At 71.0% G+C, this 56331-nt stretch carries 49 protein-coding genes and 2 pseudogenes (2 of these 51 cut by a window edge); 34 read left to right on the top strand and 17 right to left on the bottom strand.

Annotated elements, in window-relative coordinates; translation table 11 throughout:
- The 4 genes from OG709_RS06810 to OG709_RS06795 form a co-directional block, all read left to right on the top strand.
- Nucleotides 1-217, top strand: the 3' portion of a protein-coding gene (locus OG709_RS06810) for a segregation and condensation protein A (protein WP_329165255.1). It extends 935 nt beyond the left edge of the window; the window shows 217 of its 1152 coding nt (coding positions 936-1152); the start codon falls outside the window, past its left edge; its stop codon occupies nucleotides 215-217.
- Between the two features lie 32 nt (nucleotides 218-249).
- On the top strand, nucleotides 250-825 hold the full coding sequence (scpB, locus tag OG709_RS06805; protein ID WP_250303625.1) for an SMC-Scp complex subunit ScpB: 576 nt from the start codon (nucleotides 250-252) through the stop codon (nucleotides 823-825).
- Nucleotides 825-2018, top strand: coding sequence for a pseudouridine synthase (locus OG709_RS06800; protein ID WP_329165253.1), 1194 nt, complete (start codon nucleotides 825-827; stop codon nucleotides 2016-2018). Before scpB ends, OG709_RS06800 begins: the two co-directional genes overlap by 1 nt.
- A 223-nt stretch (nucleotides 2019-2241) precedes the next feature.
- The gene (locus OG709_RS06795) at nucleotides 2242-3267 is read left to right on the top strand and encodes an ADP-ribosylglycohydrolase family protein (RefSeq protein ID WP_250303170.1); all 1026 of its coding nucleotides are present in this window, start codon (nucleotides 2242-2244) and stop codon (nucleotides 3265-3267) included.
- Between the two features lie 27 nt (nucleotides 3268-3294).
- Here OG709_RS06795 and OG709_RS06790 read toward each other — a convergent pair whose 3' ends face one another.
- Nucleotides 3295-4032, bottom strand: a complete 738-nt coding sequence (locus OG709_RS06790; RefSeq protein ID WP_329165252.1) for a nucleotidyltransferase domain-containing protein — start codon at nucleotides 4030-4032, stop codon at nucleotides 3295-3297.
- Between the two features lie 152 nt (nucleotides 4033-4184).
- On the opposite strand from OG709_RS06790, the gene aroH reads away from it, so the two are divergent.
- The 5 genes from aroH to der all read left to right on the top strand — a co-directional run bounded on the left by aroH (nucleotide 4185) and on the right by der (nucleotide 8618).
- Nucleotides 4185-4547, top strand: coding sequence for a chorismate mutase (aroH, locus tag OG709_RS06785; protein ID WP_250303172.1), 363 nt, complete (start codon nucleotides 4185-4187; stop codon nucleotides 4545-4547).
- Nucleotides 4544-5629, top strand: a complete 1086-nt coding sequence (locus OG709_RS06780) for a prephenate dehydrogenase (protein WP_250303173.1) — start codon at nucleotides 4544-4546, stop codon at nucleotides 5627-5629. Before aroH ends, OG709_RS06780 begins: the two co-directional genes overlap by 4 nt.
- Nucleotides 5630-5744: 115 nt before the next feature.
- Nucleotides 5745-6461 (top strand): (d)CMP kinase, encoded by a 717-nt coding sequence (gene cmk / locus OG709_RS06775; RefSeq protein WP_250303174.1) that lies wholly within the window; start codon nucleotides 5745-5747, stop codon nucleotides 6459-6461.
- A gap of 53 nt (nucleotides 6462-6514) precedes the next feature.
- The gene (locus OG709_RS06770) at nucleotides 6515-7102 is read left to right on the top strand and encodes a lysophospholipid acyltransferase family protein (protein ID WP_250303626.1); all 588 of its coding nucleotides are present in this window, start codon (nucleotides 6515-6517) and stop codon (nucleotides 7100-7102) included.
- Between the two features lie 67 nt (nucleotides 7103-7169).
- Entirely contained in the window at nucleotides 7170-8618 is a 1449-nt protein-coding gene (gene der / locus OG709_RS06765; RefSeq protein ID WP_250303175.1) for a ribosome biogenesis GTPase Der, read from the top strand.
- 45 nt (nucleotides 8619-8663) lie between these two features.
- Here der and OG709_RS06760 read toward each other — a convergent pair whose 3' ends face one another.
- Both OG709_RS06760 and OG709_RS06755 read right to left on the bottom strand, forming a co-directional pair.
- Complete coding sequence (locus OG709_RS06760; RefSeq protein WP_308409499.1) at nucleotides 8664-8930, bottom strand: hypothetical protein; 267 nt, start codon at nucleotides 8928-8930, stop codon at nucleotides 8664-8666.
- 167 nt (nucleotides 8931-9097) lie between these two features.
- Nucleotides 9098-9889 (bottom strand): hypothetical protein, encoded by a 792-nt coding sequence (locus tag OG709_RS06755; protein WP_250303177.1) that lies wholly within the window; start codon nucleotides 9887-9889, stop codon nucleotides 9098-9100.
- Nucleotides 9890-10122: 233 nt separating this feature from the next.
- Between OG709_RS06755 and OG709_RS06750 the strand changes: the two genes are divergently transcribed.
- The 3 genes from OG709_RS06750 (at nucleotide 10123) to OG709_RS06740 (ending at nucleotide 12833) form a co-directional block, all read left to right on the top strand.
- A complete protein-coding gene (locus tag OG709_RS06750; RefSeq protein ID WP_250303178.1) occupies nucleotides 10123-11403 on the top strand; it encodes a glycosyltransferase family 4 protein in 1281 nt (426 codons plus the stop codon).
- The gene (locus OG709_RS06745; protein WP_250303179.1) at nucleotides 11400-12236 is read left to right on the top strand and encodes a transferase; all 837 of its coding nucleotides are present in this window, start codon (nucleotides 11400-11402) and stop codon (nucleotides 12234-12236) included. Before OG709_RS06750 ends, OG709_RS06745 begins: the two co-directional genes overlap by 4 nt.
- 381 nt (nucleotides 12237-12617) lie before the next feature.
- Entirely contained in the window at nucleotides 12618-12833 is a 216-nt protein-coding gene (locus OG709_RS06740; protein ID WP_250303180.1) for an I78 family peptidase inhibitor, read from the top strand.
- A gap of 118 nt (nucleotides 12834-12951) precedes the next feature.
- On the opposite strand, the gene OG709_RS06735 is transcribed toward OG709_RS06740, so the two are convergent.
- Nucleotides 12952-13983: a phosphatase PAP2 family protein gene (locus tag OG709_RS06735; protein ID WP_250303181.1), complete on the bottom strand. Its 1032-nt coding sequence runs from the start codon at nucleotides 13981-13983 to the stop codon at nucleotides 12952-12954.
- A gap of 437 nt (nucleotides 13984-14420) precedes the next feature.
- On the opposite strand from OG709_RS06735, the gene OG709_RS06730 reads away from it, so the two are divergent.
- Both OG709_RS06730 and OG709_RS06725 read left to right on the top strand, forming a co-directional pair.
- Nucleotides 14421-16100 carry an MFS transporter gene (locus OG709_RS06730; protein ID WP_250303182.1) on the top strand — a complete coding sequence of 560 codons (1680 nt, stop codon included), beginning with the start codon at nucleotides 14421-14423 and terminating at the stop codon, nucleotides 16098-16100.
- A gap of 70 nt (nucleotides 16101-16170) precedes the next feature.
- Nucleotides 16171-17361 carry an acyl-CoA dehydrogenase family protein gene (locus OG709_RS06725; protein ID WP_266643804.1) on the top strand — a complete coding sequence of 397 codons (1191 nt, stop codon included), beginning with the start codon at nucleotides 16171-16173 and terminating at the stop codon, nucleotides 17359-17361.
- Nucleotides 17362-17447: 86 nt separating this feature from the next.
- Here the strand turns inward: OG709_RS06725 and OG709_RS06720 are convergent, their stop codons facing one another.
- Entirely contained in the window at nucleotides 17448-17897 is a 450-nt protein-coding gene (locus tag OG709_RS06720; RefSeq protein WP_250303184.1) for a cell division protein SepF, read from the bottom strand.
- 298 nt (nucleotides 17898-18195) lie between these two features.
- On the opposite strand from OG709_RS06720, the gene OG709_RS06715 reads away from it, so the two are divergent.
- Nucleotides 18196-19383, top strand: coding sequence for a DUF5685 family protein (locus OG709_RS06715; RefSeq protein WP_266643806.1), 1188 nt, complete (start codon nucleotides 18196-18198; stop codon nucleotides 19381-19383).
- A 48-nt stretch (nucleotides 19384-19431) separates the two neighbouring features.
- Here the strand turns inward: OG709_RS06715 and OG709_RS06710 are convergent, their stop codons facing one another.
- The gene (locus tag OG709_RS06710) at nucleotides 19432-20376 is read right to left on the bottom strand and encodes an ABC transporter substrate-binding protein (protein WP_329165241.1); all 945 of its coding nucleotides are present in this window, start codon (nucleotides 20374-20376) and stop codon (nucleotides 19432-19434) included.
- Nucleotides 20377-20874: 498 nt separating this feature from the next.
- Here OG709_RS06710 and OG709_RS06705 point away from each other — a divergent pair, with 498 nt between their 5' ends.
- From OG709_RS06705 to OG709_RS06680, 6 genes are all read left to right on the top strand, one after another.
- Nucleotides 20875-21726: an amino acid ABC transporter permease gene (locus OG709_RS06705; protein ID WP_329165239.1), complete on the top strand. Its 852-nt coding sequence runs from the start codon at nucleotides 20875-20877 to the stop codon at nucleotides 21724-21726.
- Nucleotides 21723-23492 carry an FAD/NAD(P)-binding protein gene (locus OG709_RS06700; protein ID WP_250303188.1) on the top strand — a complete coding sequence of 590 codons (1770 nt, stop codon included), beginning with the start codon at nucleotides 21723-21725 and terminating at the stop codon, nucleotides 23490-23492. Before OG709_RS06705 ends, OG709_RS06700 begins: the two co-directional genes overlap by 4 nt.
- A 62-nt stretch (nucleotides 23493-23554) precedes the next feature.
- Nucleotides 23555-24307, top strand: coding sequence for an amino acid ABC transporter ATP-binding protein (locus OG709_RS06695; RefSeq protein WP_250303627.1), 753 nt, complete (start codon nucleotides 23555-23557; stop codon nucleotides 24305-24307).
- Nucleotides 24308-24384: 77 nt separating this feature from the next.
- The gene (locus OG709_RS06690; protein WP_250303189.1) at nucleotides 24385-25209 is read left to right on the top strand and encodes a DUF1684 domain-containing protein; all 825 of its coding nucleotides are present in this window, start codon (nucleotides 24385-24387) and stop codon (nucleotides 25207-25209) included.
- A 190-nt stretch (nucleotides 25210-25399) separates the two neighbouring features.
- Nucleotides 25400-26299 carry a S1 family peptidase gene (locus OG709_RS06685; protein ID WP_266643810.1) on the top strand — a complete coding sequence of 300 codons (900 nt, stop codon included), beginning with the start codon at nucleotides 25400-25402 and terminating at the stop codon, nucleotides 26297-26299.
- Nucleotides 26300-26421: 122 nt separating this feature from the next.
- Nucleotides 26422-26901 carry a hypothetical protein gene (locus tag OG709_RS06680; protein WP_329165235.1) on the top strand — a complete coding sequence of 160 codons (480 nt, stop codon included), beginning with the start codon at nucleotides 26422-26424 and terminating at the stop codon, nucleotides 26899-26901.
- A 276-nt stretch (nucleotides 26902-27177) separates the two neighbouring features.
- Here the strand turns inward: OG709_RS06680 and OG709_RS06675 are convergent, their stop codons facing one another.
- The gene (locus tag OG709_RS06675) at nucleotides 27178-28062 is read right to left on the bottom strand and encodes a DUF4231 domain-containing protein (RefSeq protein ID WP_329165233.1); all 885 of its coding nucleotides are present in this window, start codon (nucleotides 28060-28062) and stop codon (nucleotides 27178-27180) included.
- 247 nt (nucleotides 28063-28309) lie between these two features.
- Here OG709_RS06675 and fxsA point away from each other — a divergent pair, with 247 nt between their 5' ends.
- From fxsA to fxsT, 5 genes are read left to right on the top strand one after another with little or no spacing between them, the layout of a single operon-like run.
- Complete coding sequence (gene fxsA, locus OG709_RS06670; protein ID WP_329165232.1) at nucleotides 28310-28471, top strand: FxSxx-COOH cyclophane-containing RiPP peptide; 162 nt, start codon at nucleotides 28310-28312, stop codon at nucleotides 28469-28471.
- 9 nt (nucleotides 28472-28480) lie between these two features.
- Nucleotides 28481-30691 (top strand): radical SAM/SPASM protein FxsBH, inactivated beta-hydroxylase extension form, encoded by a 2211-nt coding sequence (fxsBH, locus tag OG709_RS06665; protein WP_329165230.1) that lies wholly within the window; start codon nucleotides 28481-28483, stop codon nucleotides 30689-30691.
- The gene (locus OG709_RS06660; RefSeq protein WP_266643816.1) at nucleotides 30684-31451 is read left to right on the top strand and encodes an aminoglycoside N(3)-acetyltransferase; all 768 of its coding nucleotides are present in this window, start codon (nucleotides 30684-30686) and stop codon (nucleotides 31449-31451) included. The genes fxsBH and OG709_RS06660 overlap by 8 nt, the downstream gene beginning before the upstream one ends.
- 43 nt (nucleotides 31452-31494) lie before the next feature.
- Complete coding sequence (gene fsxC / locus OG709_RS06655) at nucleotides 31495-32856, top strand: FxsC protein (RefSeq protein WP_308409500.1); 1362 nt, start codon at nucleotides 31495-31497, stop codon at nucleotides 32854-32856.
- Entirely contained in the window at nucleotides 32840-36787 is a 3948-nt protein-coding gene (gene fxsT, locus OG709_RS06650) for an FxSxx-COOH system tetratricopeptide repeat protein (protein ID WP_329165227.1), read from the top strand. Before fsxC ends, fxsT begins: the two co-directional genes overlap by 17 nt.
- Nucleotides 36788-36813: 26 nt before the next feature.
- Here the strand turns inward: fxsT and OG709_RS06645 are convergent, their stop codons facing one another.
- Nucleotides 36814-37710: an alpha/beta fold hydrolase gene (locus OG709_RS06645; protein ID WP_250303628.1), complete on the bottom strand. Its 897-nt coding sequence runs from the start codon at nucleotides 37708-37710 to the stop codon at nucleotides 36814-36816.
- A 416-nt stretch (nucleotides 37711-38126) separates the two neighbouring features.
- On the bottom strand, nucleotides 38127-39158 hold the full coding sequence (locus OG709_RS06640; protein ID WP_329165225.1) for a DUF3533 domain-containing protein: 1032 nt from the start codon (nucleotides 39156-39158) through the stop codon (nucleotides 38127-38129).
- A 150-nt stretch (nucleotides 39159-39308) separates the two neighbouring features.
- Here OG709_RS06640 and OG709_RS06635 point away from each other — a divergent pair, with 150 nt between their 5' ends.
- The 4 genes and pseudogenes from OG709_RS06635 to OG709_RS06620 form a co-directional block, all read left to right on the top strand.
- Nucleotides 39309-42755 carry a DNA polymerase III subunit alpha gene (locus OG709_RS06635; protein ID WP_326695132.1) on the top strand — a complete coding sequence of 1149 codons (3447 nt, stop codon included), beginning with the start codon at nucleotides 39309-39311 and terminating at the stop codon, nucleotides 42753-42755.
- The gene (locus OG709_RS06630) at nucleotides 42752-43690 is read left to right on the top strand and encodes a DNA polymerase Y family protein (protein WP_329165222.1); all 939 of its coding nucleotides are present in this window, start codon (nucleotides 42752-42754) and stop codon (nucleotides 43688-43690) included. Before OG709_RS06635 ends, OG709_RS06630 begins: the two co-directional genes overlap by 4 nt.
- 197 nt (nucleotides 43691-43887) lie before the next feature.
- A complete protein-coding gene (locus OG709_RS06625) occupies nucleotides 43888-44751 on the top strand; it encodes an esterase/lipase family protein (RefSeq protein WP_250303200.1) in 864 nt (287 codons plus the stop codon).
- Between the two features lie 114 nt (nucleotides 44752-44865).
- Nucleotides 44866-45438: pseudogene (locus OG709_RS06620) on the top strand (class I SAM-dependent methyltransferase); the annotation flags it as partial.
- A gap of 132 nt (nucleotides 45439-45570) precedes the next feature.
- Here the strand turns inward: OG709_RS06620 and OG709_RS06615 are convergent.
- Nucleotides 45571-46053, bottom strand: a complete 483-nt coding sequence (locus tag OG709_RS06615; RefSeq protein ID WP_250303201.1) for a DUF402 domain-containing protein — start codon at nucleotides 46051-46053, stop codon at nucleotides 45571-45573.
- Between the two features lie 140 nt (nucleotides 46054-46193).
- On the opposite strand from OG709_RS06615, the gene OG709_RS06610 reads away from it, so the two are divergent.
- Nucleotides 46194-46568: a GntR family transcriptional regulator gene (locus OG709_RS06610; protein ID WP_250303202.1), complete on the top strand. Its 375-nt coding sequence runs from the start codon at nucleotides 46194-46196 to the stop codon at nucleotides 46566-46568.
- Nucleotides 46569-46677: 109 nt separating this feature from the next.
- Here the strand turns inward: OG709_RS06610 and OG709_RS06605 are convergent, their stop codons facing one another.
- Nucleotides 46678-47772: a DUF5925 domain-containing protein gene (locus tag OG709_RS06605; RefSeq protein WP_250303203.1), complete on the bottom strand. Its 1095-nt coding sequence runs from the start codon at nucleotides 47770-47772 to the stop codon at nucleotides 46678-46680.
- 266 nt (nucleotides 47773-48038) lie between these two features.
- Here OG709_RS06605 and OG709_RS06600 point away from each other — a divergent pair, with 266 nt between their 5' ends.
- Entirely contained in the window at nucleotides 48039-48848 is an 810-nt protein-coding gene (locus tag OG709_RS06600; protein ID WP_250303204.1) for an SGNH/GDSL hydrolase family protein, read from the top strand.
- A 236-nt stretch (nucleotides 48849-49084) separates the two neighbouring features.
- On the top strand, nucleotides 49085-49348 hold the full coding sequence (locus OG709_RS06595; RefSeq protein ID WP_250303205.1) for a hypothetical protein: 264 nt from the start codon (nucleotides 49085-49087) through the stop codon (nucleotides 49346-49348).
- A 265-nt stretch (nucleotides 49349-49613) separates the two neighbouring features.
- Here the strand turns inward: OG709_RS06595 and OG709_RS06590 are convergent, their stop codons facing one another.
- Nucleotides 49614-50396 carry an ABC transporter permease gene (locus tag OG709_RS06590; protein WP_266643823.1) on the bottom strand — a complete coding sequence of 261 codons (783 nt, stop codon included), beginning with the start codon at nucleotides 50394-50396 and terminating at the stop codon, nucleotides 49614-49616.
- A pseudogene (locus OG709_RS06585) lies at nucleotides 50393-50785 on the bottom strand (ATP-binding protein DrrA1-3 family domain-containing protein); the annotation flags it as partial. The gene OG709_RS06590 and the pseudogene OG709_RS06585, both read right to left, overlap by 4 nt.
- Here OG709_RS06585 and OG709_RS06580 point away from each other — a divergent pair.
- Entirely contained in the window at nucleotides 50741-51460 is a 720-nt protein-coding gene (locus OG709_RS06580) for a TetR/AcrR family transcriptional regulator (RefSeq protein ID WP_329169064.1), read from the top strand. The pseudogene OG709_RS06585 and the gene OG709_RS06580 overlap by 45 nt on opposite strands.
- A gap of 8 nt (nucleotides 51461-51468) precedes the next feature.
- Here OG709_RS06580 and OG709_RS06575 read toward each other — a convergent pair whose 3' ends face one another.
- The 4 genes from OG709_RS06575 to OG709_RS06560 form a co-directional block, all read right to left on the bottom strand.
- Nucleotides 51469-52692: a type ISP restriction/modification enzyme gene (locus tag OG709_RS06575; protein WP_326695135.1), complete on the bottom strand. Its 1224-nt coding sequence runs from the start codon at nucleotides 52690-52692 to the stop codon at nucleotides 51469-51471.
- Between the two features lie 114 nt (nucleotides 52693-52806).
- The gene (locus OG709_RS06570) at nucleotides 52807-53922 is read right to left on the bottom strand and encodes a hypothetical protein (RefSeq protein WP_329165214.1); all 1116 of its coding nucleotides are present in this window, start codon (nucleotides 53920-53922) and stop codon (nucleotides 52807-52809) included.
- A 13-nt stretch (nucleotides 53923-53935) separates the two neighbouring features.
- Nucleotides 53936-55069, bottom strand: coding sequence for an SPFH domain-containing protein (locus OG709_RS06565; RefSeq protein ID WP_250303211.1), 1134 nt, complete (start codon nucleotides 55067-55069; stop codon nucleotides 53936-53938).
- A gap of 99 nt (nucleotides 55070-55168) precedes the next feature.
- Nucleotides 55169-56331 carry the 3' portion of an MMPL family transporter gene (locus tag OG709_RS06560; RefSeq protein WP_329165212.1) on the bottom strand. Its footprint extends 1108 nt past the window's final position, so 1163 of the gene's 2271 nt are visible here — the last part of the coding sequence; its start codon lies beyond the right edge, outside the window — the gene reads right to left on this strand; its stop codon occupies nucleotides 55169-55171.

Here is a 56331-nt window from a genome sequence, read left to right as displayed (position 1 = left end):
CACGCTCACCGAGGACGCGGCGGACACCCTCACCGTGGTGGCCCGCTTCCTCGCCCTGCTGGAGCTCTACCGCGAGAAGGCGGTCGCGCTGGACCAGGAGGAGGCACTCGGCGAGCTGCTGGTGCGCTGGACCGGCGCTGACGGCGCGGAGCCCGTGGTCACCGACGAGTTCGACCAGTCCGACCCGTCCGAGCAAGTTGCCGAGGAGAAGGCGTGAGTGATCTCAAGCCCGCGCTCGAAGCGGTCCTGATGGTCGTCGACGAACCGGCCACCGAGGAACACCTGGCCAAGGTGCTCGACCGGCCCCGGCGTGAGATCGCCGACGCGCTGCGGGAACTGTCCGACGAGTACACGGTCCAGGGGCGGGGGTTCGACCTGCGGCTGGTCGCGGGCGGCTGGCGGTTCTACACCCGGCCCGAGTACGCCGAAGCAGTCGAGAGCTTCGTTCTGGACGGGCAGCAGGCCCGGCTCACCCAGGCCGCCCTGGAGACGCTCGCGGTGGTCGCCTACCGGCAGCCGGTGAGCCGTTCACGGGTCTCCGCGGTCCGCGGAGTGAACTGTGACGGGGTCATGCGGACCCTCCTCCAGCGCGGTCTGGTGGAGGAGGCGGGCGCGGAACCCGAAACAGGTGCGATCCTGTACAGGACGACGAACTACTTTCTGGAGCGGATGGGCCTGCGAGGCCTGGACGAGCTCCCGGAGCTCGCGCCCTTCCTTCCGGAGGCGGATGCGATCGAGGCCGAGACACAAGAAGGTGTGCCGTCGTTCGATCCGGATGCACCGTACGGTCCGGACACCGACGCAGACGACAAGACGGAACTTTGATGCGAAGCAACGGCAGGAACAGCGGAAGCGGCAACCGGGACAACCGGGGTGCGGGCGGAAAGCCGCCCCGTCCGAAGGCCGGGGGTGCCGGCGGAGCGCGCGGCGACAAGCAGGAGGAGCGTCCGCGCCGGCCCCGTCCCGAGGAGCGCCGTTACGACGTCGGCACGAGTTCCTCCGACGAGCAGGGCCGCAGGCCCAGCGGTGGCGGCGGCCGGGCCGGCGGCGGCGGCGGCGGTCGCGGTCCGTCCGCGGCCGGTGGCAAGACGTCCGGCAGCCGGGGGGCCGCCGCGCGCGGTGGTGCCAAGGGCGGACCGAAGAAGAGCCCGACGAGCGGGGCGGCCCCGCGCCGCGGCCCGCACGGCCAGCGCGAGCCCTCCCGTCCGCGTGAGCTCGACGCCAAGATCGAGGAGCGCAACCGGGAACGGCACAACAAGCCGCAGGTGAAGACCCCCAAGACCTTCCCCGGCGCCGAGGAGGAGGGCGAGCGCCTGCAGAAGGTACTGGCCAGGGCCGGAATGGGCTCGCGGCGTGCCTGCGAGGAGCTGATCGACCAGGCCAGGGTCGAGATCAACGGCGAGATCGTGATGGAGCAGGGCCGGCGGGTCCTGCCGAAGGACGAGATCAAGGTGGACGGCCTGACGGTCGCCACCCAGTCGTACCTCTTCTTCGCGCTGAACAAGCCGGCCGGTGTCGTCTCCTCGATGGAGGACCCGGACGGCCGCCAGAACCTGGGTGACTACGTGAACAACCGCGAGACGCGGCTGTTCCACGTGGGCCGTCTCGACACGGAGACCGAGGGCATCATCCTGCTCACCAACCACGGCGAGCTGGCCCACCGGCTGACCCACCCCCGGTACGGCGTCAAGAAGACCTACCTCGCCGCGATCCAGGGCCCCCTGCCGCGCGACCTCGGCAAGCGCCTCAAGGACGGCATCGAGCTGGAGGACGGGTACGCACGCGCCGACCACTTCCGGGTCGTCGAGAACACCGGCAAGAACTACCTGGTCGAGGTGACCCTCCACGAGGGCCGCAAGCACATCGTCCGCCGCATGCTGGCCGAGGCCGGGTTCCCGGTCGAGAAGCTCGTACGGGTCAGCTTCGGTCCGATCCCGCTGGGCGACCAGAAGTCCGGCTGGCTGCGCCGCCTCACCAACACGGAGGTCGGCATGCTGATGAAGGAAGTCGGCCTCTAGGCCCGTCAGGCACTGCTGCCGTAGTCGTATCCGGCAACGGAGAACCCGGTCCCCGCTCTTGCGGGGGCCGGGTTCTTGCTTGTCGTGCCGCACCTTCCCCCTTTATAGTCAGAGTGACGATTAAGGGAGGCCGGTCCGGAGGTGCGGGCATGGGTCCGTACGCCTGCCACCGCTCCGCACCCGCCGCCACCCACTGCTGCCGCGTCCGGAAGGACGGTCCGACATGAGCCGTACGAGCACTGCTACCGAACGGGCCGCGACCGGCTCCCTGACAGGTCTCGCGCTCGGGGACGCGCTCGGCTTCCCGACCGAGTTCAACGACGTACCCGCGATCCTCGCCAAGTGCGGGCCGTGGCGCGAGATGGAGCTGCCCCGGCCCGCGTTCGTCACCGACGACACCCAGATGACGCTCGCGCTCGGGCGCGGGCTGCGGAAGGCGATGGACGGTGGGCCGCTGACCGCGGCGCGGATGGCTCCGCCGGTACGCGAGGAGTTCGTGGCCTGGTACCACTCGCCGGAGAACAACCGGGCACCCGGCAACACGTGCCTGACGGCCTGCGAGTTGCTGGACAGCGACCTGCCCTGGCAGCAGGCGAGCCGGATCGGCTCCAAGGGATGCGGGGCCAACATGCGGGTCGCGCCGATCGGCCTCGTACCCGGGCTGAGCGCGGAAGAGCGCGCGGGCGCCGCCCAGTTGCAGTCCGCGCTCACCCACGGCCACCCGACGGCGCTGGCCGCGAGCGATCTGACGGCGCGTGCCGTGTTCCTGCTGGCCCGGGGCGCCGAGCCGACGGGCCTGGTGGGGCAGCTGCGTTCGTACGCCATCGAGAACCGCACCCGCTACCACGAGCAGTGGCTCGGTGACCTGTGGACGTACGCCACTGTGGACGCGACCCCCGAACGCTTCATGGCGCGCGGCTGGGACGACTGCCTGGCCGCCCTCGACCGGCTCGTCGACGCCCTCAGGACGCCCTCACCGGAGACGGACCCCTGCCTGGCCACGGGCGAGGGCTGGATCGCGGAGGAAGCCCTCGCCACCGGGCTGCTCTGCTTCCTGCTCTTCCCCGACGAGCCGGTCCTCGCACTGCGGCGGGCCGCCTGCACCGCGGGCGACTCGGACTCGATCGCCTGTCTGGCGGGAGCCTTCGCCGGAGCCCACCTGGGTCCGGACGCGTGGCCCGCGGAATGGGCGGAGCGGATCGAGTACCGGAGCGAGCTGCTGGCGCTGGGCGCGCTCTGGGACGCCTGAACAGAGGCGCGGTGGCGGCGGGCCCCGTCAGGCGGGACCGGTACGCCCCGTACCCGCGAGGCCGTCGTACGGACCCGGCCGGAGCGCTGACCGCCGGCGGGCCCGGAACAGGAAGTCCTCGATCCGCGCCCGGTCCGGTTCCGGCGGCAGCGGGGTGTGCGCGGCGGCCTCGTCGCACTCGGCGGCGAGCCGGGTCATGCGCCGCTCGATCTCCGGCCACGCCACCTCGCCCCGCTTCACCGCGAGCAGCGGCTCCCGCGCGTCACCCACGTCGATCACCAGCTCGCCGGTGCGCAGCAGATCACGGCAGGACACCATGAGGCGGAGCAGGTGCATGGCGTGCTTGCCGCGCGGGGCGCCGTGCTGCCGTACATCGGCGTCCAGTTTCTTACGCTGTCCCAGCGCGTACCGGGTGAAGGTGGTGTGGGCGTCGCGGGAGAGGAACGCACCGCGCAGCGCCAGCAGTTCGCGGCCCGTGGCGTCGGCCTGCTCCACGAGCGGGGAGTGCAGACACTCCAGGGCATTGGGGTCGGCGCGCAGGGCCAGCTCGCAGAAGCGCTCCAGTTCCCAGGAGAACTGTTCGTCCGCGGGACCGTCCACATGCGTCGGAGGCTTGTCGAAGCCCCAGAACAGCGGGGTCGGCGCGAGGAAGACACCGCGGCGGTCCGTATCGCTGGCGTCGGTGGCCAGACCGAAGGCGCGCGAGCCCATCACACAGGCGTAGACGGTGTGGTCGCGCACCAGCGCCTCGGGGGTCAGCTGCATGCGCGAGAGAGTACGCCGGACGACCCGGCCGCCCAGGATCTTTTCGGCCGGGCGTCCCGCGTCTCGGTGGACGGGCGCGGAAGCCGGGTCCGGTACGGCTGACTACTCTGAACGGAGCGGGCGGAGCAGAGGCACGGAGCAAGGAGCACGACGTGGCAGTACGAGCGGTCCGGGGCGCGGTCCAGCTGGAGCGGGACGAGGCCGGGCATCTGGAGGAGCAGGTCGGCGCGCTGCTCACAGCAGTTCTGGAGCGCAACGGCCTCACCGCCGACGACCTGATCAGTATCTGGTTCACGGCCACTCCCGATCTGCACAGCGCCTTCCCGGCAGCGGCGGCGCGCGGACTCGGCATCGTCGACGTCCCGCTGATCTGTGCCCAGGAACTGGACATCGCCGGAGCCATGCCGCGCGTCGTACGGATACTCGCGCACATCGAGAGCGACCTGCCGAGGACCGGGATCAGCCACGTCTACCTCGGCGCCGCCGGGGCCCTGCGCAAGGACATCGCCCAGTGAGAACCGCCCTTGTCATCGGAACCGGCCTGGTCGGCACCTCCGCGGCGCTCGCCCTGGCCGGACGGGGTGTCACCGTCCACCTCGCCGACCACGACGCGGGCCAGGCCCGGACGGCGGCGGCGCTCGGCGCGGGCACGGACGACCCGCTCGAAGGACGGGCCGACCTCGCGATCATCGCCGTACCGCCCGCACATGTGGCGAGCACGCTGGCCGACGCGATGCGTGGCGGCGTCGCCCGCGCCTACCTCGACGTGGCCAGCGTCAAGGGCGGGCCGCGCCGCGAGCTGGAGGCCATGGGCTGCGACCTGGCCGCGTACATCGGTACGCACCCGATGGCCGGCAAGGAGCGTTCGGGCCCGCTGGCCGCGACGGGGGACCTCTTCGAGGGGCGCCCCTGGGTGCTGACCCCGACCCGGGACACCGAGACCGAGGTGCTCAACCTGGCGCTGGAGCTCGTGGCGCTCTGCCGGGCGGTGCCGGTGGTGATGGACGCCGACGCGCACGACCGGGCCGTGGCGCTCGTCTCGCACACCCCGCAGCTGATCTCGTCCATGGTCGCGGCCCGGTTGCGGGACGCCGACGAGACGGCCGTACGCCTGTGCGGCCAGGGCATCAGGGACGTCACCAGGATCGCCGCCTCCGACCCGCGGATGTGGATCGAGATCCTCTCGGCCAACCCCGGGCCGGTGGCGGACGTCCTGACCGGGATCGCCGACGACCTCGACGAGACGGTCCGGGCCCTGCGGGCGCTCCAGTCCGCCGACGAGGAGAAACGGCACACCGGCGCGGCGGGCATCGAGGACGTACTGAAGCGCGGCAATGCCGGACGGGTGCGGGTACCCGGAAAGCACGGGGCCGCACCGGCCTCGTACGAGATCGTGGCCGTCCTCATCAGCGACCAGCCGGGCGAACTGGCCCGGATCTTCGCGGACGCCGGCCGGGCGGGGGTCAACATCGAGGACGTACGGATCGAGCACGCGACGGGGCAGCAGGCCGGCCTGGTGCAGCTCATGGTGGAGCCGAGCGCGGCGCCCGCGCTGGCGGCGTCGCTGCGCGAGCGGGGCTGGTCGCTGCGCCAGTAGCGGACCGGGCGCGGGGCGGGCTCCGGGCGGACGGCGTAACAGGGTGGTCGGCCCAGCCAGTAACCTTGTCCGGGGCGCACCGGCGTCCCGTACATACGCCCCGTGAAGCAGGAAGGTGCCCGCCACCGTGGAAACCGCCGCCAGGACCGCACCGGCAGCAGTGATTGTCGCCATCGACGGCCCCTCCGGCACGGGCAAGTCCAGCACGTCGAAGGCGGTCGCGGCCAAGCTCGGCCTGAGCTACCTGGACACCGGCGCCCAGTACCGGGCGATCACCTGGTGGATGATCAGCAACGGTGTCGACGTCCAGGACGCCGTGGCCGTGGCGACCGCGTCGGCCAAGCCCGCGATCGTCTCGGGCACCGACCCGTCGGCCCCGACCATCACGGTCGACGGCGCGGACGCCTCGGGTCCGATCCGTACGCAGGAGGTCACCGCCAAGGTCAGCGCGGTCAGCGCGGTCCCCGAGGTGCGGACCCGGATCACCGAACTGCAGCGGGCCATCGCCGCCTCGGCCGGCCGGGGGATCGTGGTCGAGGGCCGTGACATAGGGACCACGGTCCTGCCGGACGCCGACCTGAAGGTCTTCCTGACCGCCTCTCCGGAGGCCCGTGCCGCCCGCCGCAGCGGGGAGCTCAAGGGCAAGGAGGCCACCGACCTGGCCGCCACCAAGGACGCCCTGATCAAGCGGGACACGGCCGACTCCAGCCGTAAGACCTCGCCGCTGGCCAAGGCGGACGACGCGGTCGAGGTGGACACCACCGAGCTGACCCTTCAGCAGGTCATCGAGTGCGTCGTCACCCTCATCGAGGAGAAGCAGGCCGCCAAGTGACGGCACCCGCGCCCCGAGGTGCCGCGGTCGGCAGGGGCATCGGCATCGGCCTGATGTACGGGCTGTGGAAGCCCCGCGTCCTCGGCGCCTGGCGGGTCCCCGCGAGCGGCCCGGTCGTCCTGGCCGTGAACCACTCGCACAACATCGACGGGCCCATGCTGATGGGGACCGCGCCCCGGCCGGTGCACTTCCTGATCAAGAAGGAGGCGTTCGTCGGCCCCCTCGATCCGTTCCTGCGCGGGATCGGGCAGCTGAAGGTCGACCGTTCGACCGCCGACAGGGCAGCCGTCACGGACGCCCTGGGGGTGCTCGCCGACGGGGGAGTCCTCGGGATATTCCCCGAGGGCACCAGGGGCGAGGGTGACTTCGCCTCGCTGCGCTCCGGGCTCGCGTACTTCGCGGTGCGCTCCGGGGCACCCATCGTGCCGGTCGCCGTGCTCGGGAGTACCGAGCGCCGCGGGCGGCTGGTGCCGGCCCTGCCGCCGCTGCGCAGCCGGGTCGATGTGGTGTTCGGCGACGCCTTCGAGGCAGGCGACGGGAGCGGACGGCGCACGCGCAAGGCGCTGGACGAGGCCACCGTGAGGATCCAGGAGCGGCTGACCGCCCACCTGGAAAGTGCCAGGCGTCTCACCGGGCGCTGAGCGAGACTTGAGTAGTGGACCGCGCAACCGCGGTCCATCGATGACGTAACACAGAGGAACGGACTTCATGAACGACCAGCACGACCACGGAGCACTCGGCGATGCCGAGTACGCGGAGTTCATGGAGCTCGCCGCGGAAGAGGGCTTCGATGTCGAAGACGTCGAGAACGCCCTTGATGAGGCCTCGCACGGCCCGCTGCCCGTCCTCGCCGTCGTCGGCCGACCGAATGTCGGCAAGTCGACCCTGGTGAACCGCATCATCGGACGCCGTGAGGCCGTCGTCCAGGACAAGCCGGGCGTCACCCGCGACCGCGTGAGCTACGAGGCGGAGTGGGCGGGCCGCCGGTTCAAGGTCGTCGACACCGGCGGCTGGGAGCAGGACGTCCTGGGCCTCGACGCCTCGGTCGCCGCGCAGGCCGAGTACGCGATCGAGACCGCCGACGCGGTCGTCTTCGTCGTCGACTCGACGGTCGGCGCGACCGACACCGACGAGGCCGTCGTCAAGCTGCTGCGCCGGGCGGGCAAGCCCGTCGTGCTCTGCGCCAACAAGGTCGACGGCCAGAGCGGCGAGGCGGACGCCAGCACGCTCTGGTCGCTCGGCCTCGGCCAGCCGCACCCCGTCTCCTCGCTGCACGGCCGCGGCACCGGCGACATGCTCGACGCCGTCCTCGAAGCGCTCCCCGAGGCCCCGGCCCAGACCTTCGGCACCAAGGTCGGCGGTCCGCGCCGGATCGCGCTCATCGGCCGTCCGAACGTCGGCAAGTCCTCGCTGCTCAACAAGGTCGCGAAAGAGGACCGTGTGGTCGTCAACGCGATGGCCGGCACCACCCGCGACCCGGTCGACGAGCTGATCGAGCTCGGCGGAGTCGTCTGGAAGTTCATCGACACGGCCGGTATCCGCCGCCGGGTGCACCTCCAGGAAGGCGCGGACTACTACGCCTCGCTGCGTACCGCCGCCGCCCTGGAGAAGGCCGAGGTCGCCGTCGTACTGATCGACTCGACCGAGTCCATCAGCGTCCAGGACCAGCGCATCGTGACAATGGCCGTGGAGGCCGGACGCGCGCTCGTGATCGCGTACAACAAGTGGGACAACCTCGACGAGGAGCGCCGCTACTACCTGGAGCGGGAGATCGAGACCGAGTTCGGCCAGATCGCCTGGGCGCCCCGGGTGAACGTGTCCGCGGTCACCGGCCGGCACATGGAGAAGCTCGTCCCGGCGATCGAGACGGCCATCGAGGGCTGGGAGACCAGGATCCCGACCGGCCGGCTCAACGCCTTCCTCGGTGAGATCGTGGCCGCCCACCCGCACCCGGTCCGCGGCGGCAAGCAGCCGCGGATCCTCTTCGGGACGCAGGCAGGGACCATGCCGCCGCGGTTCGTCCTCTTCGCGTCCGGCTTCCTGGAGGCGGGCTACCGGCGCTTCATCGAGCGCCGGCTGCGCGAGGAGTTCGGCTTCGAGGGCACGCCGATCCACATCTCGGTGCGCGTGCGCGAGAAGCGCGGCCGCAAGAAGTAGTCAGAAGTAGCTGGTGCCTTTCCCGGCAGTCTGCCGGGAAAGGCCCTAGATGCCCCTGCGGGGGCCGGGCGGCAGCGCTGCCGGGAGATGGCCCCCGGTGGGCTGCCGCTGCCAGAACCCGTTGCTCTCCTGCGGCCGGTGGGCGCCGCGGCCGTTGCTGTGCAGGCCGGTGCCGAACGCGGTGAACCCGGTGTTCTCCTCGTTGTTGCGGTCACCGGGCAGCGTTCGGAAGGATCTGCGGTACTCGGCGTACAGCGCGTCGTAGATCGGCGTGGCCGAACGGTTCCTCGACGGTTCCTGCGAGGGACGCATGGCGGGGATCGGGTACGGCTGGCGGCTCGGCTCGTATGGGTGCACGTAGGTGCCAACGACCGGGCGGCCTGTCGGATGCGGGCGGAACGTAAAGGTTTTTTCCGTACGAATATGTCCGTAACCCCCGAAACCGGAATCGGTCGGGGGTTACGGACATGCAGGGCCTGTCAGGTGCCAGCCAGCGGGAGCGCGGCGGCCACCAGCGCGCCCCGCATCGCCGCCCTCTCCAGAGCGTCGCGCAGCAGGTCCTCGCGCCCCTGGTGACCGATCGAGCCCACCGGTGCGGCGTACACCAGCACGGTGTGCGACTTGTTGGCCGCCGTACGCCAGCCTTCGGTGACATGGAGCGGCTGGTGGGCCTGCCACCAGGAGACAGGGCCACCGCCCCCGGCGCCCGGCTGCAGGATGGCGTGCAGCTGGCCCATGGCGAGCAGTACGGACCAGCCGGGCAGCGCGCCGGGCAGCCGGTTCAGATCGCCCACGGGCTGGAACCCCTGCTCGACGAGGAGCTGGAGGAAGCCGTCCTCGGTGCCGGTGGACCCGGGGCGGACGACCGGAGCGGTCGGCTCGACGACGAGCGCGGGCCTCAGATCGCCCTCGATCAGCACGAGACCGCTGGTGATGCCGAGCACGGCCTGCTCCGGGGCGGCCGCGACCGGCTGCTGTACCTGCGGCGCCGCGCCCTCGCCGGTGATGCTCCGCACGGCGCCCTGGAGCTGCGTCTCGGAGACCTTGACGACCTGCGAGGGGATGCAGGTGGCGTGCGCGAAGGCGAGTACGGCGGTCTCGTCGCCGACGAACAGCACGGTACTGGTGCGCTCCTGCTCGGAGTCCCCGGGGGTTCGGCAGGAGGTGCAGTCGTAGCTGCCCGGGGCGTTGTCCCCGGCGAGCAGGAGATCGGCTTCTTCGTCGCCGATCTCGGCACGTACGTCCTGGCTGACGTCGAGCATGCGCGGCACGGGTGGCTCCTCGAACTCGGTTCGTGCGCCGGGAAGTTCCCGGCCGACAAGAGAACAACGGGCGACCTGCGGCCGGGGTCACGCGTAAAAGCGAACGGAATCGAACCGGGTCCCGGACCGGCCCGGCCGGACGGCCCGTTGATCCGACCCCCGTGCTGCGCCCCCGCGATCAGCCGCCGTACAGTCCAGTCACAGAAGTGGCACAGGGGAGTACGGGGGACGACGACCGCGACATGCACATTTCATTCATGCTCCACAACGCCTACGGCATAGGCGGCACGATCCGGACCACGTTCACGCTGGCCGGGACGCTCGCCGAACAGCACGACGTCGAGATTGTCTCGGTCTTCCGCCATCTCGACCGGCCGACCCTGGGCGCGCCCGACGGTGTGCGGATGAGGCATCTCGTCGATCTGCGCAAGGACAGCGGGGGCCCGGCCGCCGACGATCCGGACCGAGCCGGACCAGCCACCGTGTTCCCCCGCGGGGATCACCGGTACCGGCAGTACAGCCGTCTCACCGACACCCGGATCGGTGACTTCCTGAAGTCGCTGGAGGCCGATGTCGTCGTCGGTACCCGGCCGGGGCTGAACGTGCAGATCGCCCGTCAGGCCCGGCCGGGGCCGGTCCGGATCGGCCAGGAACATCTGACGCTGGACAGCCACAACGAGCTGCTGCGCCGCGAGATCCGCTACCGCTACGGCCTGCTGGACGCCGTCACCACGGTCTCCGAGGCGGACGCCCGTGCGTACCGCGAGCTGGGTCTGCCCGGTCTGCGGATCGAGGCCGTCCCCAACAGCGTTCCCGAGCCCCGGCTGCCGGTCGCCGACTCCACGGCCCGCTGGGTGGTGGCAGCCGGCCGGCTCACCGAGACCAAGCGGTTCGACCTGCTGGTCCGGGCCTTCGCCCAGGTGGTGGCGGTCCGCCCCGACTGGCGGCTGCGGATCTACGGCAGCGGTGACTCCAGCGGCAACGAGAAGGACGCCCTGCGCGCCCTCATCGGTGAACTCGGCCTGTACAACCATGTGTTCCTGATGGGCCCGGCCAACCCCATCGAGGCCGAATGGGTCAAGGGGTCGGTGGCCGCGGTCACTTCGCGTCTGGAGTCGTTCGGCATGTCCATCGTCGAGGCGATGCGCTCGGGGCTGCCGGTCGTCTCCACCGACTGCCCGCACGGCCCTCGTGAGATCATCGACGACGGCGTCGACGGACTGCTGGTCCCCGTCGGCGACACCGGCGCGATCGCCGCGGCGCTTCTCCGGCTGATCGAGAACGACGGTCTGCGGCGTGACATGGGCCGCGCGGCGCGGAACAGCTCGGCCCGTTTCGATCCCGCCGAGATCGCCGGACGGCACGAGGCGCTCTTCACCCAACTGGCCACCGGGCGCGGGGAAGACCGACCCCGTACCGCGCTGGGTGACGGACTGCTCCGTACCCGCGGCACAGTCAACAGCCGGGCGTACGCGCTGAGGCACCGGATCGCCGGTGCGGTGCGCAGGAGGAGGGCCGCATGACGGAGACCGGCACAGGAACGCCGCCGTGCGTCGACTGCACGGCCGACGCCGACGGAACGCTCACGTTCGACCTCGCGGCGGCCGGGGCGACCGCCCTCGTACTGAAGCGGCGCAAGGCGGACGACCGGGTCGCTCTGGCGCTCACGGCGGCGCCGGGGGACCGGCTGCGCGCCGTGCTGCGCGCGGACGCGGTGCTGGCCGAGGGCCGCTGGGACGCCTTCACCGACGGCGGCCCGGCGGGTGAACAGCGGGCCGAACCCGGGCTCAGGGACCTGCGGAAGCTCGTCGACCGTACGCCGGAGCCCGAGGCCACCGGGGTCGTCGCGCACCTTCCGTACCGGACGGCCGACGGGCGGCTCGCCATCCGCAGCTGGACCCGCTCACCGCATGCCGAAGCGGGCGACCTGACCGTGGGCGGGGGAGCGTTGACCCTCGAAGGACGGCTGTACGGGGCGGAGCTCGGCCCGGAATCCACCGTCGAGGCGCGGCTGCGCGGGACGCGAGGACAGGCGTACCGGGAGCCCGTGACGGACGGCGGGGACGGCCGGTTCCGCTGCACACTGCCGTACGGTCCGCTGGCCGCGGACGGTACCGAGGGGACGCGGGTGTGGGACCTGTGGCTGTTGCCCACGGGCGCACCGGACGCCACGCGCGCCGCGGGCACGGCGGTGCGCATCGGCCGGATCCTCGACGACATCGCCGACCGCAAGTCCGTCCACGTCTATCCGGCCGCGTCGCTCGGCGGCGACAGCGAGGAGCCCGATGCTCGCGCGACGCCGTACTACACGGTCGACAACGACCTGAGCGTGCGGCTGGAGCGGGCGAAGGGCTGAGGCCCTGGCCCTGGCGCCGTCCGGGGGCCTGCGCATACGGGAATCGCTGTGCGATGCGGCGTGCAAGCGTGCGGATTTCGTGGGGAACCCGTGAATTATCAACGCTCCGCAGATTTATGCGGATGTTACTCGCCGGGTAATTCGGAGCAGGCCCGGAGAGCTGGTCCGGATGAATTCGGGCAGCCGAATTGGCCCGCAGTTCATCGTTTGTGCAATTGCAGTTCTACCCGCGCGTAACACCCCGTTCGAGTGACGACGAAGGGGCCGAACGGCTGTGGTGATCCTGTGACACGAGCGGTACGCACGAGAGCCGGGACACTGCTCCGCACCGGCGGGCTCCTGGCCTTCCTTCGCCCAGCCCAGGGGCCTACGGTGGGTGTCATGGCACCCATTCCGACCCCTCCCGTACAGCCCGACGACGCCCCGGAAAGTTACCTGGGCCTCGATGCCGAGCGCGCCGGACAACTGGCCCGTGCGCGCGGCTGGTCCACGGTCAGAGCGCTTCCGACGGGCGCGGTCATCACCATGGAGTTCCAGTCGGGACGGCTCAACTTCGAGGTCGACGGCGGGAAGGTCGTCCGCTGCTGGCTGGGCTGACGCCGGCGTGCGGCGCACGCGCACGTGCCCGTGCAGGGCCGACAGCGCGAAGCCCCGGCCGGGAGAACTCCTGGCCGGGGCTCCGCGCTGTGCGGTGAGGTGTGCCGTCCCGCTGCCCCTAGCTGGAACCGCCCGGTACCGGCCGTGCCTGGCCGGTACCGCGAGGGGCGCGGTCGGCGTGCGGCGGACGACGGCTGCCTGCCGGGGCGGCCGGTGTGCGATCCGAGCGCGGACCGTGCGCCCGCTGGAGCGAGGTGGGGTGCGTGGCGACCCTGGTGGCCCCCGTGGCGCGTGCCGCGAAGCCCACCGGCTCCAGCTGGCTGTCCTCGCCGCCGCCGGACGGCCGGGAGTGCTCCGGGGGGAAGAGGGCAGGGGTGACGCCCACCGGGACGGGCGTGCGTGCGGCGTTCCTGCGGCGGGCGGCACGGAGCTTCTCGCGCACCGCGAACACCACGGCCTCGGTACGGCCGATCAGCGGCTCGAACCAGGGGAGCGCCAGCAGGACCAGCAGCCCGGCGGCCCAGCCGAGGAGAACGTCGCTCAGCCAGTGCGTACCGAGATAGACGGTGGTCGCGCCGACACCCAGGGCCAGCGCCGACGAGGCGACCGAGAGCCAGCGCCTGGCCAGTGGTGTGGTCGCCAGATAGGCGAGGATTCCCCAGGTCACGACGGCGTTGGCGGTGTGTCCGGAAGGAAATATATCGCCGCCGGCAAAGAGCTCGGCCGAGCCGATCTGGGTCGCGTAGTGCGGGCCGAGCCGGCCGAGGCCGAGCTTGACCGCACCCACTGTCATGTTCAGCAGCAGCAGCGCGACGCCCAGGGTCAGGAGCGGTCTCAGGGTGTGCTGACGCCAGGAACGCCAGCCCAGCCAGGCCGCGACCATCACCGCGGTGGGGCCGCGCTGGCCGAGCACCACGAAGTAGTCCAGGAACGCGTGCAGCTGAGGCCACTGCTGATAGGGCCGGAACAGCATGACCCGCCAGTCCAGCTCCACGAGCCAGGACGTGGACAGCACGGCGAAGACGATGACGAGATAGAACGCCAGCGTCGAGCCGAGCAGAGCCGCCCGGGTCCGGCTCATCCGAGGGATCTCTAGCCTCGGCGGTTCCGGCTCCCGGTCCAGGCGGGCGAAGATTCGGTCGGTACGCACTCAATCGACGTTACAGCGAGTGAACGACAAGGCTGGCCGATCTGGTCTCTTTGTGATGACGATGTGATGTGGACTATGTCTCAGGGAGTCGTTTATTCCAACGCAATGTCGAATAGCGTCTCGCGGATCGCGTTATATGCAAGAGGGTCCTTACGCTCGTGTTATTGGCTCTCTGGTAAAGAGATATGCGGGTACGCGATCGGTATATTCCGGTCGGCCGCCGGTCGCTGCGGCGCCTCCTCAAGATCATTGAGTCGGCGCGGAACGTGGCGCACGGCACAGGTCCGGCTGTCCCGGGTTGAGAGATGGGCCACGTGACACGGGCGAGGTCTCGCGTACGCTGACGGCTCACTCGCCCGTCGAAGCCGGACCCCGAGGACCACAGTCGTCCCCGCAGGCCCACCGAGCGCGAGGGACACACTGTGGGAGGTACGTGCATGACAGGGACGTCCACGGTCGGCAGGCGCCCGCGCACCGCCGTTCAGGGCGGTGCCAACCGCTGGGTCGTCCTTGTCGTTCTCTGCGTCAGTCTGCTGCTGGTCGCACTGGACGCGACCGTCCTGCACGTGGCGGTGCCTTCGCTCACCGAGGACATGCGCCCCGGCCCCGTCCAACTGCTCTGGATAGTCGACGCCTATCCGCTGGTCTGTGCCGCGCTGCTGATTCTCTTCGGCACGCTGGGCGACCGGGTGGGGCGCCGACGCATTCTGCTGATCGGATACGGCCTCTTCGGCGCGGCCTCGGCCGTCGCCGCGTTCTCGGCCACCCCGGAGATCCTCATCGGGGCCCGTGCGCTGCTCGGCATCGGCGGGGCGATGATCATGCCCGCGACGCTGTCGATACTCCGCGCGGTCTTCCCCGACCGCCGTGAGCGTGCTGTCGCGATCGGTGTCTGGACCGCGGTGGCCGCGGTGGGCGCCGCCATCGGTCCGGTGCTCGGCGGCTTCCTCGTCGAGCACTTCTGGTGGGGCTCCGTCTTCCTTATCAACCTCCCGCTGATGGCGGTCCTGCTGCCGCTCGCCCGGTGGATGCTGCCCGAGTCGAGAGGCAGCGCGGATGGCCCGTGGGACGTGCTCGGTGCGCTGATGGCCGCGGCCGGGGTCCTCGGAGTGGTCTTCGGGGTCAAGCGGATCGGCGCCGGGGAGGGCGTGTTCGGTGTCGGGACGCTCCTTCCGCTGGCTGTGGGAGCGGTGCTGCTGGTGCTGTTCGTACGGCGGCAGCAGAGTCGCAGGCATCCGCTCATCGACATCCGTATGTTCTCCAGGCCCACCTTCAGCACGGCTGTCGGCTGCATCGTGGTCGCCATGCTGGCCCTGGTCGGCCTGGAGCTGATAGCGGTCCAGTACCTCCAGCTGGTCCTCGGTCTCAGCCCCCTCGCGACCGGCCTGCGGCTGCTGCCGCTCACCTTCGCCGCGATAACAGCCGGCGCCGCCGGCTCCTGCGTCCTGCGCCGCTTCGGCCCGCGCCGGATGGTCAGCTGCGGCTTCGTGCTCACCGCGGTCGCGGTGCTCTGCCTGGTGAAGATGGGGACCCACGACGATCCCCTGCTGCTGACGGCCGCCTTCGTCATGCTCGGGTTCGGACTCCAGGCCACGCTCTTCGGGGCGTACGAGTCCATGCTCAGCGAAGCGCCGGCGGACCGGGCCGGCGGCGCGGCGGCGATCGGCGAGACCTCGTACCAGCTGGGTGCCGGCATGGGGATAGCGCTGCTCGGCAGTGTCATGAACGCGGCCTACGGGCCCGCGCTCTCCTCGGTGCCGGGCGTGCCCGCGTCGGCCAGCGACCAGGCCGCCAACTCGCTGGGCGAGGCGTACCAGGTGGCCCGGCAGTTGGGCGGCCCCGCCGGGGAGGCTCTGCGCAACGCCGCCCGTGATGCCTTCGTCCACGGGCTGCACGTCACCCTGCTGGTCAGCGCGGGGCTGTTGTTGCTCGGCGCGCTGGCCGCGCTGCGGCTGCCGCGCGTGATGGACTGCGAGGCCGTGTGCGAGACCGCCGAGGTCCCTCCTCTGCAGTCCGGGCTTCCGGGCCCCTCCGAGGAGCGGGTGAATTCCTCCGCGCCGGTTCCGGCGCGCCCCTCGCCGGTCGAGGTGGCCGGGTCTGGACGAGCCGGACGCTGAGCCGTAACGTCGACCGGACGCCGTAACTACCACTGCTAGTTTTGCCGTGCGAGCCGCCGGAGGCCTTCTCATGTCCACATCTTCGAAGCTGCCGCCCTTCGACCCCGCCGATCCCATCGGCCTGGACGACCTGCTCGGCGAAGAGGACCTCGCGATCCGCGGCACGGTCCGCGCCTGGGCCGCCGACCGGGTGCTCCCGCACATCGCCGAGTGGTACGAGAAGGGCGAACTGCCCGGCATCCGCGAGCTGGCCCGCGAGCTGGGTTCGCTCGGCGCGCTGGGCATGTCCCTGGAGGGGTACGGCTGCGCGGGTGCGACCGCGGTCCAGTACGGGCTCGCCTGCCTGGAACTGGAGGCCGCCGACTCCGGCATCCGCTCCCTGGTGTCCGTGCAGGGATCGCTCGCCATGTACGCGATCCACCGCTTCGGCTCCGAGGACCAGAAGCAGCGGTGGCTGCCCGGCATGGCGGCGGGCGAGATCATCGGCTGTTTCGGGCTCACCGAGCCCGATCACGGGTCCGATCCGGCCGGGATGCGGACGTACGCCAGGCGGAGCGGCGACGACTGGGTGCTCACCGGCCGCAAGATGTGGATCACCAACGGCTCGGTCGCGGGGGTGGCCGTCGTCTGGGCGCAGACCGACGAGGGCATCCGCGGCTTCGTCGTCCCCACGGACGCCGCGGGCTTCTCCGCCCCCGAGATCAAGCACAAGTGGTCGCTGCGCGCCTCGGTCACCAGTGAACTGGTCATGGACGAGGTCCGGCTCCCGGCCGACGCGGTACTTCCCGGGGTCACCGGCCTCAAGGGCCCGCTCAGCTGTCTGAGCCACGCCCGCTACGGCATCGTCTGGGGAGCGATGGGCGCCGCCCGCGCCAGCTTCGAGGCCGCCGTCGACTACGCGAAGACGCGGGAACAGTTCGGCAGGCCGATCGGCGGCTTCCAGCTCACCCAGGCCAAGCTCGCCGACATGGCGGTGGAACTGCACAAGGGCATCCTGCTCGCGCACCACCTGGGGCGGCGGCTGGACGCGGGGAAGCTCCGTCCGGAGCAGGTCAGCTTCGGGAAGCTCAACAACGTGCGGGAGGCGATCGAGATCTGCCGCACGTCGCGCACCGTCCTCGGAGCCAACGGGATCTCGCTGGAGTACCCCGTGATGCGGCACGCCACCAACCTGGAGTCGGTGCTCACCTACGAGGGCACCGTGGAGATGCACCAACTGGTGCTGGGCAAGGCGCTCACCGGTCTCGACGCGTTCCGGTAGGCCGGACACACCGGCGAGCGCCCCGCGGGGCCGCAGCTGCTCCGTCACCCGGAGGGCGGCTCCCGGCGCCCGGTGCCACCTCCGGCTCAGCTCTGATTGAAGAAGCCGCCCTCGGTGGACCGGCCCGCGGCCTCCCCGCTGACGATCTTCGTATCGGCGGGCGTCAACAGGAAGACCCGGGTCGCCACCCGGTCGATCGAACCGCGCAGCCCGAAGATCAGTCCGGCGGCGAAGTCGACCACGCGCTTGGCGTCGGCGGGCTCCATGGACGTGAGGTTGACGATCACCGGGACACCGTCGCGGAACATCTCACCGATGCCGCGCGCGTCCCGGAAGCTGTCGGGGGTGATGGTGGCGATCCGGCGGCTCTTCTCCTGAGCCGCCTCGGAGGCCACCCGGACCCGCGGGTCGGTCACCCATGCCTCGGCGGGGGCCGGGGATCCGGCTCCCTCTGCGTACTCGTCGTCGTAGTAGCGGTCGTCGTCGTTGTCCTCGACGAGCCCCAGCCAGGCACTCGCCTTGCGTACCGATCCCATGGACGCCTCCTTTCGCCGCGGTTCTTCTGCGTTCCGCATCCCTATGGTCGTCCATGATGCGGATGGTGCGCCAAGTGGATAGTCGGCGTGTAGGGCATTCGTGACGGTACTGGTGCAGAAGATATGGTGATTCGTCAGGGTTCTTCCTACGTACGGCTGCTGACAGAATGAAAATAGGACCCCTCGGGCCGTACGAGTGATGGAGGGGTCGTACGGGTGAACGGGCCCCTCGGTACGATGCCGGAGGCACCGGTGACCCCATCGAACCGGGCAGGCGGACGAGGCTCGGGGGAGCACGGTGTTCGGAATGGTCAGGCCCTGCACGCACCGTCTCTCCGACGGGCTCAGGGCCGAGTGGACGGCCCATCTCTGCGGCCTCTGTCTGGCGCTGCGGGGCGACCACGGGCAGTTCGCCCGGATCGCCACCAACTACGACGGCCTGATCGTCTCGGTCCTGACGGAGGCTCAGGCCGGCCGTTCCGCCGCGGGGCGCCGTACCGCGGGTCCCTGCCCGCTGCGTGGGATGCGTACCGCGCCCGTGGCCCGTGGCGAGGGAGCCCGGCTCGCGGCTGCCGTCTCCCTGGTGCTGGCCTCGGCGAAGGTACGGGACCACGTCGCCGACCGGGACGGGCTGTTGGCGCGCAGGCCGGTGGCCGCTGCGGCCCGCCGGGTCGCAGCGCGCTGGGACCGCGCCGGCGCCCGCACCGGCGCCGAGCTGGGCTTCGACACCGCGCTCCTGGTCGACTCCGTGGACCGGCAGGCCGGGATCGAGGCGCTGGCCGGCCCCGGCACCCCGCTGCTCACCGTCACCGAGCCGACCGAGACGGCCACCGCGGCGGCCTTCGCGCACACCGCCGTACTCGCGGGCCGCCCGCAGAACATGGCGCCGCTCGCCGAGGCGGGCAGGCTCTTCGGGCGGCTGGCCCATCTCCTGGACGCCGTGGAGGACAAGGAAGCTGACGCGGTGTCGGGTGCCTGGAACCCGCTCGCCGCCACCGGTACCCCGCGGGCCGAGGCCCGCAGGCTGTGCGACGACGCGTTGCACGGGATACGCCTGGCGCTGCGGGACGCCGAGTTCACGGACGACAAGCTGGCGCACGTCCTGCTCGCCCATGAACTGAGGCGCTCGGTGGACCGGGCGTTCGGTGCCACGTGCGCGCATCAGGCGCCGGGGCCGTTCGGGCCGCCGCCGCCCGGATTCGACCCCGACCCACCGGAGCGCGACGAGCGCGACGGGTACCGCGACAGCCATGACGGCCGTCGTCCACGTAGCTTCCTCGCGGGCTGCGCCCTGGCCGTCGGACTCTGCTGCACCTGCCGGGCCTGCTGTGCCTCCGAGTTCGAGGGCCCCTGGTCGGGCAAGAAGCGCGAGGGCTGGTGCAACAACTGCGACTGTGACTGCGGCGGATGTGACTGCAACTGCGACGGGTGCTGCTGCGACGGCTGCGACGGGTGCGACTGCTGTTGCCCCTGCGACGGCTGCTGACCGCCGCACCGATTCCCGGTCGGTGATCCGCGCTGATCCCGTGGCGCGCTACGTGAGTTCCGGCGGGGAGATCTTCGACTCCTTGATCCCGGACGGAACCGTGCCCCACTTCTTCAGGATGCGTGCGTACGTGCCGTTCTTGATGAGCTGATTCACCGCGGCCCGGAACGCGGGCGCCAGCGCGGTGCCCTTCCTGAAGGCGAATCCCACGTCGAGACGGTGGAATTCATTGAGGAACTTCAGCCCCTGCTGCTGATTCACCGCGAAGCGCAGTCCGTTGATCGTCGACATCACCACATCGCTGCGGCCCTGCTGGAGCGAGATCCAGATCGCGGCCGGGTCCGCGTACGTCTGGACCTTGTAGTCCTTCTTTCCCGCGGCCCCGCAAAGCTTTCTCTCCTTCTCCAGCGTCGCCTCGAACGTGGTGCCCGCACCTGTCGCCACATTCAGACCGCACAGCTGGGTCAGATCGGTTACCTTTCCCAGCTTGCTGTCCTTGCGCACGGCGAAACCCTGGCCGTCGTTGATGTAGGTGACGAAGTCGATGACCTTGCGCCGCTCGTCCGTGACGCCGAAATTCCCGACGCCCAGATCGTATTTTCCGCTGTCCAGCGCCGGGAGAATCGTCTCGAAACTCGCGGCCTCCCGTCTGACCTTCAGCCCGAGTGTCTTCGCCACCGCTCCGGCGAAGTCGATGTCCTGCCCGACGACGGTCCTTCCGTCCGGCAGATAGGTGGTGCCCGGTGGGGTGCCGCCGACGGCGGTGGCCATCGTGAGCGTGCCTTGCTTCCGCACGTCCGCGGGCAACAGGGCGGCAGCCGCCCGGTTCTCGCGGACGGCCGACACCACGTCCGTGGTGGGGATCCCGGCGGTCGCGGCAGCCGGTCCGGCGTCCTCGCCCGTGGCCGACGGGTCGCCCGAGCCGCAGGCCGTGAGAGTCAGGGCCGCTGCGGCGACCAGGGCGGAAGCAGCGCCGATTCGGGTCTTGCTCATGGCTTCGGGGTCTCCAGAAGATTCGGACCGGCCGCCCCCCCCTATTGCCGTTCGGTCTTATGGCAGCACGGGGCAACGCAGGGGAGCGGGAACAACGAGGGGAGGAGAAAGCAGCGCCGTATACGTGAAGGCGTAGAAGATCGCCGCGAGAGCGCAGCGCAATGCGCGGAAGAGGAGAACGCGCGGAAGAGGCGCGGGGAAAACGCGCAGCGTGAACGTGCGGAGAGTCAGCTCAACAGGAAGAGGACCACACTCGACCGAAGTCGATGTGGGAGCGCGTGACCAGCCACTGCTGCGGATGCATGGGCTCAGTGGAACAGGCATCCGTTTCCCCGTCAACTGCCGTAAGACATCGCGCTCACAGTGTGGACAGGCATTGACAATGCGCGGAACGGGCGCCGTATTCTCAGGGCCGGACCGTGCTGAGGGGCTCGGTCCGCGCTGTCATTCCCGTGAAGGCACCACCGTGTTCGATCTCTGCATCCACGGAGCCTTCTCATGTCTGCGTCGTCAGATACCCTCCCCCAACTCTCCGCACCCCCGGCCGGGCGCGAAACCGCGGTGCCGCGCATCGTGCCGGTCCGCCGGACCGGCCAGTGGGTGGCGGCAGGCGTGGTCCTGCTGCTGCTGGCCGGCGCGGTCAGCTCCGTCGTGCGCAATGACGCCTTCCAATGGGGCGTCGTCGGCGACTACTTCGCCACCACCGCCGTCCTGCGCGGTCTCGGACTGACGCTCTGGCTCACCGCCGCCGTCATGGTCCTGGGCTTCGCGCTCGGTACCCTGCTCGCCGTGGCCCGGCTGTCGGCCAACCCCGTTCTGCGCGCAGTCAGTTGGGGCTACGTCTGGCTGTTCAGATCGACACCGATCCTGGTGCAGCTGCTCTTCTGGTTCAACATAGGCGCGCTGTACCCGCAGATCCTGGGGGTCCGGACGGTGAACCTGCTGGGACCGGTCACCGTCGCCATCATCGGCCTGACCCTGCACGAGGCCGCCTACGCCGCCGAAGTCGTACGCGGCGGCATCCTCTCCGTGGAGCGCGGGCAGATCGAGGCCGCCGAGTCGCTGGGGCTCGGCCGGTGGCGCAGGCTGCGACGGATCGTCCTTCCGCAGGCCATGCGCGCGATCGTGCCGCCCGCGGGCAACATGCTGATCGGTACGCTCAAGGGCACCTCGATCGTCTCCGTCATCGCCGTGCAGGACCTGCTCTACTCCGTACAGCTCGTCTACCACCGCACCTACCAGGTCATCCCGCTGCTGCTGGTCGCCACCCTCTGGTACACCGTGGTGACCTCGGTGCTCAGCGCCGGGCAGTACTACATCGAGCGGCACTACGCGCGCGGTGCCCGGTGACGCCGTCCGTGGTCGTCGTCGGAGCCGGCCCGCGGGGCACCGGATTCCTGGAACGGCTCGCCGCCAACGCCCCTTCCCTGTACGGGAACCAGCCGCTGGACGTCCATGTGGTCGACCCGTTCCCGCCGGGCGGCGGCCGGATCTGGCGTCAGGAGCAGTCCCCGCTGCTGTGGATGAACTCCATGGCCGCGGACGTCACCATGTTCACCGATGACTCCGTGCACCCCCTGGAGGGGCCGGTCCGCCCCGGACCGACCCTCGCCGAGTGGGCCGGGATCGACCCGCAGTCCTTCCCCAGCAGACGGGCCCAGGGGGAGTATCTGCGCTGGGTGTACCGGGAAGCCGTGGCCGCTCTGCCGCCGGGTACCACCGTGCACGAGCACCGGACCCGGGCCGTGCGGATCAGCGGCCCCGCACACGGACACCAGCGGGTACGGCTGGAAGGGCGGGGCGAGCCGCTCGTCGCCGATCTGGTGGTGCTGACCGTCGGGCATCTCGACGCCCGGCCGGACAAGGAACAGGCGGGGCTGTCGGACTTCGCCGCCCGGCACGGGCTCACGCATCTGCCGCCCGGCTTCACCGCTGACTCCGACCTGAGCGTGCTCAGGGCCGGTGAACCGGTCATCGTCCGCGGCTTCGGGCTGGCCTTCATCGACCTGATGGTGCTCCTGACCGAGGGACGCGGCGGCCGGTACGACGCGGCAGGGGAGTATCTGCCGTCCGGGCGGGAGCCGCTGCTGTACGTCGGTTCGCGGCGCGGTGTGCCGTACCACTCCAAGATCGGCTACCCCCTGACCGGTGAACGGCCGCCGCTGCCCCGCTTCTTCGGCCCCGGACAGGTCGACGCGCTGCTCGCCCGGCCGGGCCCGCTCGACTTCCGGCGCGATGTCCGGCCGCTCGTCGAGCGGGAGCTCGGCTTCGCCCACTACCACCGGCTGTTCACCGCGCACCCCGAGCGCACCGCGGTCGACTGGGCGGACTTCGAGGCGACGTACGCGGCGGCCGGGGCCGGCAGCGCCGAGCTGGCCGCGCTGATCGAGACCTCGGTCCCCGACCCCGCCGACCGCCTCGACCTCGAAGCACTGGACCACCCACTGGACGGCGTACGCCATGCCTCCCACGACGCGCTCCAGAACGGCCTGCGGGCCTACATCACCGAGGATCTGGCCCGCCGCCACGACCCCTCGCACAGTGCGGATCTGGGATTCTTCCTCGGACTGCTCTCCGTCTACGGCCAGTTGGCCCGGCTCGGCGACACCGGGAAGGGCGGCGCGCGGTGGCACAGCTTCTTCAGCCATCTGGCGTCGGGACCACCGGGGCCGCGGCTGCGCAGCCTCCTCGCGCTCTCCCGCGCAGGTCTGGTGCGCTTCATCGGCGCGGGCATCACCGTCGAGACCGACGAGACGGACGGGGTGTTCCGCGCGGGCGGCGCCGGCGCGCCCGGGGAACGGATCGAGGCCCGCGCCCTCGTCGAGGCGCGGCTGCCGGAGCCCTCGCTGGAACGCACCCGCAGCCCGCTGCTGACCGCCCTGTACGAGGACGGGGCGCGGACCACCTCCGGGGGTCTGCTCGTCGTGGATCCGGTCGACGGCCGCATCGTCGAACGCGGTACGGGCCCGCACCCGCGCCGTTTCGCGCTGGGCCCGTACACCACCGCCCGCTCGGCGGGCGCCTTCGCCAGGCCGCACACGAACGCCCCGGCCTTCCGGCAGAACGACGTCACCGCGCGCACCGCGCTCACCCTGCTCAAGGAGTCCACGTCATGACCGCGCGCACCACAGCCGCCGCTTCCACAGCCGCCGGTCCCACCGGGGGCACGGCCTCCGCCATGGTGGAGATCCGTTCCGTGCACAAGAGCTTCGGCGCCCTGGAAGTACTGCGGGGCATCGACCTCACGGTCCGGGCGGGTGAGGTCACCGTCGTGCTCGGCCCGTCCGGTTCCGGGAAGTCCACCCTGCTGCGGACCATCAATCATCTGGAGAAGGTGGACAGCGGTTGGGTCAGCGTGGACGGCGTGCTGGTCGGCTACCGCCGCTCCGGCGACAGACTGTACGAACTGCGTGAGCGCGAGGTGCTCGAACAGCGCACCCGGATCGGCTTCGTCTTCCAGAACTTCCACCTCTTCCCCCATCTGACCGTGCTGGAGAACATCGTCGAAGCGCCGGTCGCGGCGCTCGGCAGGCCCAGGAGGGAGGCCGTCTCGGCGGGCGAGAAGCTGCTCGCCCGCGTCGGGCTCGCCGACAAGGCCACCGCGTACCCCGAGCAGCTCTCCGGCGGCCAGCAGCAGCGGGTCGCCATCGCCCGCGCGCTCGCCCTGGAGCCCCGGCTGCTCCTCTTCGACGAGCCCACCTCGGCTCTCGACCCCGAGCTGGTCGGTGAAGTCCTGGACGTCATCAAGGACTTGGCCGCGCGGGGCACCACGATGATCGTCGTGACGCATGAGATCGGCTTCGCCCGTGAGGTGGCCGACACGGTGGTGTTCATGGACGGGGGCCGGATCGTGGAGCAGGGCACACCGGCCGACGTACTCGACCGTCCGGAGCACGAGCGCACCCGCGCGTTCCTCTCCAAGGTTCTGTGAAAGGGCTCCTGACCCACCGTTGATCCGTCCGGCTGTGCCGCCGGGGCGGGCCGGGCCGATATGGAAAGGTTGATCACATGACCACAAGAACGGGCAGTACGGGTGGCGCGGACAGTACGGGCGGCGCGGGCGATGACTGGGAGAACTGGCACGAAGGGCGTACCGAGACGGTCTCGGCGCCGTACGGTCCGCTCGCCCTCACCGGCACCCATTGGCTCGATGACGCACCGGAAGGACTAATTCCGGCCGTTGCGGGCCACTGGCGGGCGACCGACGAAGGGGTGGTGCTGACCGCCACGGCCGAGGACGGGCTGACCCTTGACGGGAAGCCGTTCACCGGCCGGGTCACGCTCCGGGCCGACCACACCCCGGCGGAGGACGCGCGCCTCGCGCAGGGGGAGCGGCGGCTGGTCGTGGTGCGACGGGAGGGGCTCTGGGCGGTGCGCGTCTGGGATCCGGGATCCGCGAACCGGCGGGCCTTCGCGGGCATCGAGGCCACCCCGTACGACGCGGACTGGGTGCTGCCCGGCCTCTACCGTCCGTACGGTGAGAGCCGCACCGTTCGGGTCCCCAACGCCGACGGCCGCGACCGGGGCCTCGGTCTCGCAGGTGAGCTCGCCTTCCACCTGGCGGGCGACGAGCACACCCTGCAGGTCGCCCAGGAGGAGGACGGCTCCCTGTGGGCCGTCTTCGCCGATGCGACGAGCGGAACGAGCAGCTACCGGTTCCGCTTCCTGCGGCCCTCCGCGCCCGCGGCCGACGGCGGGGTGACGGTCGACTTCAACCGTGCGCTGCTGCCGCCCTGCGCCTTCGCCGAACACTTCATCTGCCCCTTCCCGCCGCCCGGGAACACGCTTCCGATCGCGGTCGACGCGGGGGAGCGCGCGGCGCGCACCCGGTGATCCCCCACCACTCCGGGGTCCGTCGCGAGCCCGGCCGAAAGGCGCCCTTGCGCCGGATGGCCGGTTCGCGTTGTACTCCCGGCAGCGCTTGTCAGGAACACGACGGAAATCGAACCGTCGTGGCTCCTGCCTGTGTGTCATGGGCCCCCCACCCCGATGGGTCTGCGGATTCTCTTCTGGAGGAACTGACGTGACGATCAAGAACACCACCCCCCACAACGGCCCGGCGAGACGCGCCCGGCTGATCGCGGTCGCATCCGGCATGCTGGTCGCGGCAGCACTGACCGTCCCCACCGCCCACGCCGACCAGGCCCCCACGTTCGACGCCCATCAGCTGACAGCGGCGGCCGACGCCGTGAACAGCGCGGATGTGGCGGGCACGGCCTGGTACGTCGACAAGTCGACCAACACCCTTGTCGTCACGGCGGACAGCACGGTGACCCAGGCCCAGATCTCCCGGATCAAGTCGCGGGCCGGAGCGAACGCGGGCGCGGTACGCGTCGAGCGCACCGCCGGCACGTTCAGCAAGCTCCTCAAGGGCGGTGACGCCATCTACACCTCGCAGTGGCGCTGCTCCGTCGGCTTCAACGTCCGCAGTGGCTCCACCTATTACTTCCTCACCGCAGGGCACTGCACCGAGGGTTCACCGGCCTGGTACACCAACTCCTCCGGCACCACGAGCATCGGCCCGACGGCCGGCACCAGTTTCCCCGGTAACGACTACGGCATCGTGAAGTACACCAACACGTCCGTCCCCCACGACGGCACGGTCGGTAGCCAGGACATCACCAGCGCGGGCAACGCGACGGTGGGCCAGACCGTGACCCGTACCGGCTCCACCAGTGGTACCCACAGCGGCAAGGTCACCGCGCTGAACGCCACCGTCAACTACGGCAACGGCGAGGTCGTGTCCGGGCTCATCCAGACGACGGTCTGCGCCGAGCCGGGTGACAGCGGCGGCCCGCTCTACTCGGGCTCCACGGCCCTGGGCCTCACCTCGGGCGGCAGCGGCGACTGCACCTCGGGCGGTACGACCTTCTTCCAGCCCGTCACCGAAGCGCTGAGCGCCTACGGAGTAAGCGTCTACTGACCCTCCGTCATCGCTACTGGTTCTGCTGGCAGTCGAGCCCCCGCCCGTGCGCACGGGCGGGGGCTCTTGCGTACTTTTGAGAGGATGTCGCAGGAGCGGGGGCTCACAGGAGGCGGGGGCTTATGAAGCGCATCGGAGTGACCGGACACCGCAACATCCCGCTGGAGGCCGCCGTCCATGTGCGGGACTCCCTGCACACCCTGTTCCGTGGTCAGACCGGCGCCCTGCGGGCCCTGTCCAGCCTGGCGGCCGGGGCCGATCAGCTCTTCGCGGGAATCGCTCTCGAACACGGCGCGGAGCTGACGGCGGTCATCCCCAGCGGCGACTACGAACTGGGCTTCGACGACGCGGACGAACTCGCCCGCTACCACTGGCTCAGGGGCCGGGCGACCCAGGAGATCCGGATGGACTTCCCGCACTCCACGGACGACGCCTACTACGCGGCGGGCACCTACATCGCCGACAACTGCGACCAGCTGGTGGCCGTCTGGGACGGCAGGCCGGCCCGGGGCCTCGGCGGCACCGGCGACATCGTGAACTACGCCCTGAAAGTGGGCAAACCGGTGACGGTCATCTGGCGCGACGGCGTGGAGCGCGACTGAGCCGCGCCGCGCCGACGGGTCCGGATCGTCAACTCCTGCCGGGGTGGCGGTCCGGCTCGTCAGCTCCTGCCGGGGTGGCGGTCCGGCTCGTCAGCTCCTGCCGGGGTGGCGGTCCGGCTCGTCAGCTCCTGCCGGGGTGGCGGTCCGGCTCGTCAGCTCCTGCCGGGGTGGCGGTCCGGCTCGTCAGCTCCTGCCGGGGTGGCGGTCCGGCTCGTCAGCTCCTGCCGGGGTGGCGGTCCGGCTCGTCAGCTCCTGCCGGAGCGACGTTCCGGCTCGTCAACTCCCGTGCCGGGCAAGCCAGTCGGTGTACTGGGGTGAGACGACCCGCTCGGTCTCGTAGACCACGGACGACCACTGCTTCTCGGAGAGGCGGCTCTCCATCTCCAGGTGCAGCGCCTTGAGTTTCTCCTCCACCAGCGCATGGGCCGATATCAGCGGCTGGTGCCTGCGGAACTCGCTCCAGGCCACCCCCGAGGCCGCGGCGGCCGAGGCCACCGCGGCGACCTCGGTGTTCTCCGTGACCGACAGGGCGCGCAGTACGCAGAGGACCAGGGCGACCAGGGTGAGCAGCGCGAAGGCGCTGGACCAGAGCAGGGTGGCGAGCCGTGAGACCTCCTGCTTGCGCCGGTACCAGTTGCGCTGCTCGATCAGCCTGTCCCGTACGTAGGTCTCCTTGCGGACCTCGAACGACTTGGCCCGCAGCTCCCGCATCTGCCGGGTGATCAGGCTCGCGCCCGGTGACTCCTGGTCCCAGCCCACGGTCCGCAGCTCCTGCAGCTGTTCCTCGACCCGTGTGGTGAACAGCGTGTCCACGTCGGGGGATTCGGCGTCGAAGGGTGCACCGTGGACGGCGTAGCGCCAGCACATCGACTTGATGAAGTCCGCTGCGGAGCGGTTGAGTTGCCACTGGGACTTGGCCTTGCGGCGGGAGGTGCTGAAAGTCAGCAGCAGTACTCCGGCGTACGCCAGCGCGCTCAGTACACCGACGGCCTGGAACCCGCCCCCGAGCTCCGCCCGCCAGGGGAGTGCGGCCACGGCGGCGCCCACCACCAGGAGGACGAGTTGAGCGCGGGTGGACCCGACGGCCTCTCCCTGTCTGGCGATGGCCTGGGCATCGGCGCTGTGGAACAACTCGGGCAGATCAGCATTCCGGAAGACCATGCTCCGTTCCGGACCGGGAAACCCCGTCACGTGAACCCCCGTCTGCGACTTCAGTCTTCACTCTTTAGATGGAATGGCGCATTCCATTTCACTGGAACACACTCTGTGCGACGTTCTTGTTGCGGCCGGTCGCGCTCAGTTGCCAGCAGTGTGCATGAGAGTAAAGTCGACCCGCCGACACTGCAACGGTGCAAGTCTCGGCATTCCTGTCCATGTCCAGAAAACATCCCTCAAGGGCGGCCTCATCATGTCCGTAACTTCAGCCTCCTCCGCCGCTGCCAAGAAGCCGCGTGTCCCTCTGGCCGAGATCGACGTTCGCGGTACCGAGGCTGTCAAGCAGCTCGGCCGGGTGCTCCCGACGTCAACCGGCCGTTCGATGCGGGCATCCACCTTCAATTCGGCGCTCTAGACTGGCGGAATGACAGGACCCCTGGTCCCATTCCGCGAGATCGTCCTCAAGGTTCACAGCAGATGCGATCTTGCCTGTGACCACTGTTATGTCTACGAACATGCTGATCAGAGCTGGCGTACTCGGCCGAAGGCGATCTCTGACCAGGCGATTCACTGGACGGCTCTGCGACTGGCGGAGCACGCCAGGACCCATGCCCTGCCCTCCGTGTCAGTGATCCTGCACGGAGGGGAGCCACTGCTGGCGGGTCCCGCACGACTGCGCCGTATCTGTGAGGAGCTCACCGGGGCCCTGGAAGGGACCGCCGAGCTCGACCTCCGGATCCACACCAACGGCCTTCAGCTCAGCCCCCGCTACCTGGATCTCTTCGATGAATTCCGGGTCCGGGTCGGCATCTCCCTCGACGGGGACCAGACGTCCAACGACCGGCACCGGCGCTTCGCCGACGGACGCAGCAGCCACCCCCTGGTGCTCCGGGCCGTGGAACTCCTGCGCCAGGAGCGGTACGCGCACCTCGACCTCGGCCTGCTCTGCACCATCGACGTGCTGAACGACCCCGTCGCCGTGTACGACGCGCTGACCGCCCTCGGTCCGCCACGCATCGACTTCCTGCTGCCGCACGCGACCTGGGACGCTCCTCCGCACCGGCCCGACGGTTCACCGACCGCCTACGCCGCCTGGATCCTGGCGGCCTTCGACCGCTGGGACGGCCAGGGGCGGCAGATTCCGGTACGGCTCTTCGAGTCGGTCCTCTCCACGCTGAACGGCGGTCCGAGCCTCACCGAATCGCTCGGCCTCGCCCCCACCGACCTCGTCGTCGTGGAGACCGACGGCACCCTGGAACAGGTCGACTCGCTCAAGAGTGCCTACGAGGGCGCCGCGTTCACGGGATTCGACGTGTTCACCCACGCCTTCGACGAGGTCGCGGCGCACCCCGGGGTGCGCGCCAGACAGCTGGGCCTCGCGGGCGTCGGTGACAAGTGCCGCGCGTGCCCGGTCGTGCGCTCCTGCGGCGGCGGCCTCTACACCCACCGCTACCGCGCGGGCTCCTTCGACCAGGAGAGCGTCTACTGCGCCGACCTGGAGGCGCTGGTGCGCGGCATCGAGGCCCGTACCGCGGCCGCGACCACGTCCGCCGCGCTCACCGACCCGGAGGAGCTGACGGCCGGACAGCAGGAACTGACCCGCACCCTGCTGGCCACCCTGCACGCCGACCTGGACGGCCGGGGCGGCGAGGAGTGGGCGCGGGCCTGGGAGCTCGCCGGCGCCGTCGAGCAGCGCTCCGACGGGCTCGACACCGTGCTGGACCAGCCCTACGCCCGCAGTTGGCTCCTCGGCGCCCTGGACGCCGTGCAGGAGGGGCGTATCCGGCCCGCGGACATTGCCGGGCTGGCCGGATACGCCGCGGCCGGTGCGCTGCGCGGCGGCCTGGACCTGCCCGTCACCGTCGCCTACACCGACGGTTTGCTGCACCTGCCCACCTACGGCGCCCTGCGGCTGGCGGGCGCCGGGGAGAGCGGCCGTGCCGAGGTCCGCCGCGCCGAGAAGGGCTTCCTCGTACGGGGCGCGGGCGCCGAGCGGCGGATCGTCCGCCCGGAGGAGGAGACCGCCGACTGGCAGCCGCTGCGCAGGATCGACTGCGACGGCGCACCCGATCTGGTGCTGGACGACCTCGATCCGTACCGCGACTGCTTCGGTACGCCCGTCGGGCCGCGCCTCGGTCTGGCCGAGGCCGCCGACTGGAGCGCCCACTTCGCCCGTGCCTGGTCCGCGCTGCGGACGGCCGTCCCCGGGCGGGCCGCGGCAGCGGCGGACCGGCTCACCACGGTCACGCCGCTGATCGCCGGCGCGCCCAGGGCCGGACGGCACGGGTACGGGGCGCTGGGCGTCGCGGCGGCGGACCTCACCCCGCAGGCCCTGCTGCGCGCGGTGCGCCGGGCGGAACTGCGGGCGCTCCTCGAGGTCGCCGACCTCTACGCCGAGGACGGAGCCTGGCTCCACCGGGTGCCCTGGGCGCGGGATCCGCTGCCGGTCTCCGGGGTGCTGGCCGCGGCCCACGAAGGCGTCGCGCTCGCCGCGTACGGGAAAGACCGTGCGCGCACCCTGGCGCAGACCCGGCAGGCGCTGGAAGCTCTGGAGGGGGCGGCCGAACTGACCGTCAGCGGCAAGAGCCTGGTCGCCGCCCTGTTGGACGAGTGGGAAGAGGCGGCCCATGGCTGAAGGCGCCCGACTGGCCGGGGAGCTGAGCGTGCTCGGTGTGACGCGTGGGGCGACCCTGCTGGTGCACGCCTCGCTCGGCGGCACCGGGCTGCGGGCCCGGACGCTGCGGGACGCGTTGCTGGCCGTACTGGGCGAGGAGGGCACCCTGGTGGTCCCGGCCTTCACCCCGGAGAACTCCACGACGTCGGCGGCCCACCTGCGCCAGGTGGAGGGGCTCGGCGCGAGCCGCAAGGCGGACTTCCTGGCCGCGATGCCGGCCTTCGATCCGGCGCGTACGCCGTGTCCCGGCATGGGCCGGCTGGCTGAATGTGTCCGGCTCTCCGAGGGCGCCGTTCGCAGCGATCATCCGCAGACCTCCTTCGCCGCGGTGGGCGCGCGCGCCCGGGAACTGGTAAAAGGCCATCCGGCCGATTGCCATCTGGGCGAGGAATCACCGCTGGGAAAGCTGTTCGAGGCCGATGCCCAGGAATTGATGATCAATGTGGGATTCGAGGTGTGCACCTCGTTCCACCTCGCCGAATACCGGATTCCGGATACCCCGCCGAAGACGTACCGCTGTGTGGTGAACGCCGGGGGGAAGCGTGCGTGGTTCACGTACGAGGACATCGCACTCGACGACAGTGATTTCGAACTGATCGGTGCGGACTTTCCCCGAACGGGGCTGCGGGAAGGGAAGCTGGGGAACGCGGCGGCAATGCTGTTCCCGATCAAGGACGCGGTGGGCCACGCGGTGAAGTGGATGACTGAAAAGCGGCGTTGATTGACCGAACGTCGACGGGGTGGAGCCTGTCCGCTCCGGAATGATGTCTTCATGGAGGACGGGGGGCGAGTTGGCAGCGTCGGAACAGCCGAGAGCGGCGAACCACAGGCCGTATTTTTTTCTCAGCTATGCGCATACGCCGAAGCACGGCGCGGTGGGTCCGGACCCGGACATGTGGGTCGAGCGTCTCTTCCGCGATCTCTGTGCCCATGTGATGGCCATGACGGACCTCCCGGCCGGAGCACCGGCGGGCTTCATCGACCGGGAGTTGCGGTCGGGTGAGGGCTGGTCGGAGCGGCTCGGTGAAGTCCTCGCCACCTGCCGGGTCTTCGTCCCGCTCTTCTCCCCGCGATATTTCGGCAGCGAGATGTGCGGGAAGGAGTGGTACGCCTTCGCGCAGCGCGCCATCCAGCACCAGGCCCGCAGCAACCGCACGGCGGAGGCGATAGTCCCCGCCCTCTGGGTTCCCGTCCCGCCCCATCAACTCCCGGGCCCCGCCGAGCGGTTGCAGTTCAATCACCGCGCCTTCGGGGACCGCTACGTGACGGACGGGCTCTACGGGCTGATCAAACTCCGGATATTCGCCGAGGAGTACGAGCGGGCCGTCTACGAACTGGCCAAACGGATCGTGAGCGTCGCCGACGCGTCGGCCGTCGGGCCCGGCCGCCCCGTCGACTACCGGGTCACCCCCAGCGCCTTCGGCCCGCCCAGCGGCGGACCGCGTCCCATGCAGCTGACCGTCGCCGCGCCCGCCCGCGACGACCTGCCCGACGGACGGCACCCCGAGTACTACGGGGACACCCCGCTGGACTGGAATCCTTACCACCCCGACTCCGCCCAGCCGCTGGCCAGACTGGCCGAGGACCTGGTGCGCTCGCTCAACTACCAGGCGACCGTGACCTCCTTCGACGAGGAGGTGCTCCATCTCGACGGGAAGCAGCCGCCGTCCCGTCCGGAGGTGCTGCTCGTCGACCGCTGGGCACTGCACGACGAGGAACGGCGCGAGCGGCTCGCCGCCTTCGACTCCGAGCACCGCCCCTGGGCGAGCGTGGTGGTCCCGTGGAACCGCGACGACCACCAGAGCAGAGCCTCCGAGGCGGAACTCACCGGACGGCTGGAGGACACCATGCCGTCCAAGATGCGCCAGGGGCGCGCGACCTCACGGGCCGCCGCCAAGGGCGTACCGAGCATGGAGGCCTTCGGGCAGATCCTGCCCCAGGTGGTGGAGGCCGCTGCCCAGCAGTACCTGAAACACGCCACGGTCTACCCGCCGGCCGGCGGCGGACACCACGAACGGCCCCGGCTCATCGGCCCGATGGCCACCGAGCAGGCCACCACCCGCTTCATACCCGGTACGCAGGACCACGCGCTCGATGCGGAGGACACGGATGACGGCAGGTCGTGACGGACGCATCGTCACCTTCTACTCGTACAAGGGAGGTACCGGCCGGACCATGGCCCTGGCCAACACGGCCTGGATCCTGGCCGCCAACGGCAAACGCGTCCTCGCGGTCGACTGGGACCTGGAAGCGCCCGGCCTCTACCGGTTCTTCCACCCCTTCCTCGACCCCTCCACACTCGGCGCCACCACCGGGATCATCGACCTGATCACCGAGTACGCCTGGGCCGCGACCAGTCCCGTACCGCGCCCCGACGACTGGCACCGCGGCTACGCGCGCATCCAGCAGCACGCGGTCTCGCTGACCCCGGAGACGCTCGGCTGGGAGTTCCCCGACGGCGGTACGCTCGACTTCGTCTCGGCCGGGCGGCAGAACCGCGAGTACTCCGCCACCGTCTCCACCTTCGACTGGGACAACTTCTACGACCGGCTCGGCGGCGGTCACTTCTTCGATGCCCTGCGCGACGACATGAAGGCCAACTACGACTACGTCCTCATCGACAGCCGCACCGGCCTGAGCGACATCGCCGACATCTGCACCGTCCATCTGCCGGACGCGCTCGTCGACTGCTTCACCCTCAGCGACCAGTCCATCGACGGAGCCGCCGCGGTGGCCCGCCAGATCGACAAGCACGACAGCGGCCGGGGCATCCAGATCCTGCCCGTCCCCATGCGGATCGACGAGGGCGAGAAGGAGAAGGCGGACGCCGGCCGGGCGCTGGCCAGGCTGCGGTTCGACGGGCTGCCACGCGGACTCACCGGTGAGGAACTCACCGCCTACTGGGGCGCGGTCGAGATCCCGTACCGCCCCTACTACGCGTACGAGGAGACCCTGGCGACCTTCGGTGACGAGGCCGGGCTCAGCAACTCCCTGCTCTCCGCCTTCGAACGGCTCGCCGCTGTCGTCACCGACCAGCAGGTCACCTCGATGCCGCAGATCCCCGAGGAGACCAGGCTGCGCATCAGGGACGCCTTCACCCGCCGCCGCCCCGCGCTCCCCGCCGACCTGCTCCTCAGCTACGTGGCGGAGAACCGGATGTGGGCCGACTGGATCGAGTCGGTGCTCACCCGGGCCGGATTCCGGGTGGTGCCGCGCGATGTGTCGGCGGAGCCGGCACCCGGCAGTACGGGTGAGACCGCGACGGCCGAGGGCGCCGCCCGTACCGTCGTCGTGCTCTCCAGCGCCTACCTCAAGTCGGCCCGTGCCGTGGAGGTCTGGCGGCGTTCGGCGGCCGAGGACCCCTCGGGCACCCGGCGGCACCTGCTGCCGCTGCGGGTCGGTGACGTCCGGCTGACCACGCCGTACATCGACCGCAACCCGACCGACCTGTTCCGGCTCGACGAAGTGCACGCCACGGCCGCGCTGTTGCGGGCGGTGGACCGGCCCGTCCAGCTCACGGACGGGGTGGCACCGGGGCCGCGCTTCCCCGGGACCGTACCGAAGATCTGGAACGCACCGGCCCGCAACTCCGGCTTCACCGGCCGGTCCCTGGTGCTGGAGCGGATGCGTGACCAGCTCGGCGGCGGAATGGCCGTGGTGCTGCCACAGCCCCAGACGCTCTACGGACTCGGCGGCGTCGGCAAGACCCAGGTCGCTCTCGAATACGTGCACCGCTTCATGGCCGACTACGACCTGGTGTGGTGGATCTCCGCCGAACAGACCGACGACGTGGTGTCCGGTCTCGCCGAACTCGCCGTCCGGCTGGGCACCCAGGGCGCCGACGACATGGCGGCGGCCTCCCAGGAGGCCATCGATCTGCTGCGCCGCGGCGTGCCCACCGCACGCTGGCTGCTGGTCTTCGACAACGCCGACGATCCCGAGCAGCTCAAGCGGTTCTTCCCGCCGGGCGGCCCCGGCCACGTCCTGGTGACCTCGCGCAACCAGACGTGGTCGCAGTACGGGGACGCCCTGCCCGTCGACGTCTTCCTGCGGGAGGAGTCCGTCGAGCACCTCCAGCGCCGGGCGCCCGGACTCTCCGCCGTGGACGCCGCGAGGGTCGCGGAAGCGGTCGGCGACCTGCCGCTGGCGGTCGAGCAGGCAGCCGCCTGGATCGCGGAGACCGCCACCCCCGTCGACACCTACCTGGAGCAACTGGCGCAGGAGGCCGAGAGCGTCCTCGGGCTCAACCAGCCCGTCGGCTACCCCGAACCGGTGGCCGCCACCTGGAACGTGTCCATCGCCCGGCTCAAGGAACGCTCGCCCGCCGCGGTCCGGCTGCTCCAGCTCTGCGCCTTCTTCGCCCCCGAGCCGATCTCGGCGAAGCTGCTCTACAGCAAGGAGATGATCGACGCGCTCAAGCCGTACGACGCGACCCTCCAGGAGAAGCTGGTGCTCGGCCGGGTCATCCGGGAGATCGGCCGGTTCGCACTCGCCAAGGTGGACCAGGTGGGCGGCTCCATCCAGGTGCACCGGCTGGTGCAGGCCGTCATCAAGGCCCAGCTCACCCAGGAGGAGCAGAACGACGCACGGCACGCCGTCCACATGATCCTCGCGGGCGCCAGGCCCGACGGTGACGAGCCCATAGACAATCCGGACACCTGGCCCGACTTCGCCCCCATCTGGCCACACCTGGGGCCCTCGGAGGCCCGGCTCTGCAAGGACCCGGAGACCCGTCGGCTGATGATCGACCGGGTGCGCTACCTCTGGAAGCGCGGCGACTTCGCCACGGCACTGGCACTCGCGAACGACCTGCGCGAGGTCTGGCGCGAAGAGCTCGGCAGCAACGACCTCCAGTACCTCTACCTCCGCTTCCACCTCTCCAACATCCTTCGCTCGCGCGGCCGTTACGTGGAGGCCATGGAGCTGGACGAGGAGACCCTGCGACGCCAGCGCGAACAGCTCCCGGAGCTCGGCCCCTCGCATCCGCACACGTACATGACCACCAGCGCGCTGGCCATGGACCTCGGCGCGCTCGGCGAGTACAGCAGGGCCATGACGCTGGCCATCGAGGCGTACGAGGGGTTCAAGGAGATCTTCGACGAGTCCCACCCGAGGACCCTGGCGGCAGCCAACAACCTGGCGCTGAACCTGCGGATCGCGGGGCAGTACGCCCGCGCCCGGGAGATGGACCAGGACGTCTACGACCGGCGCACCGAGGTGCTCGGCCCCGAGCATCCGTACACCCTCTCCTCCGCCCAGAACCTGGCGCGCGACCTGCGCGAGGTCGGCAGGTACGAGGACTCCGTCGCGCTGCTCTCGCGTACCTACGAGATCTTCAAGGCGCAGCTGGGGAAGGCCTTCCCCGGCACCCTCGCCGCGGCCAAGAGCCTCGCGGTCTCGCTGCGCAGGGCGGGCCGTCTGGAGGACGCGCGGCGGCTGACCACGGCCACCCGCGACCGGTACCGCCTCAAATACACCATGGCCAATCCCGACTGGCTGGCCTGCGACCTGAACTACGCGGCCGATCTGTTCGCGGCCGGGGACGCGACGGGGGCGCGGGACGCCGCCCAGGCGGTGGTGGACCAGTACCTGCAGGGGCCGGGGGAGCGGCACCCGTACACCCTCACCGCCATGAACAACCTGGGCATCTACCAGTGGGCCAGCGGATCGCTGGACACCGCGGAGTCACTGCTCACCAGCACGATCACGACGATGGGCGAGGTGCTGAACGCCCGGCACCCGCACGTGCTGTTCGCGACGGTCAATCTCGCCAACGTCACGGCCGACCTGGGGGACGCGCACAAGGCGCTGGAGATCGAGCGCCGGGTCGTCACGGCGCTGCGCGAGGTCGTCGGCGCGCACCATCCGGAGACCCTGGCCTGTGCGTCCAACATGTCGGTGACGCTGGACGTGCTGGGCCGCAAGGAAGAGGCGCAGCTGTTGCGGACGGAGACCGTCTCCGAGCTGCAACGGCAGCTCGGGGACGACCACACCTATGTGGGGATCGCGAGCGACGCCCGGCGGTTCAACCGGGACCTGGAGCCGCTCGTCGTGTAGGGCCTCTCGGAGTACCTGGCAGTCCCTCAGGTGTCCAGCAGCCAGTTGAGGACGCGCGGGAGTGCGTGCAGGGCGTCGAAGTGCGCGGCGGCCGGTTCGAGTACGGCCGTCGCGCCCGGGATCTGCCCGGCCAGCCAGCGGGAGTGGCCCACCGGTGAGAAGACGTCCTTCACCCCGTGCCACAGCATGATCGGGCTGCGGATGCCGGCGGGGTCGAAGCCCCAGGGACGGGAGAAGGCAAGCGCGTCGTCGATCCAGCCGTACGGTGAAGTGCGCAGCGCCTCCTGGTAGTTGCGCAGCAGCATGGCCCGTACGCCCGCGTCGTTGACGACCCTGCGGTCCGAGTCGGTGAGATCGCTGAACAGCTGGTCGAGCAGGCGGACCGGGTTTCTTCTGATCTCCGCCGAGCGCGGGACGAGCCGGGCCACGAGAGCGTCCGGATCGTCCGAGGCGGACGTGTACTCCCGGACGTTGGACGCGGCCATGCCCTCGAACCAGTCGAGCCCCACCGCGTCCCGGGGCGCGAGCGTCACCAGGGCCGCGGCTCTGGTGACCCGGTCGGGCAGCAGGGCCGCGCAGGCGAGCGCGTGGGGCGCGCCGCCCGACCGTCCCACGACGGCGAACTTGTCGAGGCCCAGCGCGTCGGCTATCGCCCGGACGTCCTGGGCGACATCGGCGACACTGCGGCCCGGTAGCCGGTCGCTGCCTCCATATCCGGGGCGGTCGAAGGCGATGAGCTGCATTCTGCGCTGGTAGAGCACCATGCCGCGGGGAGCGGGCCCGAGCCTGCTGCCCGGTGTGCCGTGCAGCAGGAACACCGGCCTGCCGCGCGGGTCGCCGAGGCGCTCCACTGTCAGATGTCGTCCGTCCGTCGCGCGTACCCGTCCACGCAGCGCCGATTCTTCCGTGCCGTATGCATGCATCGTGTGCACTGGCATCCCCCTTCGTTCCGATGATTACCCATCAGGGGGCCTCACCGGCACTCCCCAGGGGCAGGAAAGCCGGTCCGTGGGCGGAGTTTCGACCGGGCGGGCGCCGGAATTCGGTCCCGGTCGGATGCATAGCGGACGATCTGGCGCTCATCTGCTGTGGATATATGGGAGTTCACGTCTTTTGTACCGATGGGGGACCGTGCGGGATCCCCGTTCGTGAAAGGAGTGCGGGTGCCGTGTCGTTGTCGTGTGCCCGTACGGAGACCGGCCACACAGGTGCACGGCGGTACGGTCACCGGGCTCGACGCCACCGTCAACTACGGCTGCCTTCGGGGCGTCGATCGGCTGACGTTCCGTACCCGCTCCACGGCCCGGCCCGTCCGCGTGACGGGCCGGGCCCGCGTGTCTCAGGCCCGCGGTGCTTCCCGGGCCTCGGGGACGGTGGGTGTCCTCCTGCGGAACACGGACAGGGCGAGCGTGATCACCGTGCCGGCCACCGCCCAGCCGGAGAGCACCAGCAGCGGTCCGGTGACGGAGTTGCCCTTGAAGTACGCCAGGGAGCGCGCCACCCAGGTACCGGCGCCAGGTGGCAGCCAGGGGCCGATCGCGTGCCAGAAGGGCGGCAGCATCGGCAGCGGGAAGGCGCCACCCGCACTCGGGTTGCCCGCGATCACGATCAGCAGGACGGCCAGGCCGATCCCCACGATGCCGGTGAGCGCCTGCAGGGCGAGCGTGATCGCGCCCACCCCGAAGACGACCAGGGCGCCGAGGCCCCACAGGCCCAGGACGCTGCCGGGCAGGGCGCCGAGCACCGGGCCGACGATGACCGCGCCGCCGAGCCCGCCCAGGACCGAGTAGAGCGCCATGCTCATCAGCCGGAGCGCCGCGCGCGTGCGGTTGGCGGCCCGGGAACCCGCGCTGATCGCCAGGATCGAGGCGCAGAGATAGCCGCCGACGCACCATCCGACGACCAGGTAGAAGGCGGAGAGGCCGTCGAAGTCCTGGGCGGAAGCGGGTGCCACGTCCACGGTCCGCACGGTGCGCCGCTGGGTCTTCTCCACCTCGGTGACCAGCCGGTCGAGGGCCGAGGACAGCACGGTCCCGCCGCCGGACGCGACCAGGAGAGTGTCCTTGGTGCCGGTGGGGCTGACGATCAGTACGCCGTCGAGATCGCGGTTCAGCATCTTCCGGCGGGCTTCGGCCGCGCTGCTGACCGTACGCGGGTCCAGCGGTCTGCCGGGGATCGCCCCGAGTCTGCTGACGAGCTGCGGGGCGACCTGTGCGGGAGCGACCACGCCGAACGGGACGTCCTTCGGCCTGGGGTTGTGCAGGGCCCCCACGTAGGACGCGATGAACAGCAGCTGCAGTACGAGCGTGCCGACGACCAGGAGGGCGGCCCGGGGAGTGACAGCGGTCTTCATCTCGTCGGCGAAAGTCATGGCCCCACGGTCTGGGAGGACCGGTGTTTACGCAGGTGGGGCGGGTCTGAATGGCTGACACACGCGTAATCGTACGAACGTTCGAAATGGTCTATGGTGGTGAAGGGGAGGCGGTATCGGACTGGATCATCGGAGCAGGAGGTGTGGCGGATGCCCGGTTTCACGCACCTGCACACCGTCTCGGGTTTCTCCCTGCGGTACGGGGCCTCGCACCCGGAACGCCTCGCCGAGCGGGCTGCCGAACGGGGCATGGACGCCATCGCGCTGACCGACCGGGACACCCTCGCGGGCGCGGTCCGCTTCGCCAAGGCATGTGCCGGGGCCGGGGTGCGCCCGCTGTTCGGGGCGCGGCTCGCCATCGGTGAACGGGCCCGCGCGGAGGGCCCCACCCACCGGGCGCGCACCCCGGTGCGCGGCGGGGTGTTCGTCGACGAGTCGGTGCCCCGCGTGACCTTCCTCGCCCGCGACGGCGCGGCAGGCTGGGCCGCGCTGTGCCGGCTGATCACCGCAGCCCACGCGGGCGAAGGGCGGCCCCTGCTGCCCTGGGCCGGGAACCACGGCGAAGGGCTGGCCGTCCTGCTCGGCCCGGACTCGGACATCGGCCGGGCGCTCGCCGCGGGCCGCCCCGACCGGGCCGCCGTCCTGCTCGCGCCCTGGCGGGAGCTCTACGGCGACGCGCTCCGCCTCGAAGCCGTCCACCACGGACTGAGCGGTACCGGCCCCGGCTCGCTCAGGCTCGCCGCCCGCACCGTCGGCTTCGCCGCGGACCAGGGCGTACGGCCCGTGCTGAGCAACGCCGTCCGCTACGCCGACCCCGGCCAGGGCCCCGTCGCCGACGTCCTCGACGCCGCCCGCCGACTGGTGCCGGTCGATCCGCGCAAGGGGCTCGACAGCGGCGAGCGCTGGCTCAAGGGGACCGGCGAGATGCTGCGCGGCGCCGAACGGATCGTCGAGGCGGCGGGCTTCCGCAGGGACACCGCGCACCGGCTGCTGGACGAGACCCAGGCGCTGGCCGACTCGTGCGTCGTCGACCCCGAGGACGACCTCGGCATCCGCACCACCGTCCACTTCCCCGAACCGCACCTCGTCGGCGCCGCGCACCGCACCGCCCAGCGCGTCCTCGCCTCCCGCAGCGCCGCGGGCATGGTGCTGCGCGGTTACGACCGCAGACGCGCGTACTGGGAGCGGATGCACCACGAGCTGGACATCATCGCCTTCCACGGCCACGCCTCGTACTTCCTCACCGTCGCCCAGGTCGTGGACGACGTGAAGGCGATGGGCATCCGGGTCGCGGCCCGCGGCTCCGGCGCGGGCTCCCTCGTCAACCATCTGCTGGGCATCGCCAACGCGGACCCCGTCGAGCACGGACTGCTGATGGAGCGCTTCCTGTCCGAACGCCGGCTGGCGCTGCCCGACATCGACATCGACGTCGAGTCGGCCCGCAGGCTCGACGTCTACCGCGCGATCATCGACCGGTTCGGCGCCGAGCGGGTCGCCACCGTCGCCATGCCCGAGACCTACCGGGTGCGCCACGCGATACGGGACGTGGGCGCGGCCCTGTCCATGGACCCGGCGGAGACCGACCGGCTCGCCAAGGCCTTCCCGCACATCCGTGCCCGCGACGCCCGCGCCGCGCTGGCCGAACTGCCCGAACTGCGCGCCGTGGCGGCGGAGTCGCAACGGGAGGAGAAGAAGTACGGACGCCTGTGGGACCTGGTCGAGTCCCTGGACGCACTGCCGCGCGGGATCGCCATGCACCCGTGCGGGGTGCTGCTCTCCGACGCCTCGCTGCTACGGCGTACGCCGGTGATGCCGACCAGTGGCGAAGGGTTCCCCATGTCCCAGTTCGACAAGGAGGACGTGGAGGACCTCGGGCTGCTCAAGCTCGATGTGCTGGGGGTGCGGATGCAGTCCGCGATGGCGCACGCGGTCGGCGAGATCGGACGGGCCACGGGGGAGCGCCTCGACCTGGACGATCCCGCGCAGGTGCCCGCGGGCGACCCCGCGACGTACGAACTCATCCGCTCCACCGAGACGCTGGGCTGCTTCCAGATCGAATCGCCGGGCCAGCGCGATCTGGTGGGGCGGCTCCAGCCCGCCTCCTTCGACGATCTGGTCGTCGACATCTCGCTCTTCAGGCCGGGGCCCGTCGCCGCCGACATGGTGCGGCCCTTCATCGAGGCCCGGCACGGCCGCGCGCCCGTCCGCTACCCGCACCCCGATCTGGCCCCGGCGCTGAGCGGGACGTACGGGGTCGTCGTCTTCCACGAGCAGATCATCGAGATCCTGCGGATCATGACGGGCTGCGACCGCGGCGAGGCGGACCAGGCGCGCCGTCAGCTGTCCGACCCCGAGCGGCAGGGGCGGATCCGCGCCTGGTTCACGGAGACGACCGGACGGCGGGGCTACACGCCCGAAGTGACCGCGCGTACCTGGGAGATCGTCGAGGCCTTCGGCGCCTACGGCTTCTGCAAGGCCCACGCCGTCGCCTTCGCCGTGCCGACGTACCAGTCCGCCTGGCTGAAGGCGCACCACCCCGCGGCCTTCTACGCGGGACTGCTCACCCACGACCCCGGGATGTATCCGAAGCGGCTGCTGCTGGCGGACGCGCGGCGGCGCGGGGTACCGGTGCTGCCGCTGGACGTGAACCGGTCCGCGGTCGCTCACCATATCGAACTGGTGTCCGGTAAATGGGGGGTGCGCCTCGCGCTCTCCGACGTCCACGGCATCAGCGAGGCCGAGACCGAACGGATCGCGGCCGGACAGCCCTACTCCTCGCTGCTGGACTTCTGGCAGCGCGCCCGACCGGGAAAACCGGTCGCGCAGCGGCTCGCCCAGGTCGGCGCGCTGGATGCGTTCGGCGCCAACCGCCGCGATCTGCTGCTGCACGTCTCCGAACTGCACGCGGGCCGGCGCGGCTCCGCGCACAGCGGTCAACTCGCCCTGGGCGAGGGGCGGAAGACGGCTCCGGCCGGTCTGCCCGACCTCAGCGACGCGGAACGCCTCAGCGCCGAACTGGGCGTCCTCGGCATGGACTCCTCCCGCCACCTGATGGAGGACCACTACGCCTTCCTGAAGGAGCTGGGCGTGCTCTCCGCCCAGCGGCTGCGCTCCGCCGGACACGGGCAGAGCGTCCTGGTCGCCGGAGCGAAGGCCGCCACCCAGACCCCGCCCGTACGCTCGGGGCGCCGGGTCATCTTCACCACCCTGGACGACGGCACGGGCCTGGTCGACCTGGCCTTCTTCGACGACAGCCATGACGCGTGCGCGCACACCGTCTTCCACTCCTGGCTGCTGCTGGTGCGCGGGGTGGTGCAGCGGCGTGGGCCGCGCAGCCTCAGCGTGGTCGGCTCGGCCGCCTGGAACCTGGCCGAGCTGGTGGAACTGCGGCGCACCGGCGGCCTCGAAGCGGTCGCCGGTGCGCTGGCCGCGCCCCCGCCGACGACCGGATCCGGGCAGTCCGCGGACGGTGACGGCCGCCGCATCCAGCTCTCCACCGGCTACGAGATGAACCCCTGGGCGGACCTCCGCCCCGCCGGTGACCAGACCGCCACCGGACGCAAGCTCTGGCACTCCAGCCCGGGGAGCGCGGGATGATCCTGTACGTACGGTTCGCACCCGAGGCCCTGCCGCTCGCCCTGACCGAGGACCTCACCCCGGTCGTCCAGGCGTTCCCGCCCGACGCCGTACTCCTCGATGTGCACGGCGCGCAGCGGTACTTCGGGCGGAGCGCCACCGAACTCGCCGCGCTGCTGCGGGTACGGGCACTCGCGCACCACGGGCTCGGCTGCACGATCGGGATCGGCCCCAATCCGCTGCTGGCCACGATGGCCGCGCGTGAGGCGCGACCGGGGACGACCCTGGTGGCGGACGGCGCGCGGACGTTCCTCGCCGGCAAGCCGGTCGGCGCGCTTCCGGGCGTCGGGCCGAAGGCGGCCCGCACCCTCTGTTCGTACGGCCTCGACTCCATCGGCAGGGTCGCCGGCGCGCCCCTGGCCACCCTTCAGCGGATCGTCGGCGCGCGCGCCGGGCGTGAACTCCAGGAACGGGCACGCGGTATCGACCGCACCCGGGTCGTGCCGAACGCCGCGGCCCGCTCGGCCGCCGGGGAACGGACCTTCCCCCGCGACGAGCTGGACCGGGACCGGCAGCGCAGGGCCCTGCTCTCGCTCTCCGGGGAACTGGGCATCCGGATGCGCGGTGAGGGACAGGTGTGCCGCTCGCTGACCCTCACCGTGCGGTACGCCGACCGGTCCACCACCACCCGCAGCCGCACCCTGCGCGAGCCGACCGCACACTCGGCGGCGCTCACCGAGGCGGCGTACGCGATCCATGACGCGCTCGGTCTCCAGCGGGCCAGGGTGCGGGGGATCGGGCTGCGTGCCGAGGGGCTGACGCCGGTGGCGCACTCCGCCCATCAGCTGACGTTCGACCCTGCGGACGACAAGGCGCGCAGGGTCGAGGCCGTCGCCGACCGGGCGCGGGCAAGGTTCGGTCCCGGTGCGATCGTGCCGGGGACACTCGCCGCCTGATCCGGTCCACCGGGCCGGACGGCGTATACCGTGGCCCGCGAAGATCAGCCCCTGATCCTCCATCAGTTCTTTACCGACGCGTAACTTCCCCCGCTACCTTACTCACGCGTAATTTGGCGTGAGCAGAACACTCTGGTGGTCCGGGCCGCAGGGCGAACAGCCGTCGCAACTCCCCTGAGTCTCAAGGAGAACACTCGATGCTGCCCTGGAAACGTGCGCTCGGACCCCTCTCCGCGCTGGCCCTGGCGGTCACGGCCGCCGTGGTTCCCGCCGCCACCACAGCGCAGGCCGCCTCCGCCCCCAGCAGCGGCTGGAACAACTACTCCTGCAAGCCGTCCGCGGCCCACCCCCGCCCCGTCGTCCTGGTCCCGGGAACCCTCGGCAACGCGACCGACAACTTCCTCGCGCTCGCCCCGTACCTGGTCGACCGCGGCTACTGCGTCTTCTCCCTCGACTACGGGCAACTCCCGGGCGAGACCCTCTTCGACGGGCTCGGCCCGATCGACAAGTCGGCCGAACAGCTCTCCGGCTTCGTCGACAAGGTGCTCGCGGCGACCGGTGCGCCGAAGGCCGACCTCGTCGGCCACTCGCAGGGCGGCATGATGCCGAACTACTACATCAAGTTCCTCGGCGGTGCGGCCGAGGTGAACTCCCTGACCGGCATCGCGCCCGACAACCACGGCACGACCCTGTCGGGTCTCACCAAACTCCTGCCGTACTTCCCGGGCGCCGCCGACATCCTCCAGAAGGGCGCACCGGGACTCGCCGACCAGGTCGCGGGCTCGCCCTTCATCAGCAAGCTGAACTCGGTGCCCGACACGGTTCCGGGGGTGCACTACACCGTCATCGCCACCAAGTACGACGAGGTGGTCACCCCGTACCGGACCCAGTTCCTGGACGGACCCGACGTCGACAACGTCCTGCTCCAGGACAAGTGCGCCGCCGACCTCTCCGAACACGTCGTCATCGGGCTCACCGACCGGATCGCCTACCACGAGGTCGCCAACGCCCTCGACCCCGCCCACGCCACCCCCACCACCTGCGCCTCCGCCATCGGCTGAGCGCGCCCGCACGACCGGCCCGACCGGCGCGGCGTTCCCAGGTCAGGAGGGGCGCCGCGCGTTCGCCGACGCGGGATCAGCCGGATTGTCAGTGGTACCTGAGAGCATCGGCGCATGACGATCAACTGGGATACCGTTGCCGACACTTTCGACGAGGGCGCCGACCACGGCCTGCGTGACCCCGGTGTGCGGGAGGCCTGGGCGGGGCGGATGAAGCGCTGGCTGCCGGGGGAGCGGGCCGAGATCCTCGACGTCGGCTGCGGTACGGGCAGCCTGGCCCTCCTTGCCACCGGACAGGGCCACCGGGTCACCGCGGTGGACCTCTCGCCCCGGATGGCCGACCAGGCGCGGGCCAAGCTGGCCGGCACCGATGCCGAGGTGCTGGTGGGGGACGCCGCCCTGCCGCCGGTCGGTGAGCGCAGCTTCGACGTGGTGCTGGCCCGCCACGTGGTCTGGCTGCTGCCCGACCACGAGGCCGCGCTCAAGCACTGGTGCTCCCTGCTGAACCCGGGCGGCCGGCTCGTACTCGTCGAAGGGGTGTGGGGCGGAGTGGGGCTCTCCGCGGGCCAGCTGATGGCCGCCCTCGACCCGCTCACCGAGTCCGTCCACCACGAACTGCTCTCGGCCGACCCGGCGTTGTGGGGGCACGAGGTCGACGACGAGCGGTACGTACTGGTGGCCAAGGCCTGAGACGGACCGGCGGGCCGGGACGGGCCGGGCCGCCGCGGCTCCTGGACGGGGGCTTCCCGGGCCGTGCCGTCTTCCTGGGGGCGTCGTGGGACATCACGCCGAACGGGTGCTCAGCTACGGGCGATCCGGTCAGGAGTGCGGCAACTGCCCGCGTTCGGCGAGGAGTTCCAGCTCGTCCAGGGCCTGCACGGCACGGCTCGCCGCTTCCGGGTCGCGCGCGGCGAGACCGCTCGCCTCGAATTCGTCCTCGTCCAGCCGGAGAATGTCGGCCCCGTCCGCCGACACCCACAGGTCGAGGTCCAGATCCTCGACCACCAGCTCACCGTCACCGACCACGGCCGGGCGGGTCACGTCGCAGTACCAGCCCTTCAGTTCACCCGTTCCGGCGCGCACCTCCTTCACCGCGTACCACCGGTCGCGCCAGTAGTGCTCGGTGAAGACATCGCCGGGCTCGAAGCGGACGAACCCGAAGTCCCGTACGCCGTTCCCGGCCCACTCCGCCCGTACGGTCACCCGGGTGCCGTCGTCCGAGAGCACCGTCGCCGGATAGGCGATCTTCGTCCGTCCCGCCTTCGTCAGCACCACGCCGACCTCGGCCGAGTTCTCGGGCATGCCGTACCTCCGTCGCACAGATCTCGTACCGGACCGCTTGTCGTCAGGGGAGAGTAGGCGGGCGCCATGACCGGGCGCCTCCCCATTATTTCTCCGCCGCAGGGCGCGGAGCGGGGACCGGAATGGGGGAGAATCGGAGGGTGACTCTGAAGATCGCCATTGATACGGATTCCGCCACCGCCCCGTACGAGCAACTGCGGGCCCGGATCGCCGAACAGGCGCGCTCGGGCAGACTCCCGGTGGGGTACCGGCTGCCGACGGTTCGCGGCCTGGCCGGGGAGTTGGGGCTCGCCGCGAACACGGTCGCCAAGGCCTACCGGGCGCTGGAGACCGACGGCGTGATCGAGACGCGGGGGCGCAACGGCACCTTTGTCGCTGCCGCCGGGGACGCGGCGGAGCGGGAGGCGGCGGAGGCGGCGCGGGTCTTCGCCGAGCGGGCGGTACGGCTGGGGCTCGGGCAGCAGGCGGCGCGGGCCGCCGTCGATGACGCGCTGCGGGCCGCGTACGCGAAGTAACCGGCCGGGGAAGGGACTTGGCCCGGTCCCGGCCGCGTTCACCTCAAGGGTTCACGCGCGGCGATTCCGGCGCCGACCGGTCCGGGCCCGCTCCGGACCCGGGCCCGCGTCACAGGTACAGCCCCGCGTCGACGCCCCGCTCCTGCGCCGGTACGGACGCCGGTCCCGCCCCGCGCCGCAGCGCGTACAGCTCCGCCAGCGTCGTGCCCTCCCGCCCGAGCCCCACTTCCGTACCGAGCCAGGCCGCCGACTCCTTGCGGGTCAGCGGGCCGACCTCGATACGTGCGAGGCAGCGGCCCGGACGGACCACCGCGGGGTGCAGGCGCTCCAGATCCTCGTTGGTGGTGACGCCGACCAGGACGTTCCGGCCCTGCCCGAGGAGTCCGTCCGTGAGGTTCAGCAGACGGGACAGTGCCTGGCCCGCCGTGTGCTTGGCCTCGCCGCGGATGAGTTCGTCGCAGTCCTCCAGCAACAGCAGCCGCCAACGGCCCTTCGCCGAACCGTCGTCCTCGCCGATCGCGATGTCCATCAGATAGCCGACGTCGTTGAACAGCCGCTCCGGGTCGAGTACGCAGTCGACCTGGCACCAGTCGCGCCAGGAACGGGCCAGGGTCCGCAGCGCGGACGTCTTGCCGGTGCCGGGCGGGCCGTGCAGCAGAAGCAGCCGGCCCGAGATGTCGTCGGGTGTGACCTTCATGAGGCCGTCCAGCGCCTCGGCCACCGGCATCGTGTAGTTGACGCGCACGTCCTCCCAGGTGCCGGCCGCGATCTGCCGGGTCGTGCGGTGCGGGCCGCGGCGCGGGGAGACGTACCAGAAGCCCATGGTGACGTTCTCGGGCTGCGGTTCGGGCTCGTCCTGCGCGCCGTCCGTGGACTGGGCGAGGACCTTCGCCGCCAGTTCCTCGCTGACCGCGGTCACCGTGACATCGGCGCCCCGGTTCCAGCGGGAGACCAGCAGGGTCCAGCCCTCGCCCTCGGCGAGCGTCGCGCTGCGGTCGTCGTCACGCGCCGCGCGCAGCACGGTCGCTCCTGGCGGCACCAGGGTGAGCCCCTTCTTGACGCGGTCGATCGTCGAACTGTGCGAGTACGGCTGCTCGCCCGTGGCGAAGCGGCCGAGGAACAGCGCATCGACGACATCGGACGGCGAATCGCTGTCGTCGACGTTGAGCCGGATCGGCAGGGATGCCTCAGGGTTTGCGGACATGGCGCCCATGATCCGGCACACGGGCGACCGGCGCACGCCCTTTGTGGTAGGTGGCGCGGACGGGCGCGTGCGGCGCGTGTGCTGACGAACTGTCATCGATCGGGTGGTTGAACGGAGTTTCCCCCCGAAGGGCCGAATGCCGGGCTTCAATGGCGATGAGATGACTCCGGGCCGTCGAAGCTTCGAATAATTGGCATGGACACTTCCAGTTCATGGGTGTGGCCTGGTACGACAGACGTGGCGGAAATCCTGCTAAGGGAGGTTCCATGAAACTGTCCAGATTTGCGACTCTCTCGTCCTCGGTCCTGCTCGCCGTCGGACTCGCCCTCACCGGGGCGGGGGCGGCACAGGGTGCTCAACAGGCCGCATCCACCAGCTATGTGGCCCTCGGTGACTCGTACTCGGCGGGCGTCGGATCGGGCAGCTACGACAGTGCCAGCGGGGACTGCAAGCGCAGCACCCTCGCGTATCCGAAGCTCTGGGCGGCTGCCCACGCGCCCTCGTCGTTCGCCTTCGTGGCATGTTCGGGCGCCCGTACGGGTGATGTCCTGTCCAGCCAGCTCTCGGCTCTCACCTCGTCGACCAGCCTGGTCTCCCTCACCATCGGCGGCAACGACGCCGGTTTCGCGAGCACCATGACCGACTGCGTACTGCACTCCGAGTCCACCTGCCTCGCGAGTCTCGCCACGGCCAACAGCTACATCGACTCGACCCTCCCGGGTCTGCTCGACAAGGTGTACTCGGCGATCAGCGCCAAGTCCCCTTCGGCGCACGTGGTCGTGCTCGGCTACCCTCGCTTCTACCAGCTGAACGGCAGCTGCATCGTCGGACTGAGCGAGACCGAGCGCGCCGCGATCAACGCGGCGTCCGACCACCTCAACTCCGTCACCGCCAAGCGGGCCGCCGACCACGGCTTCGCCTTCGGTGACATCGCCTCCGCCTTCACCGGGCACGAGATCTGCTCCTCGAACAGTTGGCTGCACAGCGTCAACCTGCTCGATCTGACCGAGTCGTACCACCCCACGGCAGCCGGTCAGTCCGGTGGCTATCTGCCGGTGCTCAACGCCCAGGACTGACACGCGTCGGCCAGGGAGGGGGCCCCGCCGGCCGGGGCCCCCGTACGCCAGGACCCCCGGAGCGGCCGGTCCGGCCGGCAGGACGCAACTCGCCCTGGAATCAGACGCATTCGGAGAGTCACGTCAACCTCCGTACGGGGCCGGTGAATCCGGCGCCCGGGATACACGGGTGTGGCCGAGGGGCGATAGGGTTACTGTGCGCCGGGCCGGATGCCCTTGTACGGGTGGGGAGTGACATGGAACAGATAACAGTGCGCAGCAGGCCACGAGTGCCTGCGATCACCTGCGGAAGCGGCGCGACCAGTTCGCGTCTCGACCGCCATCTCTCGGTGCTGGGCGGCCCTGTCGTCCCTCAGCGGGAGTCGGCAGAAGCGACGTCCCTGATGCGTGAGCTCACCTCGCGTGACGTCGCACACTCCAGCACGAGCAGGGGTGCACGCGTCAAGCTCTTCGCGCCCCTGCGGCGGCTGCGCCGCTCGCTCTTCGGCAGCCGCGGCTGAAGTCTCCGAACCGGAACGACCGATCCACGATCGAGCGACCACACCGTCCCGGTGCGGCGCTGCTCACGTCCCGCCCGTCATTCCCGGGGCGCGCAGTGGCGCTTCGGTGTGTTCGCCGGTCCGCGGGGCCTGACCTTCCGTGAGCCCGGTCCGGCAGGCTCTCTTCCGTTCGCGAGTCCGGTCCGCCCCGCGAGTCCTCCCCAGCTCGCAGGCCGACCGGTTGCGGATCCGGCCCCACCACCCCTCGTACGAGGGTATTTTCCGCCTACTTCCCGCCGTGGGCGTACCGGCGGACCGTGAGCGGAACGAACACCGCGAGCAGCACCAGCGACCACAGCAGCGAGCCCGCGACCGGATGGAGCAGCGGCCAGGCGGCATCCGCCGCGGGTCGCGTGTTGCCGCACAGCTCGCGCACCGCCGTGGCCACCGCGCTGATGGGATTCCACTCCGTCACCGTCCGCAGCCATCCCGGCATTCCGTCCGTCGGGATGTAGGCGCCGGAGAGCAGCGGAAGGATGAAGGTGGCGCTGCCCAGCTGGCCCGCGGCCTCTTCGTTGTGGATGAGCAGTCCGAGCCAGCAGCCGACCCAGCTGGTCGCGAGGCGGAAGAGCAGCAGGACACCGAAGGCCGCGAGCGCGTGCAACGGGCCGCCCTCGATGCGCCACCCCACCGCGAGCCCCACCAGGGCCAGCGGCACCATTCCGGCCGCTGTGAGGAGAGTGTCCGCCGCGGTCTGCCCCAGCGGTACCGCGGCGCGGCTGACCGGCATGGTGCGGAAGCGGTCCATCACGCCCCGGTGCGAGTCCTGGGCCGCCTGGAACATCCCGGTCATGATGCCGTTGGACGCGGTCGCCGCGAGCAGGCCCGGCAGCAGGTACGCGCGGTACTGCCCGCCGGGCATCGCGAGCGCGCTGCCGAAGACGTAGCCGAAGAAGAGCAGCATCGTGATCGGCATGGTCTGGGTCAGGACCGGCACGCCCGGGGCGCGGCGGATCCGCCGGAGATGGCGGCCGAGCATGGCCGTTCCGTCGTGGACGAGGGCGCTCATGCCATGACCTCCGTCCGGTCGGTGAGCCGGATGAAGACCTCGTCGAGGGTCGGGGGCCGCAGACTCGCGTCGAGGACCGGTACACCGGCGGCGTCGAGTTCGCGGACGATGCGCGGCAGGGTGAGCGACGGGTCGACCACCGTCACCCCGACCGTGTGCCGTTCGTGGTCCAGCCGGGGCTCGGCGCCGGTCAGCTGGTCGAGTACACCGGCCGCGGCGGCCATCGCCGACTCGTGGGCGACCATCAACTCCGCGTAACTGCCGATGCGGGCCTTCAGCTCGGCCGGCGTGCCGGTGACCGTGACCCGGCCCCGGTCCACCAGCACGATGTCGTCGGCCAGTTGATCGGCCTCCTCCAGGTACTGCGTGGTCAGGTCTGGGCCCGTCCCGAGCGGGCCGGGCGCGGCCCCCGTCCCGCGTACAGCCGGGCCGACATCGCGGCCGAAGCCGTACGCATCGCCGACGCGGAAGGGATGGCGGCCGTCTCCATGCGCCGGGTGGCGGCCGGACTCGGCTGCGGAACGATGTCGCTGTACAACTACGTCCCCCACAAGGAGGACCTGTACGAGTTGATGTTCGACGCGGCGGCCGGTGAGCACGACCTGACCGGTGAACCGTCGGGCGACTGGCGGGCCGACACGCTGGACCTCGCCCGCCGGGCCCGCGCGATCATGCGCAGACACCCGTGGATGGCGCAGGTGATGGCGCCGAACCGCGGCTTCACGCCGAACGGGCTGCGCTTCATCGACCACAGCCTGGCCTGCCTGGAGCCGCTCGATGTGTCCTACGGCGAGAAGATGGAGCTGATCGCGATGGTCAGCGGGCTGGTCCTCACGTATGTCGCCAACGAGGTCCAGACCGCCGAGCGGACCCGGGCCCTGCCGTGGTCCGCCGAGCAGGAGCAGGCGGTCCGAACGGCCTATCTGGTGCGGGAGATCGGCTCGGGCCGCTATCCGCATCTGGCGGCGGCGTTCACGGATGCGGCGCCGCCACCGGACATGGACGCCTACTTCGACCGGGCGGTGACCCGGGTGCTCGACTCGTTCGTGCCCACGGACGGGTGACGACCGGGTCACACCAGGGCGAACTGACCTTCAGGGCCCTCTTCGTGATGGTCGAGCACCGAAGCGGGGAGGCGCGCCGCCGCGGGTACCGGAAGGACGCCCGCCGCCTCCAGCTCGGCCCGCCCGATACGCGGGCCCGACGCCAGCTCCCGCCGTAACTCCCGCTGATCGCACCGGAGTCCGGCCAGCAGGGCCAGCACGGTGATCAGCTCCAGCAGTTCGGAGTTCCACTCGGGGAGCCAGCCGCCCGGCCGCAGTGCCTCCAGCGTGCCGGGCTCCGCGGGAGCGGTCCTGCGCGCGAACCACAGGTCGAGCACCCGGACCCCGCCCGCCGTGAAGTCCCAGGCCCCGGCGGGCACCGGCGAGACGCGCCCGGTGCCGAGCAGCAGAGCCTCCTCGCCGGGGTCGTACGTGAGCGCCTCGGGCCGGGGCGGGACGGCGGCCCGCACGTAGGGCCGGCGGCCCCCGGGCAGCCGGGGCCGGTCACCGCCGCGCGCCCCGCGCAGCTGGATCCGCAGCAACTGCTCTCCCAGTTCGGCCCCGGACGACCAGAGCCGCGGGTCCGCGGTCAGTGGTACACCGCACCCGCCGGGCACCGGCCCGGCCGCGGCCACCGCCCAGGCGAGTATCTGCTCGGCGGTGACCTCCTGCCGGTAGCGCGCGGTGAGCAGATCCGCCAGCCCCGGAGCGATATTGGGCTCGGCCCCGCCGGGCCTGCGGTGCAGCGGCCTGATCCGGCCGGACCGGCCCGCCGGGGAACGGCCGTCCGGGAGTACCGCCGAGACCAGCAGCGCCGGGCCCGGGTCTCCCGCCGCGCCGTCTCCCGCCGCGCCGGGCTGTTCGACGGCGAAGAGCTGGTGCTCGTCGGCGACCCGCCACAGCTCCGGGCGTGCGGCGTCCAGCAGCCGGTGATCGGGGATCAGCCACTGCTCGTCGAACGGGCCGAGGCCGAACCGTACCGGTGCGGGACACGGGCCCGACTCCCGGCTGAAGCGGCCCGTCCCGGTGGGCTGTCCCGGCAGCGCGGACACGGAACTCTCCGGCGTCCTGGCCCTGGTGGGGCGGAACAGCCGTTCCCGCTCGGGCCCTTCGGCCCGTACCAGCGTGTCCCAACGGGCCTTGAGCGAACGGGCGTCGGGCGCCACCACCCAGTCGCGCCCCAGCCGTGGGGACCTCACCGACCAGGGCATCAGATCGTCGAGCAGGGGAACGTCATCCGTCACGGTCCGCATGCTAGGGCCTCTCGTGCCGCAGCCCGCAAGGTTCGACGGGGCACCGTGCGTTCCCCGACACACGAAAGGGGGGCGCCGGCCAACCTGCCCAGCGCCCCCCTTCCCGAACCGGCTCTACTTTCTGACCACCAGGAGGACGATCACCGCGATGACGGCGAGGGCAGCCACCACCGTGGCGGCGATCTTGCCCTTGCTGTACGGGCGTTCGCCGATCACCTCGGCGGTGCGGGCGTTGACCATGACCTGCCAGCTCTTGCCCGCGTACAGGTAGGTCAGGAACCACACGGGCAGCAGCATCAGCTTGAAGGTGAGCCCCGAGTACCGGGTGTCCACCGAGTGCACCCGCTGTTCGTCACCGCCGATGTCCTTGCGGCAGTCGGACCTGATGACCTTGGCCATCCGCTCCTTGGCCGTCTCCAGCCCGTCCTCGGGCTCCACGTCGTACCGCACGGTCCGGAACCCCGCCAGGTACTCGGGCTGGAACGGCTTGGCCTCCTCCAGCGGCCACGGCGTCAGCTTGTCCAGCTGTTCGTGGGCGACATGGGTGGTCCCGGCGACCAGTACGTCGTCGAAGTCACGGTCGACCGTCCCGGAGGCCGGATACCAGCGGGTGCGGCGCACCTCGCGGGTCTTGGTGACGGTCTCGCCGTTCTCGGTGGTGGTGTACGTCTCGGTCACGTAGTAGTACACGCCACGCTGGCCGCGGTAGTCGGAGACCGTCTCCGCGTCGTACGTCCAGTGCGGCAGGTAGCTGCCCCTGAACGTCTCGGCCTCACTGACCTTCTTCAGGCTGGAGGGCGCGAACCAGCGGGACGACGTCCATTTGCGCAACGCCGTACGGGCCTCGTCGTGGCCCAGGCCGAACGGGACCACCGCCTCCGGTGCCACCCGCTCGGTGGCGTCCGGTTCGGCGACCAGCGCGGTGGCGCAGAACTGGCAGCGTGCGGAGAGGTCGTCGCTCTCGGTGTGGGCGCCGCAGCCCGGACAGACGTACGTCCGGACGCCCTCCGCCGTGGTGCCCAGCGGTTTGGCGGGCAGCGTGGCCAGTTCGTCGAAACTGTGCTCACGGACCTGGCGCGGGACCGCGGCGACCGCCTGCTCATGGCCGCAGTACGGGCAGCGCAGGGCGTCGGAGCCGGGCGCGAACTCCACGGTGGCGCCGCACGCCTGGCACGGGTAGGAACGCGAGACCGCGCCGGGCGCGGCCGAGTTCTGCTCGTCGGTGCTCATCGTCCTGCCGCTCTCAGGCCTGTGGCGGGAGCGGCGGCGGGACGGCGCCGAAGAGTCTGCCCACATCGGGCACCTGGTCGGCGGCCAGCCAGCCGGGCATCCCGTCCTTCCAGACGAGCGACGCCCGGGTCAGGGTGCCCGCGCTCACCAGACCGGCCAGCGCGGCGCTGTCGTACGGCCCCTGCTGGGCGCCGTTGACACCGACGAACCACTGGTCCTGGGCGGGCAGCGGCGGCGGGCCCGCCGCAGGGGCGGGGGCAGCGGCGGGCGCCGGAGCGGCAGCCCCGGGCTGGGGGGTGAGCCCGGCGGCCATCCGCTGTCCGGCGGCCATGCCGAGTCCCAGGCCCATGCCTTCGCCGACTCCGCTGCCGGGGGTGCGGGCACCGGCGGCGAGCGCGTCGGCGGCCTGGAACTGGCTGTACTGGTCGAGGTTGCCCGCGATCCCCATCCGGGAACGGGTGTCGATGGCCTCCTCGACCTCGGGCGGCAGCGAGATGTTCTCGATGATGAACTTGGGGACGGCGATACCGACCGGCTTCAGTTCCTCGGTGAGCACCCCCGCCAGCCTGGTGCCGATCTCGTCCTGCCGGGTCGCCAGATCCAGCATCGGTACGCCCGAGGTGGCGAGCGCGCTGCCCAGCTTGCCGACGATCAGCTGGCGCAGGTACTCCTGCACTTCCTCGGTACGGAACTGCGGGTCGGTGCCTGCCAGTTCACGCAGCAGTGCGGCCGGGTCCACCACCCGCGCGGCGTAGGCGCCGAAGGCCCGCAGCCGTACCATCCCGAACTCGGGGTCACGGACGATGACGGGGTTCTGCGTGCCCCACTTCATGTCGGTGAACTGACGGGTGGTGACGAAGTACACCTCGGCCTTGAAAGGCGAGTTGAAGCCGTACTTCCAGCCCTTCAGGGTGGCGAGCACCGGAAGGTTCTGTGTCTCCAGGGTGTACGTACCCGGCTCGAAGACGTCGGCTATCCGGCCCTCGTTGACGAAGACCGCGGTCTGCGACTCGCGTACGACGAGCCGGGCACCCATCTTGATCTCGTTGTCGTGCCGCGGGAACCGCCACACGATGGTGTCCCGGCTGTCGTCGGTCCATTCGACGATGTCAATGAATTCCCCGCGGATGCTGTCGAACAGCCCCATGGAACCTCCCCCGCTCGCTGTGGTGTCCCTCTCCGGAACCCGCCACGAAACGATAGCAACCTGCGGTGATACCGGAACGGGCCCGTCCGGCAGGGGGCCTCAGCGCGCTGCGGATCCGGTGTCCGGCCCGCCCTCGGTGTTCACGTGCGGCAGGATCCGGTCCAGCCAACGCGGCGTCCACCAGGCCGCTCTGCCGAGCAGGGTCATCGCCGCCGGAACCAGCAGCAGCCGCACCACCGTCGCGTCGATCAGCACGCTCACGGCCAGGCCGAGACCCAGCATCTTCACCACGATGTTGTCGCTGATCACGAAGGCGGCGAACACGCTCACCATGATGAGCGCGGCGCAGGTGATGACCAGCGCGGTGATCTCCAGAGCGTGCGCGACGCTCGCCTTCGGGTCGCCGGTGCGCAGCCATGCCTCGTGGACCCGGGTGAGCAGGAAGATCTCGTAGTCCATGCTCAGGCCGAAGACGATCGCGAACATCATCATCGGGACGTAACTCTCGACGGGCACCTTGCCCGACACCCCCAGCGCCGGACCGCCCCACCCCCACTGGAAGACGGCCACCACGACCCCGTACGAGGCGGCGATGGACAGGACGTTCAGCACGGCGGCCTTGACCGCGACGAGCAGCCCGCGGAAGACGGCCAGCACGATGAGGAAGGCCAGGGCGACCACCACCGCGATGATCAGCGGCAGCCGGCTGGAGACGATGTCCAGGAAGTCCACCTGGGCGGCGGTCGTTCCCGTCACATAGCCGTGCGCCTTCGTGCCCGAGACGGCGGCGGGCAGCGTGTCGTGGACCAGCCGGTCGGTCAGCCGGGTGGTGGTCTCGTCCTGCGGGGCCTGCTCCGAGTAGGCGGTGCCGACCAGTACGTCCCCGTCCTGGGTGGGCGTCAGCGGGGTGACGGTCGCGGCTCCGGGGACGTCCGTCAGCGCCTTCTGCGCCTGTGAGGCGAGCGCGGAACGGTCCGACGACGGCACCGAGGTCTGGTCGATGACCAGGGTCAGCGGCCCGTTCGAGCCGGGGCCGAAGGCGTGCGTCATCAGGTCGTACGCCCGGCGGTCGGTGAACGACTTCGGGTCGGCGCCGTCCCCGATGTGACCGAGCTGGATGAAGAAGACCGGGACGGCGAGCACCGCGATCACGACCACCCCGCCGGCCAGGAACCACCACGGGCGGCGCTCCACCCGCTGCGCGTACCGGTGCCAGGTGCCGTGAGCCTCCTCGCCGGGCGCGGCGTCCGACTCGGCGACCG

The organism is Streptomyces sp. NBC_01267 (assembly GCF_036241575.1).
Lineage (GTDB): Bacteria > Actinomycetota > Actinomycetes > Streptomycetales > Streptomycetaceae > Streptomyces.
The sequence above is the reverse complement of the archived record's forward strand: the minus strand, read 5'-3'. Positions and strand labels throughout refer to the sequence as shown.

What these genes read in the sequence shown, in the direction of transcription:
- scpB (WP_250303625.1), top strand. Translation starts at nt 250, where the DNA reads ATGGTCGTCGACGAACCGGCCACCGAGGAACACCTGGCCAAGGTGCTC.
- OG709_RS06800 (WP_329165253.1), top strand. Translation starts at nt 825, where the DNA reads ATGCGAAGCAACGGCAGGAACAGCGGAAGCGGCAACCGGGACAACCGG.
- OG709_RS06795 (WP_250303170.1), top strand. Translation starts at nt 2,242, where the DNA reads ATGAGCCGTACGAGCACTGCTACCGAACGGGCCGCGACCGGCTCCCTG.
- OG709_RS06790 (WP_329165252.1), bottom strand. Translation starts at nt 4,032, where the DNA reads ATGCAGCTGACCCCCGAGGCGCTGGTGCGCGACCACACCGTCTACGCC.
- OG709_RS06770 (WP_250303626.1), top strand. Translation starts at nt 6,515, where the DNA reads ATGTACGGGCTGTGGAAGCCCCGCGTCCTCGGCGCCTGGCGGGTCCCC.
- der (WP_250303175.1), top strand. Translation starts at nt 7,170, where the DNA reads ATGAACGACCAGCACGACCACGGAGCACTCGGCGATGCCGAGTACGCG.
- OG709_RS06760 (WP_308409499.1), bottom strand. Translation starts at nt 8,930, where the DNA reads ATGCGTCCCTCGCAGGAACCGTCGAGGAACCGTTCGGCCACGCCGATC.
- OG709_RS06750 (WP_250303178.1), top strand. Translation starts at nt 10,123, where the DNA reads ATGCACATTTCATTCATGCTCCACAACGCCTACGGCATAGGCGGCACG.
- OG709_RS06745 (WP_250303179.1), top strand. Translation starts at nt 11,400, where the DNA reads ATGACGGAGACCGGCACAGGAACGCCGCCGTGCGTCGACTGCACGGCC.
- OG709_RS06740 (WP_250303180.1), top strand. Translation starts at nt 12,618, where the DNA reads ATGGCACCCATTCCGACCCCTCCCGTACAGCCCGACGACGCCCCGGAA.
- OG709_RS06730 (WP_250303182.1), top strand. Translation starts at nt 14,421, where the DNA reads ATGACAGGGACGTCCACGGTCGGCAGGCGCCCGCGCACCGCCGTTCAG.
- OG709_RS06725 (WP_266643804.1), top strand. Translation starts at nt 16,171, where the DNA reads ATGTCCACATCTTCGAAGCTGCCGCCCTTCGACCCCGCCGATCCCATC.
- OG709_RS06720 (WP_250303184.1), bottom strand. Translation starts at nt 17,897, where the DNA reads ATGGGATCGGTACGCAAGGCGAGTGCCTGGCTGGGGCTCGTCGAGGAC.
- OG709_RS06710 (WP_329165241.1), bottom strand. Translation starts at nt 20,376, where the DNA reads ATGAGCAAGACCCGAATCGGCGCTGCTTCCGCCCTGGTCGCCGCAGCG.
- OG709_RS06705 (WP_329165239.1), top strand. Translation starts at nt 20,875, where the DNA reads ATGTCTGCGTCGTCAGATACCCTCCCCCAACTCTCCGCACCCCCGGCC.
- OG709_RS06695 (WP_250303627.1), top strand. Translation starts at nt 23,555, where the DNA reads ATGGTGGAGATCCGTTCCGTGCACAAGAGCTTCGGCGCCCTGGAAGTA.
- OG709_RS06690 (WP_250303189.1), top strand. Translation starts at nt 24,385, where the DNA reads ATGACCACAAGAACGGGCAGTACGGGTGGCGCGGACAGTACGGGCGGC.
- OG709_RS06680 (WP_329165235.1), top strand. Translation starts at nt 26,422, where the DNA reads ATGAAGCGCATCGGAGTGACCGGACACCGCAACATCCCGCTGGAGGCC.
- OG709_RS06675 (WP_329165233.1), bottom strand. Translation starts at nt 28,062, where the DNA reads ATGGTCTTCCGGAATGCTGATCTGCCCGAGTTGTTCCACAGCGCCGAT.
- fxsA (WP_329165232.1), top strand. Translation starts at nt 28,310, where the DNA reads ATGTCCGTAACTTCAGCCTCCTCCGCCGCTGCCAAGAAGCCGCGTGTC.
- fxsBH (WP_329165230.1), top strand. Translation starts at nt 28,481, where the DNA reads ATGACAGGACCCCTGGTCCCATTCCGCGAGATCGTCCTCAAGGTTCAC.
- OG709_RS06660 (WP_266643816.1), top strand. Translation starts at nt 30,684, where the DNA reads ATGGCTGAAGGCGCCCGACTGGCCGGGGAGCTGAGCGTGCTCGGTGTG.
- fsxC (WP_308409500.1), top strand. Translation starts at nt 31,495, where the DNA reads ATGTCTTCATGGAGGACGGGGGGCGAGTTGGCAGCGTCGGAACAGCCG.
- fxsT (WP_329165227.1), top strand. Translation starts at nt 32,840, where the DNA reads ATGACGGCAGGTCGTGACGGACGCATCGTCACCTTCTACTCGTACAAG.
- OG709_RS06645 (WP_250303628.1), bottom strand. Translation starts at nt 37,710, where the DNA reads ATGCATGCATACGGCACGGAAGAATCGGCGCTGCGTGGACGGGTACGC.
- OG709_RS06640 (WP_329165225.1), bottom strand. Translation starts at nt 39,158, where the DNA reads ATGACTTTCGCCGACGAGATGAAGACCGCTGTCACTCCCCGGGCCGCC.
- OG709_RS06635 (WP_326695132.1), top strand. Translation starts at nt 39,309, where the DNA reads ATGCCCGGTTTCACGCACCTGCACACCGTCTCGGGTTTCTCCCTGCGG.
- OG709_RS06630 (WP_329165222.1), top strand. Translation starts at nt 42,752, where the DNA reads ATGATCCTGTACGTACGGTTCGCACCCGAGGCCCTGCCGCTCGCCCTG.
- OG709_RS06625 (WP_250303200.1), top strand. Translation starts at nt 43,888, where the DNA reads ATGCTGCCCTGGAAACGTGCGCTCGGACCCCTCTCCGCGCTGGCCCTG.
- OG709_RS06615 (WP_250303201.1), bottom strand. Translation starts at nt 46,053, where the DNA reads ATGCCCGAGAACTCGGCCGAGGTCGGCGTGGTGCTGACGAAGGCGGGA.
- OG709_RS06605 (WP_250303203.1), bottom strand. Translation starts at nt 47,772, where the DNA reads ATGTCCGCAAACCCTGAGGCATCCCTGCCGATCCGGCTCAACGTCGAC.
- OG709_RS06600 (WP_250303204.1), top strand. Translation starts at nt 48,039, where the DNA reads ATGAAACTGTCCAGATTTGCGACTCTCTCGTCCTCGGTCCTGCTCGCC.
- OG709_RS06595 (WP_250303205.1), top strand. Translation starts at nt 49,085, where the DNA reads ATGGAACAGATAACAGTGCGCAGCAGGCCACGAGTGCCTGCGATCACC.
- OG709_RS06590 (WP_266643823.1), bottom strand. Translation starts at nt 50,396, where the DNA reads ATGAGCGCCCTCGTCCACGACGGAACGGCCATGCTCGGCCGCCATCTC.
- OG709_RS06575 (WP_326695135.1), bottom strand. Translation starts at nt 52,692, where the DNA reads ATGCGGACCGTGACGGATGACGTTCCCCTGCTCGACGATCTGATGCCC.
- OG709_RS06570 (WP_329165214.1), bottom strand. Translation starts at nt 53,922, where the DNA reads ATGAGCACCGACGAGCAGAACTCGGCCGCGCCCGGCGCGGTCTCGCGT.
- OG709_RS06565 (WP_250303211.1), bottom strand. Translation starts at nt 55,069, where the DNA reads ATGGGGCTGTTCGACAGCATCCGCGGGGAATTCATTGACATCGTCGAA.